This is a genomic window from Achromobacter pestifer (assembly GCF_013267355.1).
Classification (GTDB): domain Bacteria; phylum Pseudomonadota; class Gammaproteobacteria; order Burkholderiales; family Burkholderiaceae_B; genus Achromobacter; species Achromobacter pestifer_A.
The window spans coordinates 513359-568649 of sequence record NZ_CP053985.1 but is presented as its reverse complement, the minus strand read 5'-3'; the positions used below and the strand labels follow the sequence as shown (position 1 = coordinate 568649).

The window sequence follows — 55291 nt, the reverse complement described above, 5'->3', positions numbered from 1 at the left end:
TATCGGCGAGCGCGTGGCCTCCAAGGGCGTGACGGTGGTGGACGACGGCACGATTCCGGATCGCCGCGGTTCGCTCAACATCGACGACGAAGGCAATGCCACCCAGCGCAACGTGCTGATCGAGGACGGCATCCTGCGCGGCTACATGCAGGACACGCTGAACGCGCGCCTCATGAAGACCGCCGCCACCGGCAACGGCCGCCGCGAATCGTTCGCGCACCTGCCCATGCCGCGCATGACCAATACCTACATGCTGGCAGGCGACAAGCCGGCCGAGGAAATCGTGTCGTCCGTCAAGCGCGGGCTGTACGCGGTCAACTTCGGCGGCGGCCAGGTCGACATCACCAACGGCAAGTTCGTGTTCTCGGCGTCCGAAGCCTACATGATCGAAAACGGCAAGGTGACCTATCCGGTCAAGGGCGCCACCCTGATCGGCAACGGTCCGGACGCCATGACCCGCGTCACCATGATCGGCAACGACCTGCAACTGGATTCGGGCGTGGGCACCTGCGGCAAGGACGGCCAGAGCGTCCCCGTGGGCGTGGGCATGCCCACGGTCCGCATGGAAGGCCTGACGGTCGGCGGTACCGCCTGATCTGAAAAAACACTGGTGACGGCTCAAAAAAATTGTGCTAGAGTCAATCCCCATGAAATTCGCGTCCCCCGCCTTTTATTTTTATTTTTATGGTTTTCTGAAGCCGCTGGCGGAGGAAGGGACGCGCTCAATCTGAAGTTTGGAAAGAATCCCCCCCAAAAAAGCCGCCAGCGAACTGGCGGCTTTTTTTGCGCCGCCAGTTGAGGAAAACCTCCTCGGGAACATCCCCGTGGCGGGCAACCCAGGAGCAGTACCGTGTCACACAATACCGACGACCTTCGCATTCGAGAAATCAAAGAGCTGAACCCGCCCGCGCATGTCATGCGCGAGTTCGCCTGCACCAAGGAGGCGTCCGACACCGTGTTCGCCGCCCGCCAGGGGATGCACCGCATCCTGCACGGCATGGATGACCGGATGATCGTCGTGATCGGTCCCTGCTCGATCCATGACACCCGTGCGGCCATCGAATATGCGAAGCGTCTGAAGCCGGTGCGCGACCGGCTGAGCGCCGACCTGGAAATCGTGATGCGCGTGTACTTCGAGAAGCCGCGCACCACGGTGGGCTGGAAGGGCTTGATCAACGATCCGGACCTGGACGGCAGCTTCGATATCAACAAGGGCGTGCGCGTCGCCCGCGAACTGCTGCTGGATATCAATAGCCTGGGACTGCCGGCGGGTTGCGAGTTCCTGGACATGATTACGCCGCAGTACATCGCGGATCTGGTCTCCTGGGGGGCGATCGGGGCTCGGACGACGGAAAGCCAGGTACATCGCGAACTGGCTTCGGGACTGTCGTGTCCGGTGGGGTTCAAGAACGGTACCGACGGCAACGTGAAGATTGCGGTGGACGCGATCAAGGCGGCGTCGCAGCCGCACCATTTCCTGTCGGTGACCAAGGGCGGCCATTCCGCCATCGTGTCGACGGCCGGCAATGAGGACTGCCACGTCATCCTGCGCGGCGGCAAGACGCCGAACTACGATGCGGCCAGCGTGGACGCGGCCTGCCAGGACATGTCCAAGGCCGGCCTGGCGCAACGCATCATGATCGACGCCAGCCACGCCAACAGCAGCAAGAAACCCGAGAACCAGCCGCAGGTCATCGATGACGTGGCGCGCCAGATGGAAGCGGGCGACAGCCGCCTGGTCGGCGTCATGGTCGAAAGCCATCTGCTGGGCGGCCGCCAGGACATGGTGCCGGGCACGCCGCTGGTCTACGGCCAGAGCATCACCGACGGCTGCATCGACTGGGACGCCTCCGTCGCGGTGCTTGAGCGCCTGGCCCATGCCGTGCGCGAACGCCGCCGGGTCGCCCTGACTTCCGGCAAGTAAGCTCCTGGCAGCGCCGCGGATCGCCAGTGTCTGGCGGTTTGCGGCGCGGCGCGCGCGGCGGCGTAGAATAATCAGGTTAACGAACCCGAGATTACGCTGACCATGAACGCTCCCTTGCACGCTGAATCGTTGCGCCGTCCGGTGCCGGCCGCCTGTCTGGATGCCTTGCGCGCCCGTTTTGGCGACCGCCTGTCCGACTCCGCCGCCATGCGCGACCACCATGGCCGCGACGAATCTCCCTATCCGGCCATGCCGCCGGACGCCGTAGTGTTTGCGCACACGACCGAGGAAGTGGCCGAGATCGCCAAGCTGTGCAACGAGCATCGCGTTCCCCTGATTCCCTATGGCGCCGGCTCTTCGCTGGAAGGCCACATCCTGGCGATCCAGGGCGGCATCAGCCTGGACCTGTCGCAGATGAACAAGGTGCTGGCGGTCAACGCCGAGGACCTGACCGCCACCGTGCAGGCGGGCGTGCTGCGCAAGCAGCTCAACGAGGAAATCCGCGACACCGGCCTGTTCTTCCCGATCGATCCGGGCGCCGACGCCAGCCTGGGCGGCATGGCGGCCACGCGCGCTTCCGGCACCAACGCCGTGCGCTACGGCACCATGCGCGAGAACGTCATGTCGCTGACCGTGGTGACGGCGGACGGGCGCATCCTGCGCACCGCCGGCCGCGCGCGCAAGTCCTCGGCGGGCTACGACCTGACGCGCATCTTCGTGGGCAGCGAAGGCACCCTGGGCATCATCACCGAAGTGACGGTACGCCTGTATCCCCAGCCTGAAGCCGTGTCGGCCGCGGTCTGCAATTTCCCCACGCTGGATTCGGCCGTGCAGAGCGTGATCGAAATCATCCAGATGGGCGTGCCGGTCGCGCGCGTCGAATTCATGGACGCGGCCAGCGTGCGCGCGGTGAACCTGCATAGCAAGCTGACGCTGCGCGAAACGCCGCTGCTGGTGTTCGAGTTCCACGGCAGCCCGGCCGGCGTGCAGGAGCAGGCCGAAACCGTGCAGGCGATCACGGCGGATCACGGCGGCATGGACTTTGAATGGGCCGAGCGCCCCGAAGACCGCAGCCGCCTGTGGACCGCGCGCCACAACGCCTACTTCGCCGGCCTGCAACTGCGCCCCGGCTGCCGCGCCAGCACCACCGACGTCTGCGTGCCGATCTCGCGTCTGGCCGATTGCGTGCGCGACACGGTCGAGGAACTCGATCGCGCCAGCTTCCCCTACACGATCGTGGGCCACGTTGGCGACGGCAACTTCCACGTGCTGATGCTGCTCGATGCGGACAGCGCCAAGGAATGGGAAGAATCCGAAACCATCAACCACAACCTGGTGCGCCGCGCGATCGCCGCCGACGGCACCTGCACGGGCGAGCATGGCGTGGGCCTGCACAAGATGCAGTTCATGGCCGAAGAGCATGGCGAGAATGCCCTGGATCTGATGCGCAGCCTGAAGCATGCGTTTGATCCAAACAACATCCTGAACCCAGGAAAGATCGTTTCCTGGTAAAGGCCGGCGCTGCGGCGCTCCCGACTTCCGGAGCCGACGGCATGCTGTCGGCTTTTTTCTTGCCGGCATGAAGGGCGCAAGCCGGCCGGACTCAGCCTGCAACGCTGGTGATTACGGCTGGTTACTTATCTGGTGTGCCCCAGGTGCACGGATGCGGGTAAATCCCGGTCTGCGAGTGACGGGTGCTCGCGCTATTGTTGCGCTCATGAATTCTTTGGTCGAAACCGGCTTGGCACAAGTGCAGGCGCCTTATTCTTTGCAGCAGCTCATCGAGGCGTTGTCGGCCGTGTTGCCCGCGCACTGCGTGTTGTTCCGCGAAGAGGATACGCGCCCCTACGAGTGCGACGGCCTCTCCCTTTATCGTGCGCTGCCTGCGGTCGTTGCCCTGCCCGAAACGGAAGAGCAGGTGCAGGCCGTCATGCGCATCTGCAAACGCCTGAATGCGCCCGTGGTCGCGCGCGGCGCCGGCACCGGCTTGTCCGGCGGCGCCATGCCGCACAGCCGCGGCGTGCTGCTCGGCTTGTCCAAGTTCAATCGCATCAAGCACATAGACCTGGCCAGCGCCACGGCCATCGTGCAGCCCGGCGTGCGCAACCTGGCCATCTCCGAGGCGGCCGCGCCTTACGGGCTGTATTACGCGCCCGATCCTTCCAGCCAGATCGCTTGTTCCATCGGCGGCAACGTGGCGGAAAACTCCGGCGGCGTACATTGCCTGAAGTACGGGCTGACCGTGCACAACGTGCTGCGCGTGCGGGTCGTGACGATCGATGGCGATGTGGTTGAGCTGGGTTCCGAAGCGCCCGATGCGCCGGGCCTGGATCTGCTGTCGGTCTTCATCGGCTCGGAAGGCATGCTGGGCGTGGTCACCGAAGTGACGGTCAAACTGATCCCCAAGCCGGCCTGTGCGCAAGTCGTCATGGCCAGCTTCTCCAGCGTGGAAGCGGCGGGCAACGCGGTCACCCAGGTGATCGCGGCCGGCATGATCCCGGCAGGCCTGGAGATGATGGACCGCCGCGCGACGCACATGGTCGAACCCTTTGTGCGCGCAGGCTACGACATGGACGCGCAAGCCATACTGCTGTGCGAATCGGACGGCACGCCCGAAGAGGTCGCGCATGAGATCGCGCGCATGGAGGCCGTGTTCCGCGAGGCCGGTGCCACCCGTTGCCAGGTCTCGTCCTCGGAGGCCGAGCGCCTGAAATTCTGGGCCGGCCGAAAAAATGCCTTTCCGGCCGCCGGGCGGGTATCGCCCGATTACTATTGCATGGACGGCACGATACCGCGCCGCCATTTGGCGCGCGTACTGGGCGCCATCGAGCAGATGGAAGACGAGTTCAGCCTGCGCTGCGCCAACGTCTTTCACGCAGGCGACGGCAACCTGCATCCGTTGATCCTGTTCGATTCGAACAAGCCGGACGAGGTGGAGCGCGCCGAGAAATTCGGCGCCGCCATTCTTGAACTGTGCGTGCAGGTAGGAGGGACCGTGACTGGAGAGCACGGTGTGGGTATGGAGAAAATAAATCAAATGTGCGTGCAATTCTCTCGCGAAGAACTCGACGCGTTCCTGGCGGTAAAGCGGGCCTTCGATCCGCCGTGCCTGCTCAATCCTGAAAAAGTCATCCCCACGCTGGCTCGCTGCGCCGAATACGGCAAGATGCACGTCCATGCGGGAGAATTGCGCTTCCCCGATCTCGCCCGTTTCTAGGACCTGTCCTTATGGATTTCGTCCTGTCGGAATTGTGCGACCAGGTCATGACGGCCCGTGCCGGCCACAAACCTCTGTTTGTGATGGGCGGAGGCAGCAAGGCGTTCTATGGCAACTACCGTCCGGTGACGCCGCAGGACGGCCATTGCCTGCTGGACATGACTCCCTACCGCGGCATCGTCAGCTACCACCCGTCGGAGCTGGTGGTGACGGTGCGCGCGGGTACGCCGCTGGCTGAACTCGAGGCCGCGCTGGCCGAGAATGGACAGATGCTGGCCTTCGAACCACCGCATTTCTCGGCGTCCGCCACGGTGGGCGGATGCGTCGCGGCGGGGCTGTCGGGCCCGCGCCGCATGAGCGCGGGCGCGCTCAAGGACTTCGTCCTGGGCGCGCAACTGCTGGATTCGGAAGGCCGCATCCTTTCGTTCGGCGGCGAGGTCATGAAGAACGTGGCGGGCTATGACGTGTCGCGTCTGTTGGCCGGTTCGCATGGCATCTTCGGCGCCATACTCGAAGTGTCCTTGAAGGTCGTGCCGCGGCCGATGCAAGAGATCACCTTGGCGCTGCCCGCCACGCAGGCGCAGGCCTTGGCCAGCTTCGCCTTGTGGCGCGGCAAGCCCTTGCCGATCTCGGCCACCAGCTGGAGCGGCGACGATGAGGGCGCCGAAGGCCAGATGGCCGTGCGCCTGTCGGGCGCGCCGCCCGCGATCGCCAGCGCACGCCAGCTGATAGGCGGCGCGCCGATGGCGCCCGAGGCGGCGCAGGCCTGGTGGCGGTCGCTGCGCGAGCAGACGCATTCCTTCTTCGCGCCGGGCCGGCCTTTATGGCGCCTGGCGTTGCCGCCCACCGCCGCCGCGCTCGGACTGGGGCCGACCCTGTTGGAGTGGGGGGGAGGCCAGCGCTGGCTGTCGGGCGAGCACGACGCCGCCGCGCTGCGCGAGACCGCTGAGCGTCTGGGCGGCCACGCCACGTTGTTCCGCGCCGGGCAGGGCAGGCCGCCGGCCGACGGCGTATTCCATCCGCTGGCGCCCGGGATCGCTTCGATCACGCGCCGCCTCAAACAAGAGCTCGATCCGGCCGGCCTGTTCAACCCCGGCCGCCTGGTCCTGGAGCTATAGGGCATCATGCAAACCAATCTGGCATCCTGGGCACGCGATACCGATCTGGGCAAGGAGGCCGACGCCATCCTGCGGCGTTGCGTGCATTGCGGCTTCTGTACCGCCACCTGTCCGACCTATCAGGTGCTGGGCGATGAACTAGACAGCCCGCGCGGGCGCATCTACCTGATCAAGCAGGTGCTGGAGGGCGCCGAGCCCACGCAATCCACGCAACAGCACCTGGACCGCTGCCTGACTTGCCGAAATTGCGAAACCACTTGCCCGTCCGGCGTCCAGTACGGACATCTGGTGGATATCGGCCGCAAGATCGTTGAAGAGCGCGTGCCGCGCAGTTGGGCCGACAAGACCAAACGTGCCTTGCTGCGCAAGACCATGCTGTCGCCGCTGTTCGCGCCAGCGATGCGGCTGGGGCAGGCCATGCGCGGCATGCTGCCGGAAGCCTTGAAGCGCAAGGTTCCGGAGCGCCGCGATCCCGGCGTGTTGCCGCAGGTGGCCGGCCATGCGCGCCAGGTGCTGATGCTGGCGGGCTGCGTGCAGCCGGCCATGATGCCGACCATCGATGCCGCCACCATCCGCGTGCTGGACGCGGTGGGCATAGGCGCGCGCATCGCGCCCGGCGCCGGCTGCTGCGGCGCAGCCAGTTTCCACCTGGACGCGCAGGACGAGGCCCTGGCGCAGATGCGCGCCAACGTCGACGCCTGGTGGCCGCTGCTGCAGGACGGGAAGGTCGAGGCCATCGTGATGAACGCCTCCGGCTGCGGCGCCATGGTCAAGGAATATGCGCATCACTTGCGGCACGATCCGGCCTACGCGGAAAAGGCCGCGGATATCGTGGCGCTGGTGAAGGACGTGGCCGAGATCGTCGCGCCGCATGCGGCGCAACTGCGTGCGCGGCTGCCGGCGGGTACGCGCGCGGCCTTCCATCCGCCTTGCACGCTGCAGCATTGGCAAGGGCTGCGGCCGCTGGCGGAACAACTGCTGGCGGATCTGGGGTTTGCCTTGCAGCCGTTTGCCGACAAGCACCTGTGCTGCGGTTCGGCGGGTGCCTATTCGGTGCTGAATCCGGAAATCGCCCTGGAGCTGCGCGACCGCAAGCTGGGCGCCATCGCCGCGGGCGGGCCGGATGTGATCCTGTCCGCCAACATCGGCTGCATCGGCCACTTGCAAAGCGGCACCGACACGCCTGTGCGGCATTGGATCGAGGTGGTGGACGAGCAGTTGCGCCAGCCTGCGGGCCAGCGCGGCGCGTAGGCGCCGGACGCCTGGCGGCATCCGGCGCCAGGCCTTCCTATTCCACGGCCTTGACCATGTCTTCGAGCACCTTCTTGGCGTCGCCGAAAACCATCATCGTGCGGTCCATGTAGAAGAGCTCGTTGTCCAGGCCCGCGTAGCCCGAGGCCATGGAGCGCTTGTTCACGATCACGGTGCGGGCCTTGTAGGCTTCGAGGATGGGCATGCCGGCGATGGGCGACTGCGGATCGTTCTTCGCGGCCGGGTTGACCACGTCGTTCGCGCCCAGCACCAGCACCACGTCGGTCTGGCCGAACTCGCTGTTGATGTCTTCCATTTCGAAGACCTGGTCGTAAGGCACTTCAGCCTCGGCCAGCAGCACGTTCATGTGGCCGGGCATGCGTCCTGCCACCGGGTGGATGGCGTACTTGACCGTCACGCCGCGCTCGGTGAGCTTTTCCGCCAGTTCCTTCAGCGCGTGCTGCGCGCGCGCCACCGCCAGGCCGTAGCCGGGAACGATGGTCACGCTTTCGGCGTTGGTCATCAGGAAGGCGGCGTCGTCGGGGCTGCCGGACTTGACGCTGCGCTGCTGCGCATCGCCCGCCGCGGCGGCGCCGCCGGCCTGGCCGCCGAAGCCGCCCAGGATCACGTTGAAGAACGAGCGGTTCATCGCCTTGCACATGATGTAGGACAGGATCGCGCCCGAGGAACCCACCAGCGAACCGGCGATGATCAGCATGGGGTTGTTCAGCGAGAAGCCGATGCCGGCCGCAGCCCAACCGGAATAGCTGTTCAGCATGGACACGACCACCGGCATGTCGGCGCCGCCGATCGGGATGATGATCAGTACGCCCAGCACGAAGGCGATGATCGTCATGATGACGAAGGGCGTCCATTCCTGCGTGAGCATGAACCAGATGCCGCAGCCCAGCATCAGCAGCGCCAGCGCCAGGTTCAGCATGTGCTGGCCCGAGAACACCACCGGCGCGCCCTGGAACAGGCGGAACTTGTACTTGCCCGACAGCTTGCCGAAGGCGATGACCGAACCCGAGAACGTGATGGCGCCGACGAAGGTGCCGATGAACAGCTCGAAGCGGTTGCCAGTGGGGATGGGCATGCCGGCCGGCACGATGCCGAAGGCATGCGGCTCCGCCACCACGGCCACCGCGATGGCGACTGCCGCCAGGCCGATCATGCTATGCATGAAGGCGACCAGTTCGGGCATCTTGGTCATTTCGACGCGCTTGGCCATCAGCGTGCCGATGGAGCCGCCCACCAGCAGGCCCAGCACCACCCAGCCCAGGCCGATGGTGGAGGCGCCGTCGCGGGCCAGGGCGACGATGAGCGCGGCCGTGGTCAGCACGGCGATCGCCATGCCGGCCATGCCGAACGCATTGCCCAGCCGCGACGTGGTGGGATGCGACAGGCCCTTGAGCGCCTGGATGAAGCAGACCGAGGCGACCAGGTACAACAGGGTGACGAGGTTCAGCGAGATCATTTCGCTTCCTCCTTGCCTGCCTTGCGGTCCTTCTTCTTGAACATTTCCAGCATGCGCCGGGTCACGAGAAAACCGCCGAACACGTTGACCGCGGCCAGCGCCACGGCGAACACGCCCATGCCGCGCGCCAGCCCGCCTTCGGTCAGCGCGGCCGCCAGCATGGCGCCCACGATGATGATGGCGGAAATGGCGTTGGTGACCGCCATCAGCGGCGTGTGCAGGGCGGGGGTGACGTTCCACACGACGTGGTAGCCGACATAGATGGCCAGCACGAAGATGATGAGATTCATCAGGGTGGGGTTGATCGCTTCCATGCTGTTAGTTCCTCCGCGCCACGTTGCCGCCTTCGCACATCAGGCAGGCCGTGACGATTTCATCGTCGCGCTGGATCGCCAGCGCGCCGTCCGCATTGATGATGAGCTTCAGGAAATCCTGGATGTTGCGCGCATACAGCGCCGAAGCGTCGGTCGCGACCAGTCCGGGCAGGTTGGTCAGCCCGATGATCGTCACGCCGTGCTTTTCCACCACCAGGCCTTTCTCGGAAAGCGGGCAATTGCCGCCGCGTTCGACCGCCAGGTCCACCAGCACCGAGCCCGGCTTCATGGCCGCGACGGTTTCCGCGGACACCAGCGTGGGGGCGGGGCGGCCGGGGATCAGCGCCGTGGTGATGACGATGTCGGCCTGCTTGCAGCGCTCGGACACGAGCGCGGCCTGCCGCGCCATCCAGGCGGGCGGCATGGGCCGGGCATAGCCCCCCGTGCCCTGCGCGATCTCGCGTTCTTCATCCGTTTCGAAAGGCACGTCGATGAACTTGGCGCCCAGCGATTCCACCTGTTCACGCGCGGCGGGGCGCACGTCGGAGGCCTCGACCACCGCGCCCAGCCGCTTGGCGGTGGCGATGGCCTGCAGCCCGGCGACGCCGGTGCCCAGGACGACGGCGCGGGCGGCTTTCAGCGTCCCCGCGGCGGTCATCATCATGGGTATCAGTCGGCCGTAGTGGTGCGCCGCCAGCAGCACGGCCTTGTAGCCGGCCAGGTTGGCCTGCGAGGACAGCACGTCCAGGCTCTGCGCCCGCGTGATGCGGGGCGCGGCCTCCAGCGCGAATCCAGTGAGCCCGGCGGCGGCCATCTGCTGGATGCCTTCGGCGTCGAAGGGATCCAGCATGCCGATCACGACGGCGCCGGATTTCATCTGGGGCAGTTCCGCGGCAGAAGGCGCGCGCACCTTCATGACGAGTTCTGCCCCCAATGCATCCTGGGCGCTGCCGAGCGTGGCGCCCGCTGCCTCATAGGCCTCGTCGAGATAGCGAGCGGCAGTGCCTGCCCCGCGCTCCACGACGACGCTGTGTTTGCCGCCTATGTACTTCTTGACGGTCTCCGGTGTTGCTGCGACACGAGTTTCCCCGTCTCGGGTTTCTTTTGGTATCCCGATGTGCATCTACGCCTCTCCTCATTAATTGGCAATAGTTATACACGGTAACCAGTGAGGAAAGGGTGTCACGGCCGTATTACCAAAAGGGTAAATGGCGTCAACCCCCTCTTAGATCGACGAGTTGCGCAGGCCAAAAAAAAGCCCCATGGCGAACCATGGGGCTGGGGTTCTGCAACCCAACTGCTCCGGCCAGTCTGGCTTTTCCGCTGGCCGGCACCTGCGCGCAAACGTCCGGCGTCAAGCCGTTTGCGCGCGAGTCCAGATGATCAGCGCGGCGGTGAGTTCGCGCAGATCGGCCTTCAGGCGGCCGTAGTTTTCGGAAGGCCGCAGCGAGACTTCGTCCATGTAGAGCTTGCGGTTGATCTCGATCTGCAGGCTGTGGCGGCCTTCTTCGGGGCGGCCGAAGGCGCGCACCAGCTCCACGCCCTTGTAGGGATCGTTGACGGTGACGTCGTAGCCGCGTTCGCGCAGCCAGGCGGCGATGAATTCGCGGAAAGCGGGATCGCTGGTGCTGCCGTCGCGGTCGCCCAGCACGAAGTCCGGGTGCACCAGGCCAGGCCGGTCGGTGGCGTAGGCGCCGGCGACGCTGGGCATGGAGTGGCAGTTGATGTGCCAGACCTTGCCGAACTTCTGGTGGGCGGCGTCCAGCACCTGGCCCAGCGCGGCGTGGTAGGGCTTCCAGCAGGCGTCGATGCGGTGGCGCACTTCGTCCACCGTCAGCTTGCGGTTGTATAGCGGCGTGCCGTCGTCCAGCATGCGCCAGATCAGGCCCTTGCCCAGCTTGACCTTGGGCGAGGCATTGATGGCGTCGGGCCAGGCCGAGTCCAGCAGCAATTCGTCGATTTCGTCGGGCGAGCGGTTGGCGTCGATGTAGGCGCGCGGAAACGCCGCGGCAATCATCGGCACGCCCATTTCAATGGCGTCGCCCCACAGGTCGTCAACCCAGGTGTCCTCGGCGGTGCGCAATGCGCCAAAGTCCACCGCAGCCGCGAAATCGGGGGGGTAGGCGGTGCCGCTGTGCGGGGAGTCCAGCACGAGGGGAGCCGAGGATTCCGAATCAGGATATTGCTGCGGGAGGTCGAGCCGGTAAGACAGGGGTTGGGTAATTCGCATAGGGGGGTGTTGCGTTCGTGAATCGGAGGTCCTCGCGCACCTCGGGCACGCGAGGACCGAAGACCGCTTAGTCGATCTTCACGTTGGCTTCTTTGGCGATGCGCTTGTTCTTGGCGATTTCAGCCGAGATCTGCGCCGCGAATTCGGCCGGGGTGTTGGCGGCCGGCGCGGCGCCCAGGGCTTCCAGGCGGGTCTTGACGTCGGCTTCGGCGCTGACCTTCTGCACGGCCGCGTTCAGCTTGTCCAGCACGGGCTTGGGCAGCTTGGCGGGAGCCACCAGGCCGAACCAGGAGGCGTCGTTCACGGCCGGCAGGCCGGCTTCGGCGAACGTGGGCACGTCAGGCAGGGCGGCCACGCGCTGGGGCGAGGCGACGGCCATGGCGATCAGGCGGCCGGACTGCACGTGCGGCAGCGAGGAGGGCAGGTTGTCATACATGACGTCGACCTGGCCGGCCAGCGCGTCGTTCAGCGCCGGGCCCACGCCGCGGTACGGCACGTGCATCAGGTTGGTGCCCGAAGCCATCTTGAACAGTTCGCCCATCATGTGCGAGACCGAACCGTTGCCGGCGGACGCGTAGGTCAGCTTGCCCGGCTCGCTCTTGGCCAGCTTGATGAAGTCGGCGATGTTCTTGGCCTGGACCTTCGGGTTGATGGTCATGATGTTGGGCACGGCGGCCAGGTTCGAGATGGGCGTGAAGTCCTTCTCGCCATCGAACGGCAGGTTCGGGTAGATGGCCGGGTTGATGCCGTGGGTGCTGACGGTGGCGATGCCCAGGGTGTAGCCGTCAGGCGCGCTGCTGGCAACGAAGGCGCTGCCGATCGAGCCGCCGGCGCCGCCGCGGTTTTCCACCACGACGGTCTGGCCCAGCTCCTTGCCCAGCTTGTCCGCAAACAGGCGGCCGACGATGTCGGTGGTGCCGCCGGGCGGGAACGGAACGATCAGGCGGATGGGCTTGGTCGGATACGCGTCTTCGGCGTGCGCGATGCCCGAGGTCAGCGGCGCGGCCAGGGTCGCGGCGGCGACACACAGGCCCAGTATTACGTTACGGCGTTGCATTGATTCCCCTAATGAATTGGAAAGCGGCTGCGCAAAGGCAGACGCAAACGCAACGATTCTTTCCTGGCGGCCTGGTTTGCGCAAACGAAAGTTTCTCCGTAAGCTATGACTTTTTTTCATGCCTCTTTTCGCGGCGGCCCGGAACAGGGCTATTTCTGCTGCACGGCCTGAAACAATTTACGTACCTCATCCATGCGGCGATTCTGTCCCTCACTCACGGATCTCCAGGCGTTCGAAGTCGCCGCGAGACATAGCAGTTTCACGCGCGCGGCCCAGGAGTTGTGTGTCACGCAGGGCGCGGTCAGTAAGCAGGTGAAACATTTGGAGGAGTTCGTCGGCATCGAACTATTCCTGCGGATCAGGCAAGGCCTGGTCCTGACCGAGGCCGGGCGCAGCTATCTGACCAAGATCCAGGCCGGCCTGGGGCAGATCGAGGCCGCCACGGTGGAGTTGATCGCGCACCAGGGGCAGGGCGGCACGCTCAACCTGACCTGTATGCCGACCTTCGGCGCGCGCTGGCTGATTCCGCGCCTGACCGCCTTCATGCGCCTGCGACCGGACATCCACGTCGAATTCTTGCCGCACCGCCAGGGCTATGACTTTTCCACGCCCGAACTGGACGCTGCCGTGCGCTTCGGCGAGGGCATCTGGCCGGGCAGCGGAGCCGATTACATCGTCGGCCGCGAAATCCTTCCGGTCTGCAGTCCGCGCCTGATTCCGGGTGGCTGCGCGTCGCCGGCGGACCTGCTGGCCTATCCGTTGCTGCACCACACCTCGGCGCTGGAAGGTTGGCGCGACTGGTTCGAGCAGGCCGGCTGCGATACCCGGCGCAGCCTGGAAGGCGCGCGCTTCGACCAGTACGCGCTGCTGTCGCAGGCGGCCGCGGCCGGTTTCGGCGTGGCGCTGATTCCGCGCTGCCTGATCGAGGACGAGCTGCGCGACGGCAAGCTGGCCGTCGCCATCCAGCTGCCGATCCGGGCGCGCATGGGGTACTACCTGTGTTATCCGGAGCAGAAGGCCAATCTGCCCACCCTGCAGGCTTTCCGGGCCTGGCTGATGGAAGTGTCGCGCGCGGCCGAGCCGCAGCCGCAGGAAGATGCCCGGACCGATCTAAAATAGACCCATCATGAGTCAAAAACTTACCAAGAAGGGCCGCGTTGTCGTCGGCATGTCCGGCGGGGTCGATTCTTCGGTCACCGCCTGGCTGCTCAAGCAGCAAGGCTACGAGGTCGTCGGCCTGTTCATGAAGAACTGGGAAGACGATGACGATTCCGAATACTGTTCCACCCGCCAGGACTTGCTGGACGCCGCCAGCGTCGCGGACTTGGTCGGCGTTGAGTTCGAATTCGTCAATTTCGCCGCCGAATACAAGGATCGCGTGTTCGCGGAGTTCCTGCGCGAGTACTCCGCGGGCCGCACGCCCAACCCGGACGTGCTGTGCAACGCCGAGATCAAGTTCAAGGCTTTCCTGGACCATGCCATGGCGCTGGGCGCCGAGCACATCGCCACCGGTCATTACGCGCGCGTGCGCGAAGTGCCGGCCGAGGGCGGCGGCACGCAGTTCCAGCTGCTCAAGGCCTTGGACGCATCCAAGGATCAGAGCTACTTCCTGCATCGCCTGAACCAGGCGCAGTTGTCGCGCACCCTGTTCCCGCTGGGCGAAATCCACAAGACCGAGGTGCGGCGCATCGCGCACGAGATCGGGCTGCACAATGCCGCCAAGAAGGATTCCACCGGCATCTGCTTCATCGGCGAACGGCCGTTCCGCGAATTCCTGAACCGCTATCTGCCGACCGAGCCCGGCCCGATCATGACGCCGGAAGGGCAGAAGGTCGGTCGCCATGAGGGGCTGTCGTTCTACACGCTGGGCCAGCGCAAGGGGCTGGGCGTGGGCGGGGTCAAGGGGCGCCAGCGCGAGGACGGCACGGCCGAAGCCTGGTACGTGGCGCGCAAGGACCTGGAGCGCAATGTGCTTTATGTGGTGCAAGGGCACGACCACCCCTGGCTGCTGTCGGGCGAACTGCGGGCGCAGGACGCCAGCTGGGTCGCGGGCCATGCGCCAGCCCTGGGCGCCTATGGCGCCAAGACGCGCTACCGGCAGGCCGATGCCGCCTGCCGTCTGGACGGCGCTGCCGACGGCGCCTTCAGCCTGAGCTTTACGGATCCGCAGTGGGCGGTAACGCCCGGACAGTCCGCCGTGCTTTACGATGGCGAGGTTTGCCTGGGCGGCGGCATCATCCTGTAAGCGCCGCGCCGGCATCCGCCGCGCGGCGTGCGCAGACTTTACTCAAAGCCCCTCGGGCGCGGCCCCTGGGGCTTTGTTCATTCCCAAGAAGAAAGAGGAGACGGTTGTGGATGTAACGATGGTGATTTGCCTGCTGGTGCTGGGCGGCGTGGTGGGTTTCGCCGCTGGCCTGCTGGGCATAGGCGGGGGCATGCTGCTGGTGCCTTTCCTGACGATGTTGTTTGCATGGAAGGGCATGCCCGCCGACCTGGTGGTGCACGCTGCCATCGCCACGTCGATGACCTCGATCCTGTTCACTTCCATTTCCAGCGTGCGGGCGCACCAGCAGCGCGGCACGATCAAATGGAACATCGTCTGGGCGATGGCGCCAGGCATCATCATCGGCGGCCTGCTGTCTGGCGGCGCGGTCTTCGCCGCGCTCAGCACGCTGTGGCTGTCGCTGTTCTTCGCGCTGTTCGTCGGCTATTCCGGCTGGAGCATGCTGCAGAACAAGAAGCCCAAGCCCAGCCGCCAGATGCCTGGCGTGGTGGGCACCAGCGCGGCCGGGGCGGGTATCGGCTTCCTGTCCGGCCTGGTGGGCGCGGGCGGCGGCTTCCTGTCGGTGCCTTTCATGGTCTGGTGCAACGTGGCGCTGCACAACGCGGTGTCGACCTCGGCGGCGCTGGGCTTTCCCATCGCGCTGGCCAATAGCGTGGGCTATGTGGTGTCGGGCTTGAACTCGGGCGAATCGCGCCCCGGCATGCTGGGCTACATCTACTGGCCGGCCTTGATTGCATTGGTGTGCACCAGCGTGCTGACGGCGCCCTTGGGTGCGCGCATGGCGCACCGCCTGCCGGTGCAGACGCTCAAGCGCGTGTTCGCCTGCCTGCTGTTCGCGCTGGCCGCGTACATGCTGTTCAAGGCCTGGCAGACGTTCAACGGCTGAGCCGGATATGGCTGCGCCGGCGTGCAAGTGCAGCCGGCGCAGAAGGGGTCCGCACGGATCCGGCTGCGCCGGTCCGTAGCGGCGTTCCCTGGGGAAGGCGCGTAGCGCCTCGGGGGAGGGCTACTGCTGGGGGGCCGTGTCGATGAACGACTGGCGCTGCGACAGCTTGTCGTACAACCGGGCCAGGTTCTGGTGGTTGGCGCGCCAGTCGAGCGAGGCGAAGCGCAGGTCCAGATAGCCCAGCGCGCAGCCGACGGCGATGTCGGCCAGGCTGTAGTTGATGCCCATGCAGTGGGCGTTGTCGCCCAGGCTCTTGTTCATCGCGTCGAGGCTGGCGTGGATCTTGGAGTACTGGCGCTCGATCCATTCGGGGCTGCGCTGAACCTCGGGACGCTGGTTTTCCTTGACGATGGTCACGCAGGCGTCCAGGAGGCCATCGGCGATGGCTTCCCAGCATTTGACGGCCGCGCGGTCGCGCCCCGGCTGAGGAATCAGGCGGGCGACCGGAGACAGGGTGTCGACGTATTCGACGATGACGCGCGAATCGAAGAGGGCGCCGCCATCTTCCATGACCAGGCAGGGCACCTTGCCCAGCGGGTTGTACGTTTGGATCTGCGTGTCGGCGGACCAGACGTTTTCGAGTTCAAGCCGGTAGTCCAGCTTTTTCTCGGCCATGACGATACGCACTTTGCGCACGTAAGGACTGGTAAGCGAGCCGATCAGTTTCATGGAGTCACAAGCGGAGTCGGAAAGCGGCCGAAGTATAGCAGGCCGCATGACGGCAAGACGGCAAGAGGCCGGAATCTTCGCCAGTTTGCCACAATGTTGCACGCTTCCGGATGATAAAATCGCCCGATTCGATCATTCCCCGCTTTTTCTCCTCCAGACCATGCAAATCGCCGATCAGCTCAGCCAACTCAACGCCCTTTCGCCACTCGATGGCCGGTACGCTTCCCGGGGCGACGCGCTGCGCGGCCTGCTTTCCGAGGCCGGTTTCATGGCGCACCGCGTCGAAGTCGAGGTGGCCTGGCTGATCGCGCTGTCCGATGCCGGCCTGCCGGAACTGCCCGCCTTCTCCGAGGCCGCCCGCGCCCGCCTGCAACAATTGGTGCGTGACTTCTCGGAATCGGACGCTGCCCGTATCAAGGACATCGAACGCGTCACCAACCACGACGTCAAGGCCGTCGAGTACTGGCTGAAGGAAAAAGTGGCCGATGACGCCGAGCTGGCCCGCGCCGCCGAGTTCATCCACTTCGCCTGCACCTCCGAGGACATCAACAACACCTCGCACGCGCTGATGCTGACGCGCGCCCGCAACGAGGTCGTGGTGCCGCGCCTGCGCGAGCTGGCTGCCAAGCTGAACGACATGGCCGTCACCCAGGCCGACCAACCGATGCTGTCGCGCACGCACGGCCAGCCCGCCAGCCCGACGACCTTGGGCAAGGAATTCGCCAACGTGGCTGCGCGCCTGAACCGCGCCATCGCCGCCGTCGAGGCCGTCGAACCGCTGGCCAAGCTGAACGGCGCCACCGGCAACTACAACGCCCACCTGTCGGCCTACCCCGAAATCGATTGGCCCGCTTTCAGCCAGCGCGTGCTGGCCGGCCTGGGCCTGACCCAGAACCGCCACACTATCCAGATCGAACCGCATGACTGGATGTCGGCCCTGTTCGACGCCATCACGCGCGCCAACATCATCGTGCTGGACCTGGACCGCGACATCTGGGGCTACGTGGCGCTGGGCTACTTCAAGCAACGCCTGAAGGAAGGCGAGGTCGGTTCCTCCACCATGCCGCACAAGGTCAACCCGATCGACTTCGAAAACTCCGAAGGCAACCTGGGCCTGGCCAACGCCGTGCTGCGCCATCTCGCGGACAAGCTGCCGATCTCCCGCTGGCAGCGTGACCTGACCGACTCCACCGTGCTGCGCAACCTGGGCGTGGGCCTGGGCTATTGCCTGGTGGCCTGGGATGCCTGCATGCGCGGCCTGGGCAAGCTCGAAGTCAATACCGCCGCCATCGACGCCGACATCGACGCCTGCTGGGAAGTGCTGGCCGAGCCGGTGCAGACCGTCATGCGCCGCTATGGCCTGCCGCAACCGTACGAACAGCTCAAGGCTTTGACGCGCGGCAAGGGCATCACCGAGGAAGGCCTGCGAGAATTCATCCAGGGCCTGGCCCTGCCCGAAGAGCCCAAGGCCCGCCTGCTGGCGATGACCCCGCGCTCCTACATCGGGCTGGCAGCCGACTTGGCCCGGGCGGTATAGTCGCCTTGCCGCGCGCCTGGGGGCGCGCGGCTTCTGTTGACCTTACGGGAGATTGCAATGAAGAAGTTGTCCACGCTCGCCGCGTTGGCCTGTATGACGGTGGGGCCCCTGCTGGCGACGAGCGCGTCCGCGCAGTTCGCCAAGCCCGAGGACGCGGTCAAGTACCGCCAGTCGGCGCTGACGCTGATGGCCTCCCATTTCGGCCGCATGGCGCCGGTGGTCAAGGGCCAGCAGCCCTATGACGCCGCGCAGATCAAGGCCAATGTGGAAGTGTTGAAGACCTTGTCGGCCTTGCCGTGGACGGCTTTCGGCGCAGGCACCGAGGGCGGCGACGCGCGTCCGGAAATCTGGAGCGACGCCGCGGGCTTCAAGCAGAAGCAACAGGCCTTCCAGGACAACATCGTCAAGCTGTCGGCTGCTGCCGATGCCGGCGACCTGGACAAGCTGCGCGCCGCATTTGGCGATGTCGGCGCAAGCTGCAAGGCCTGCCACGACGCTTATCGCAAGAAGAAGTAAAGCGCCGGCCGCCCGTGGGCGGCATGTGGGCAAAGAGGCGCCAGCTTAACGGTTGGCGCTTTTTTTTATCCCATTACCGGACTTGCGGCGGCCTGCGGAATCGTGCGCTGGCCCTGGACAGGGGAGATGAGATGAAATCCTTTGATGATCTCGTGGTAGAGGCCGAGGCCGCCGATGTCAGCGGCTGGGGCTTCGATTGGCTGGCTGGGCGGGCCTCCGAGGAACGCCCGCCGTGGGGCTATGCCAGCTTGCTCGCACAGCGCCTGGCCAGCGTGCAGTCGGCTTTGGACCTGGATACGGGCGGCGGCGAGGTGCTGGGCGAGGCCCCCGGCTTTCCGCCAGTCATGCATGCGACCGAAGCTTGGCCGCCCAATGCCAGGAAAGCGCATGAGCGCCTGGCCGCGCGCGGCGTGCAACTGGTGCTGACCGCGTCCGGCGTTGGCTTGCCGTTCGCCGACGCCTCGTTCGAGTTGGTGACGTCCCGGCATCCCGTGAGTCCGGGATGGGCGGAGATCCGTCGCGTCCTCACGCCGGGTGGGCATTACTTTGCGCAGCACGTGGGGCCGGCGTCGGCCTTCGAGCTGATCGAGCACTTCCTGGGGCCATTGCCGGAGGAGCGGCGCCTGCGCGATCCGCGGGATGAAGCGGCGGCCGCCGGGGTTGCCGGACTGGCCGTGACGGACCTGCGCACGGCCCGTTGCCGGATGGTGTTCCACGACGTGGGCGCCGTGGTCTGGATCCTGCGCAAATGCGTGTGGTGGGTGCCGGATTTCTCGGCGCGCAAATACCGCGATGCCTTGCTGGCGCTGGATGGGAAGATGCGCCGGGGAGAACCGTTCGTGGCCCATTCGACGCGGCATTTGATCGAAGCTCGGCGTTGAGCGACCTGTGGCCCGTGTGGGCAACGAGGTCGCGCACACGGACTGCCGTTGCCGGGTCGCGTCAATCGCGTTTGCATGCGCAGGACAGGCAAAGCACTGCCATGGCGAGACTCAGGCAATAGGCGATGATGGGCCAGCCGGTTCCGGTGGGCAGCTGCGTGATCGCTAGGGTGCCAATACCGCCCAGTATCAACCCGCCCAGGCAGAAGTAAACCGCCGTGGCGGTTCCGGCGATATGGTCGAAGCCTTGGAGCGCGCCATTGGGCGCCACGGAGACCGCAGAAGCGATACTGGCGCCGACCAGCCACATCGGGACGATGAGACCGAGCGCCGAATGCGGCATGAACAGCTCGGAGACCGTGAGGATGGCGGCTCCGGCAATCAGGCCGCACATTCCCAGGCGCAAGGTTTTGAGGGTTCCCCAGCGGGGAATCAAGCGCCCCATCAACCGCGCCGCCGCCATCATCGCAATGGCCACTGTGGCAAATAGCAGGCTGAAGCCTAGCTGCGACAACCCTTGGCGGCCCATCATCAGCCAGGGCGCGGTTGAGAAAAAGACGAAGAAGCTGCCCATTCCCGCGCTGTAGCAAAGCGTGTAGAGCCAGAAATGCCGGCGTTTCAGGGGGAGCAGGAACTGCGACCATTGCGGCACCGTTGCCGCAGGCCGCTTGGTCTCTGGCCATAGCAGCCAGGCGGCTATGACGGCTCCTGTCATCGCCATTCCCAGCACGCCGAAGATGGCGCGCCATCCCAGCCAGGCGCTGACCAGCGCGCCGAGTAGCGGACCCACTGCCGGAACCATCGCCAGCATGGTGCCGAGCAGGCCATAGATGGTGTGGCTTTCTGCGCGGCCCGAGTAAACGTCGCGCACGGTGGCAAAGGTGGCGACGAGGCATGCCGAAGCGCCGCAGGCTTGCAGGATGCGCAGACCGAGGAACGCCTCAGGCGAGGAGGCGGCCGCGAGGCCGAATGAGGCAGCGATGTAGGCGAGACCGCCGGCCAGCAGGACCGGGCGGCGTCCCAGGCGGTCCGACAAGGGGCCGAAGATGAGCTGGCCCGCTCCAAGCAGCACCAGGTACGCCGTCAACGTCCATTGGATCGTCGCGGCGTCGGCGCCTAGCGCATCGGCCATGGAAGGCACCACGGGCAGGTACATGTCCATGCCCAGCGAGGCCAGCAGGTCGAACGGTGACAAGAGGAAGAGTGTGGCGGCAAGGGAGTGCCGCCAGGAGAAATCATTTGAGCGCACGAAGCCATCTCCTTGGAAAAGGATCAGGCGGCGCTCTCGTGTAGCGACTGGCGTGTCGAGAACGCCGCAACAACCAAAAAAAACGGGTTGTTGCGGCTTACTCGTCTGCTTGCTTGGCGGTGTTCATGGGAGTCAGGAAAAAGACATGTCGGCCGCCACTTCCAGCGACCGGATCCACAGCACCAGGCCCGTGACACAGGCGCCCAGCAACAGGGCGCGCAGCCAGACGGCGAAACCGTCCTGCGTCGGCGGCGTGCCGGCGGGCACGTCCTTGGCGTCGACCTTGCCCGTGATGATCGCGCGCACCATGCGCTTGCGGCGCACCAGCGCGTACCAGAACACCGCGGCCAGATGCAGCGCGACCAGTGCCAGGATGACCCACTCATTGAGCTTGTGCCAGGAGGTCATGGCGGCGGAAACGGTTTCGCTGACGTGGCCGAACAGCGGGCCCTGCGTCATGATGTCGTCGGTGGTGAACAGGCCGCTGACCGCCTGGAAGCCGATGACCAGCAGCAGCGCCAGCACCGATAGCGCGCCCAGCGGATTATGGCCGGCAGGCGCGGCGGCGCCCTTCAGGTAGCGGGCCACCGCCGCAGGGCCGCGCACGAACTGCGAAAAGCGGGCGTAGCGCGGGCCGAAGAATCCCCACAGCAAGCGGAACAGGATCAGGCCCAGCGCCGTGCAGCCGAAGCGCACATGCCAATCCATGTACAGGCCGCCCAGTTTGACGCTGACGAATGCACCGACGATGCAGGCGACGAGCGCCCAGTGGAATAGGCGGGTGGGAAGGTCCCAGATATGGACCGCGAGACGGTTGTTCTGCATGGTGGGATCGCCAGGGCTGTATTGCCGGGGACTTTATCACGCACGAATTGCCCCGTTGCGTGCGCAACGGGGCGGGGCGCTGCTTCAGTGAGTGGTGCGGCGCACTGATTCGATGCGATGCACGTGCTCGTGGCGGAAGCGGATGCGCTGGCCAGGAGCCTCTTGCGCAGGCGCGCCGCAGGGCACGACTTCGGTCGTGTAGGTCGTCGTGCCGTCGATGGGCGCGTTGTAGATGACCGTGGCGCGGATTTCCGGGCCGTTCGCGGGCTTCAGGTAAACGATGTCGCCGACGTGGATCGGCATGTTGTCCAGCTTGGTGTGTGCCGGGCGTCGGATCAGGTCCGAGGTAGTGAAACGAGTATTCATGGTGTTTGTTCTCTTGGTTTCTAGTTATGGGATGCTGCTTCTGGCCACGTGGCGCGCGGCATTCCTGCCGCGTGCCCATGCCAGCCGTATCAAATGGGGCGGGCGTGTCGTGACACTAACGCATATCTGCCGCCGTCCCTTTGCGCATTCTCATGTTTTTGCACGCACGGGCTGGCGGCGCGATGCTGTCCATCAGTCCGGGACGGCATCATTTCGGGCGGCGCGATGCGCAAGGCAAGCAGAGGCCCGAGGGTTCATGCAGGGCTGGAAAGCCCTGGCGATTGCGGCGCGCTTATCGCTAAAGGTCGCTTGCGCGGGTTGCAGGCGCCGCCGATGGTCTTGTTGCTTCTTGCCAAGCCGGACTGGCGGTTTGGTGAAGGCGTTTGGTTCCAGGCCACAATCCGGGTTTGTGTTCTACGCAAACTGGATGGGATGCTCGGGCTTGGGGGCCGCAGCGTCCATTGGGCTTGGATGATTTTCGAGGGTCTGGGGTCTGCTTTGGTACGTGGGGGAGGGCTGATGTTCAGGCCTCGGAGCCAGTACCTTGGTTTGTCGCCGCGTTTTTTCGAATGGAAATTGGCGCTAACCGCAGAACTCAACCATCAATAATACGGGTGCTTGATGTTTTTTGCAAGCGTTTTGTGCTAGGGAGGAAACATCCCCCTTATATCCGTCCCTTAATGTGCAGTCGGGCGGGCCTGGCGTTGGGCTTCGATGATGAGTCCTTCCAGGCGCGGAGACATGCGCAAGGCGACCTGCGCGCCGGTCTGGCCGTCAGGTTGGCTCTCGGTTTCCAGCGCGAGTTCGATGCGCTCGTTGTCGAAGGCCTCGGGGGCGGCCTGGATTTCCACGTAGCGGGCCAGCAAGGCATCGACCGCCTTTTGCGCATCGGCCAGCGCTTCATCGGTCAGTTGACCCGGGCTCAGGTACTGGTTGACCACTCGCGCCAGGTCGTTCATGAAGAACAGCAGGGCGGCCGCGCCGCGGCAATCGGGATGGGCAAAGCCCCAGGTGTCGGAGGTGGCGTTTTGAGTCATGTCTTGAGGCTGGCCTGTGTTGCGGGGGGCCGTGATGGCCGAAAACGCCATTTTATGGGATCGGGCGGCGCGCCCGCATCAGGCATACTGCCATGCCTATGATCAGACTCGCACGCCCCTCAGACCTGGCCAGCCTGGCCGATATCGAACGTTCAGCCGCGCGGCGGTTCCTGGACACGCACATGGCCTGGGCCGCTGGCGACGATACTTCGCCGCAGGACGAGCTTGCGCAGGCGCAAGCGGCCGGCCTGTTATGGATCGCAGAATGCGAGGGCCAGCCGGTGGGCTTTGCGCTGACCCGGCCCATGGATGGCGATCTCTACCTGGCCGAGATGGCGGTGGCCCTGCCTTGGCAGGGGCGAGGCCTGGGGCGGGCTTTGCTTTGCGCCGTGTGCACGCAGGCCCGCAATGCCGGCTGCTACCGGTCCGTGGCGTTGACCACCGACCGCGAACTGCCCTGGAACAGACCGTTTTACCAGCGGCAAGGCTTTGCCGAACTGGCGGCGGCGGAACTCACGCTGGGGCTGCGTGAGCGCTTGCGCCACGAGGCTGCCATGGGTTTTGACCCGGCATGCCGCTGCGCGATGGCGTATCCTCTGGAGCCATGATGCAGGCGGCGGACCCTGTGTCAACACGCTTCGATAGCAACAAAATCCGCCCGCCGGCGGTGCGGGGAAGCGCCTTCGGGATAATCTGCCGGAGGGCGGCCGCCCTGCTCGCGGGCGGCGCCGGTTTCGCGAACCCGCATGCAAGGAGGATGGGCATGGCACTGCGAGCTTGCCTGCTGGGCCTGGCGACGGCGTCGATGCTGTTTCTGTCGGCCTGCGTCAACAAGGAGCCTCAGGAGCGGGCCGCGTTCATCCAGTTGCTGCAAAGCCGGATGAGCAGCGCATCGCTGGTGCCCATGGGTATCCTGAGCGAGCCGGAAAAAGAGGCCGTTGGCGGCTACACCGATGCCTACGAAGTGATCACCGATTTCCAGGAAGCCCTGGCGCAGGCGGCGGCGTCCATGCGCGACGTGCCGGAGATCGAAACCCTGCGTTCAGTGGCCGAGATCGTGGAGCGCCGGGCCCGCTTCGAGGCCGCGCGCAAGACGCTGGCCGAACAGGCTGCCGAGGTCCAACGGGCCCAAGCCAAGGCGGACAAGGCGCGTGCGGCGCTGGCGCTGCCGCCCGATCTCGCGCCCGTCTATGACGGCGTCTATGACGAAGCCGTGACAGCGCCCGCGGCCGAGCTGCTGGATGCGGCGGCCGCCATGGATGCGGTGGCGCGCGATGCGCTGGGCGTGGCGGATTTCGTGGCTGCCCATGCGCAGGACATCCTGCTGCTGGACGGGCAGGCGCGCGTCGCGACGCTCACTCTGCTGCAGGAGCTGAACCTGCGCCTGCAGGGGCTGAATGCGCAGTCGCAGGTCCTGGAGCGTGCGCGCGCCACCTTGATGCAGCTTGCCGGACAACCGCCGGACGCCCGCTGAGCAGCGCTTTGTACAATGCGGGTCTCGCGGCGTCAGCCGAGCCTGGGACGTAATATGAGCCAATCTTCCAGCGTGCACTACAGAACCTTTCTGCTCCTGCTGGTGGCGGTCACCATCGCATTCGGCTGGTTGTTGTGGCCTTTTTACGGCGCTGTTTTCTGGGGCGCCGTTCTCGCCATCATCTTCGCGCCGCTACAGCGCCGGCTGGTGGCGCGCATCGGCGGACGGCGCAACCTGGCCGCGCTGATCACCTTGCTGTTGGTGCTGTTGCTGGTGATCCTGCCGCTCATTGTCATCAGCGGATCACTGGTGCGCGAAGGGGCGAATCTCTATCAGAGCGTCAAGTCCGGGCAGATCAACTTCGGCGACTATTTCCAGCAGGCCATGGCGGCCTTGCCGCCGTCGGTGCATGATCTGCTGGCGCGCTTGGACCTGACCGACATACCTAGCCTGCAGGAAAAACTCAGCGCGGGCGCCATGCAGGCCAGCCAGTTCCTGGCGACCCAGGCCTTGAACATCGGACAGGACACGTTCCAGTTCGTGATCAGCTTCGGCATCATGCTGTACCTGCTGTTCTTCCTGTTGCGCGACGGCCCGCAGCTATCGGCGCGGCTCAAGCGCGCCATGCCGCTGAGCGACACGCACAAGCAGCACCTGCTGCGCAAGTTCACCACCGTCGTGCGCGCCACCGTCAAGGGCAACGTCGCGGTGGCTGCGGCGCAGGGCGCGCTGGGCGGCATCATCTTCTCGATCCTGTCCATCCAGGGCGCGCTGCTGTGGGGCGTGATCATGGGCTTTCTGTCCTTGCTGCCGGCGATCGGCGCGGGGTTGATCTGGGCGCCGGTCGCGATCTACTTCCTGTTGACCGGCGCCACGATCAAGGGCGTCGTGCTGATCCTGTTCGGCGTGCTGGTCATCGGCATGGTGGACAACGTGCTGCGTCCGATCCTGGTCGGCAAGGACACCAAGATGCCGGACTATGTGGTGCTGATCTCCACGCTGGGCGGCATGGCCTTGTTCGGCCTGAACGGTTTCGTGATTGGCCCGCTGATCGCCGCGCTGTTCATGGCCAGCTGGGATCTGTTCGCACCGCCGGCGGAGGGGTTGGCGGACAGTGCCGAGGACCAGCCCCCCGCAGGCAAATAGGCGCGGCGGACTGCCCGGCGCAGTCCGTCCGTCCCAAGACGGGTGTATGGTGTAGCAGCGCCGGCCTTTATCGGGGCCGGCTTTTCGTATCAACCTCGACTTTTCGGGAGCGCGTGGGATATGGAATGGAAACTGCATCGATCGGGCTGGATCGAAGAACGCAACTTCGACATCGAATTCGCCGAGACCCCTGAGGGCTATCACGCCCGGGTGCGGATCTTCGGATTTCCGGTGCTGGAAGACACCAAGCACGTATTCCCCAACGAGGCGTTGGCCGAAAAGGGGGCGTTGACGCTGCTCAAGACTCAGTTCACCGGCACCCCGGACCTGGAAGACCAGTAGGCGCGACAGGCGCCGCGTGTCCGGAGTAAATTGGGGACGCGATATTTAAACCACACCCGTATCGACGCGGCGAGGGGATTCCCATGGCGCGGATTGTGCGATTGCGAACTTCTGCAATAATTTCTGGCGTTCGTTCGCCCTCTGGCCGTGGGCCGGGCGTAGCGTATCGGGAGGCGCATGGGTCCAGAGGTGTGGTTTCGATCGGCAGGCCGACGCTTGCGGACTTCGCAGGGCGAGGTTCCGATGGCTGACGCCGAAAGTCTGGCGGGCGCGCGCGTGCGCCGGCCGCGCCGCTATTCCATGCGCACCGGCCTGCTCACGCTCGTGTTCGCCTGTATCACGCCTGCCCTGGTCATGGCTTCGGTGGCAGTCTACGAAAGCTACGTCATCCAGAAAGAACGGATCTTTCGCGACACGATCTTCCTGGCGCGCAATCTCACCGCGATCCTGGACCGCGAACTCACCGGCGTCGAGGCGGGCTTGCAGATGCTGGCGTCGTCTCCGGATCTGGTGGCTGGCGACCTGGCCGGTTTTCATCGGCGGGCGCGCGAATCCGTGCGCTTCCAGATCATAGACAGCTATGTCCTGACCGATAAGGACGGCCGTCAGCTGATCAACACGTCCGTGCCGTTCGGCAATCCCTTGCCGATGACCGGCGCCTCCACCCAACTGGCCCAGGTGTTCCAGACTCGCGCGGCGGTGTTGACGGGCCTCTTCACCAGCAGGGTCAACCAAGGTCCGCTCATCGCGCTGGGCGTGCCGGTGCTGCGCAACGGCGAGGTCGCCTACAGCCTCAACGTCGGCATCCTGCCCGAGCGCATCGGCAACTTGCTGGGCAGGCGCGCACTGCCGGACGGCTGGGTGGCGGCCGTGCTGGACGACAGCGGCACGATTCTGGCGCGCACACGCGATACCTCGAAATTCCTGGGCCAGAAGGCCGTTCCCGAGCTGGCGCGGGCGGTGCAGCAGGAAAGCGAGGGCTCGCTGGAAACCATCACCAAGGAAGGCACGCCGGTCTACACCGCGTTCAGCCGCTCGTCGCTATCCGGCTGGACCGTTGCGGCCGGGGCGCCGATGAGCCTGCTGACCACCGACCTGTACCGCTCCATCGCCTGGATCGCCCTGGGCACCTTGCTGGCTTTCGGCCTGGGCCTGCTGCTGGCCTTGCGGCTCGCCAGCCGCCTGACTTCGTCCGTGCAGAGCCTGGTCGCGCCCGCGCTTGCGCTGGGCAAGGGGCACGCGGTGACGGTGCCGGGCACACGCGTCAAGGAGGTCGCGGACGTGGGCGGCGCCCTGGTGCAGGCGTCCCGCATGCTGGCGCATGCCCAGCACTTGGCGCATTACGATCCGCTGACCGGCCTGTGCAACCGCGTGCTGTTCAGCGAACTGGTGCTGCGCGAGCTGGCGGTGGCGCAACGCAGCGGCGAAGCCTTCGCCATCCTGGCGATCGATCTCGATGGCTTCAAGGCGGTCAATGACCTGCATGGCCACGCGGCGGGCGATGCGGTGCTTCAGGAAGCGGCCGAGCGCATGGCCGACGCGATCCGCGTATCGGACGTGGCGGCGCGGCTTGGGGGCGATGAATTCGCCGTGCTGCTGCTGGGGGCGGACAGGGACAACGCGCGGCGTGTCGCGCAGGCGCTGGTGGAAAGCCTGTCGCTGCCGTATCCCGAGGTCAGCGTCTCGGTATCCGCCAGCGTGGGCATCGCCGTGTATCCGCAGTCCGGCGTCGCCGTGCGCGAACTGCTGGAACGCGCTGATATGGCGCTCTACAAGGCCAAGGGGCAGGGCAAGCGCCGGGTGGAGGTGGATCAGTAAGCGGATCCGCCAGCCTTCAGGTCTCGTGCAGCGGCGGCGACAGGGCCGTCAGGACTTCGCCGGAGTTCAGCCGGTACCTGTTCCGATCCAGCGGCAACACCGGCTCCCCTTCCGTGGTGCGGAGTATGTAGCGGGCCGCGTTAGGCCGGGCGGCGTCAGGTTTGGCTTGGCCCGGCGCCTCCGCTCGCAGGAACACTTCGATCCGGTAGAGCCGGCCCGATTCCGTGCTGGCCAGCACGTCGCTCAATCTACGTGTGGATATCGTCATGCGGCGCTTGCTCCTTGTTCTGCATTGTTCTGGCAGGCATGTTGGTGTGGGCGCCAGTTCTGCCGTATGCCGGGGACTGGCCGCGGGCCGTGCAGGTTTTCGCTAAACTGCCCGGCTTGGCGCCCCAAGGCGGGCAATCGGAATCGGTAATGCAACTCTCCCTGAGCCGGAACACGGCAACTTCACTGGGCTTGCTGGCGGTGCTGCTGTGGGGCACCGTCGTCGGCCTGATCCGCGGCGTCAGCGAAAGCTTCGGTCCGGTCGGCGGCGCCGCGCTGATCTACACGACGGGCGCCGCGTTCCTGACGCTGCTGCTGGGCTTCCCAAAGCTGCGCACCTTTCCACGCTCCTATCTCATTGTGGGCAGCCTGCTGTTCGTCGCCTACGAAATCTGCCTTTCGCTCTCTTTGGGCTACGCCGCCAACCGTGGGCAGGCAATCGAATTGGGCATCGTCAACTATCTCTGGCCCTGCTTCACCGTGATACTCGCCATCCTCATCAATGGCCAACGGGCCAGTGCGTGGGTGGTGCCGGGCATATTGCTGTCGTTGTGCGGCATCGTCTGGGTCCTCGGCGGATCGGGCGGACTGTCCTGGGACCGCACGATCGCCAACGTGTCCAGCAATCCCCTCAGCTACGGACTGGCTTTCAGCGGCGCTGTCATCTGGGCCGTCTACTGCAACGTGACCACGAGATTCGCCGACGGCAAGAACGGGGTCGCCTTGTTTTTCATGCTGACCGCGGCTGCCTTGTGGATCAAGTATCTGTTGGGCGCAGAGCCTGCTTTAGTCTTCACCTGGCCCGCCACGCTGGAATTGCTGGTGACCGGCGGCGCCATGGCGGCAGGCTATGCGCTATGGAATGTGGGCATACTCAAAGGCAACCTGACCTTGCTGGCCACGGCGTCCTACTTCACTCCGGTCTTCTCGACATTCTTCGCCGCCGTGTGGCTGTCGACCCGCCTGACCACATCATTCTGGCAGGGCGTGGCCATGGTGACCGCCGGGTCGCTGCTGTGCTGGGCGGCTACCCGCGGCAAGGCCGCCCGGGGCGCATAGCCCCGGGACGTACATGTCGTGAACAAGGAGTTATTCGATCAGCACGGTCTGCGCGACCGCGTATCCGAGCGGAATCAACAAGAGTGAAGCGAACAAGGAACTGGTGATCGCCGCCGAGATTCTCAGCCAGGGTTCGGACCCTGCGCTTTGAACCGTTTGAATCACCAACGCGACGATACCCACAACCATCAAACAGCTGATAACCACTGCTACATAAGTCATGTTGTCTCCGTCCTCGCCTGACTAAAGGGGAATGCGGCTGCCGCTGGGCGGTCTAGATGTTTGTATCGATTGTGCGCCTGTATTTGCGCAATAGGCCCTAGGGTTTTCCTGACGCGATGCGGGGTTTGTGGCGTTTTTGCCGCGGGGTGTGCAGCATGAATCCGTGTGCGGGCGCAGCATTTCTTCGCTGGTCTCGGGCGACGCATGTCGCGTCGGCGCGCCTTGCGCTACGATGGCGGCGTCGAATCATGCTAAAGGCCTCCTCATGCCGCAACTGCGCCCAGGCACGCGCGCCACGTTGCAAGTCAGGCAATTGATGCCGGGAGAATTCGCCTGGATCATCACCTTGTTCGATCCCGAAACCGGCAATGTGCGCAGCACCAATTATTCGCCCAGGCGCTACGCCAGCCAAGACGAAGCCTCCGTCGCGGGCAAGACCGCCGTCGTTGAATTTCTCGGCAACGGCAGCCAGAAAACCGCCGACCCGGCCAGGGACGCCAAGAGCAAGCCCTGACGCTGGCTGGCCGCGCATGCCTGAATGCCCTCGCAAGAGGGCTTTTTTACGCCAGCCGGCTGCGTGCCCGGCTGCGTGCCGGGAATGCGGTTTGCTGATGGGATTGGACGGCGCGCCAGGCGCCGCTTGAGGAGAACCCCATGTCCCAGTCCATGCATCGCGAACCCGGCGGGGGCGACCAGCCCGCGCCAGACGATCCCACATTCCCCAACAATCCGCCGCCCGACGATCCGCCGCTGGATCCGACGCGGCCGCGCAACGATCCCGACGTCATCGATCCCGTGCAGCCGCCGCCGAATCCGCGCGCGCCCGGCACGATCGACCTGGCCTGAGCGCTACGCGCGACGCGCAGGACATCATTCAAGGAGGCCTTATGCGTTCCATCTTGTTGTGGCTGTTGGGAGTGCCCATTCCCATCATCATCCTGCTGGCGCTTTTCTGGCATTGACCCGCGAGGCTTTACCGCCGCGGCGGCGCGTATCGGCGCGGCCGCGATGAACCGTGAACAAGGAACATATCCATGGAAAACGCATCTTCATTGAGTCAGCCGTACCCCGGCGGCATGCCTCCGAGGGAATCCGCCATCTCCGCCGTGTCATGGGCCGCCGTGATCGCGGGTGCGGTCATTGCCGCGGCCCTGTCGCTGGCCTTGTTCGCCGGCGGCACGGGCCTGGGCTTTCTTTCGGTGTCGCCCTGGAGCGGCGAGGGGGCGAGCGCGCCCGCGTTAGGCATAGGCTTCATCGTGTGGATGCTGGCCACGCAGATCGTCGCCTATGGCATCGGCGGCTACGTTGCGGGGCGGCTGCGCACCAAGTGGGTCGACGTGCATTCGGACGAGGTCTATTTTCGCGACACGGCGCACGGCTTCCTGGTGTGGGCGTTGAGCGCGGTCGTAAGCGCCGTGCTGCTCGGCGCGTCCATCGCGACCCTGGCGTCCGGCGTGGCGAAGGCGGGCGCCACGGTGGCGGCAGGAGCGGGCTCCGCGGCGACGGCCGCAGCGGTTGCGGGCGGAGGCGACGGCATGGCGCAGATGCAGGGCTACTTCTCCGATGCCTTGCTGCGATCGGAACGGCCCGATGCCAGCGGCGACCGTAACGGCGCGAGAGAGGAGGTGGGCCGCATCGTGGCGATGAGCCTGGCGCGCGGCTCCATGACGGGCGAAGACCGCGACTATGTCGTGAAGGTCGTGGCGGCGCAGACCGGGTTGGAGCCGGCGGCGGCACAGCGCCGCGTCGACCAGGCCGTGCAGAACGTGAAGCAGGCCGCGGACGACGCCCGGCAAAAGGCCAAGGAGGCGGCAGACCTGGCGCGCAAGGCCGCGGCCGCATTCGCGCTATGGGGCTTCGCCTCGATGCTGATCGGCGCCTTCGTGGCCAGCCTGGCGGCGACCTGGGGCGGCAGGCGGCGCGATGCGGTGCGCTTGCCTTAGCCGGGAGGCGGGCGCTGGGCCGCTCCTGTCAGGGAGTGGCCGGCGCCGGACGCCTTTCTCCGAAGAGGAACACGTGCGCATAGCTGTCGTCCATGGCATGGCGCGCCTGCGTGACTCCTGGGATGGGCGGAGTCGTGGGAGCGAACAGATCCCGCCATGCCATGTCCACCTCAAAGGGGGCATGTTCCGGCGTGTCGTTGTAGCCGAGGATCAGAAGCCCGGCAGGCTTGAGCACACGATGGCATTGCTCCATCAAGCGCTCGAAATCGGCTCTCTTGTTGAGGCCCCAGCCGATCACGCCATTGGCCACCACGACGTCGAACGAAGCTTCGGCGTAGAACTCCGACATGTTCGTTGCGCTTCCGATGGTGTGCCGGCCGGCGGGGCCGTAGATGGCTTGTTCAGGATCCATATCCAGAGAATGGAACTCCATCTTCAACAAGCGGGGGTAATGCCAGGTGTACTCATGCATGCCTACGAACAGGCATCGCATCGGCGTGTCGGCTCGGGTAGCCTGCTGCTGGTTCAGGTAGTCGAAAATCTGCCGCTCCAGGAAGCTGCGATTCGGAGCCTTCAGCCGGAAATCAACGCCGCAGCGCGCGGCCAGGTCAGGAGACCAGTCGAACAGTCTTTTTTTTGCTCTACGGATAAGTCGACGCAAGGAAATTTGATCGCTCCTGAGGGTTGCTCGGGGTGGCGGCCGTAATGGCAGGATAGTGGCCAAGGGGTGTCCACATGCCAGTGGTGGTGCCGCGTCGTGAGACTGGCCCTCTGCGCGAAGAGTTCCGAGGCGAAAACGAAAAGGGCGCCCACTTGCGTGGGCGCCCTTTGAATTCCTTGGTGGCGCATCCCTGATTCGAACAGGGGACCTGCGGATTATGATTCCGTCGCTCTAACCGGCTGAGCTAATGCGCCATTTCGCTCAATCCCTGGATTTACTTCACATTCGTGCTTTACGCCTGTGCCGCAATCAGTGATCAACGAAGAACGAAATTCTAGCACGAAATTTTCGGCGCGTGCAAGCAGCCCTCAATCAAATTTCCAAGAAATGCTTCAGGCATCCCGCGCCAGCCGGATACCCGAAAACTGCCATCGGGCCTCGGGCGGGAAAAAATTGCGGTAGCTGGGGCGGATGTGGTCCCTGGGCGTGGCGCAGGAGCCGCCTCGCAGCACGTACTGGTTGCACATGAACTTGCCGTTGTATTCGCCCACCGCGCCACTGTCGGGCTTGAAGCCGGGGTAGGCGTCGTAGGCGCTGGAGGTCCACTCCCAAGCGTCGCCGAACAGTTGCACGGGGCCGCCCGAACCGTTGCGCGCGGGGGCGGGGCGTGTGTCCAGGTGGCCGTTTTCCAGCATGTTCGCGCGTCCCGCCAGCAAGCCTTCGGGCAGTTGGCGGGCGGCATGTTCCCATTCGGGTTCGCGCGGCAGCCGCACGCGCGCCCAGCGGGCGTAGGCGTCGGCCTCGAAGTAGCTGATGTGCGTCACCGGGGCCTGCAATTCCAGCTCCTGCATGCCGCGCAAGGTGTAGATATGCCAGTCGTCGCGCTGCCCTTCCCAGTAGAGGGGCGCGCGCCAGCCTTCGGCGCAGACCATGTCCCAGCCCAGCGACAACCAGAGTTCGGGCCGCTTGTAGCCGCCGTCCCGGATGAAGGCCAGGTATTCATGCTGGGTCACCAGCCGGTCGGCCAGATGGAACGGGGCCAGCAGCACGTCGTGGGCGGGGCCTTCGTTGTCGAAGCCGAAGCCGCGGCCGTCATGGCCGATGCGGCTGACGCCGCCGGCGTAGCGGGTCCAGCCGGCCGGCGTGGCGGGCGGCAGCGCGGGTGGGCCGGGCGCCACGTAGGCGGGTTTGAGCGGATTGGCTGACAGCATGTGCTTCAGGTCGGTCAGGATCAGTTCCTGGTGCTGCTGCTCGTGATTCAGGCCCAGCTCCAGCAAGGCGTCGAAGGCGGGATCGTTGCCGCCCAGGCGCGAGATCAGCTCGTGCATGGCCCCGTCCACATGTCGGCGGTAATGCTGCACTTCCGCCAGCGCGGGGCGCGACAGCAGGCCGCGGCGCGGGCGCGGATGCTTGGCGCCGACGGCGTTGTAGTAGGAGTTGAACAGCATGCGGTACTGCGGATGGAATACCGCATAGGCCGGATGAAAGCGCGCCAGCAGAAAGGTCTCGAAGAACCAGGTGGTGTGGGCCAGATGCCATTTGACCGGGCTGCAGTCCGGCATGGATTGCACCTGGCAATCCTCGGGGCTCAGGGGGGCGGCCAGGGCCGTGCTGGTCGAGCGCACGGCGTCATAGCGGTCGTGCTGCCCCGCTTGGCCGGCAGCGTAAGGTCCGGTGGCGGGGTGAGTCAGCAGGCACGCAGGTTCCATGGCGATCCTCCAGTGGCGTTGAGGGCGGGCCCGCTTTACGCGCGGGCGCTGAAAATCGAGAACCAGCCGCGGGAATCCGACCAGTGCGCGACGTCGCGGTAGCCGGCGCTTTGCAGCAGGTCGGCGAAGGCTGGGGGGGTGAACTTGTAGGAGTTTTCGGTGTGGATGCGTTCGCCGGCGCTGAATGCGCGCGCGCCGCCTGGCCAGGCCACGCGTACTGCGCGCTGTGCTTCCAGATGCATTTCGATGCGCGAGCTGGCGCTGTTGAAGAGCGCCACATGGCGCCAGTCGTCCACGTCGAAATCGGCGTCCAGCACGCTGTTCACGTGCCGCAGCAGGTTCAGGTTGAAGGCTGCCGTCAGATGCAGCGCGTCGTCGTACGCGGGTTCCAGTACCTGTTTGGGCTTGACGCGGTCCACGCCTACCAGCAGTCCGCCGCCCTCGCATTGCTCGCGGATCCGGCACAGCATGGCATGCGCGTCCTCGGGACTGAGATTGCCGATGCTGGAGCCGGGATAGAAGAACAGCCGCTGTTCGGCGGGAACGCTGTTGGGCAGGGCCAGCGCGTGGGTGTAGTCCTGGCCGATGGGGGTGATTTGCAGGTCGGGGTAAGACAGTTGCAGGCGGCGCACCGCCGCTTGCAGGTAGTCGGCCGAGATATCGATGGGCACGTAGTGGCGCGGGCGCAGGCTGGGGAACAGGCGTTCGGCCTTGACGCAATCGCCCGCGCCCAGATCCATCATCGAGAGCACCGGGCCGACGTGGCGGGCGATGTCGGCGCCGTGGCGCTGGAAGATTTCCGACTCGCAGCGCGTCGGGTAGTACTCCGGCAGCTGCGTGATGGCCGTGAAGAGCGCCGAGCCCAACGCGTCATAGAGGAACTTCGGATCGATGTGCGCCTGGCGCGCCAGCAAGCCTTCGCGCAATTCGACTTGCTCGGCGCTGGGAGGCTGCGGCTCTTGCGCAATGAACTTCGGCGCGGCGGGGGCAAACAGTGCGGAAGGCGAAACCATGCGTCCTGTTCCTTTTCTGTCGCCGGGTCGGTCCGCCGCGAGCAACGTCCCGGACGGGGCGGCTGGCGGTTGGGATGCACGGCGTTGGGAGGCTTAGACCAGGCGGTTCTGGCGCATTGCAAAAGTCTATTGTGGCCGCCAGGGCGGGGCCGGTGTCAAGCGCCAAGCCGCTGAATGCAATGGACTTTTACGAATTCGAAAGGGGGGCGCAAGCACCGGCGCCGGCACCCCGGCGCGCGCTGCCGATACCTTTGCTTGCGTTGAAATATCGGATTACGGCTGGTTGCCAAAGCTCTGGCGGGGGCGGCCGATGATGGTCACAATGAGACTCTTCAATGCGCAGCCTGGTCCGGGAACGGGGCATGCTGCATTGCGTCAGGCGGCCTGACTCCGCGAGGCCCAACAACGATAAGGAGCGACCATGAACCGAAAACACCAACGCGCCGAGATGTCCCTGCACCGTGAACGGGTGAGCGACAGCTTCCATGAGCTGCTTGCCGGCACGGAAGACCTGTTGCGGTCGACGGCCACCTACACAGGTTCCGAGATCGAGGCGGCGCGCGCGCGCCTGAAGCGCCAATTGGCCGAGGCGCGCGATTCCGCGGGCGACTGGGAGGGCGCGGCGCGGGAACGCGCGCGTCGCGCAACCGCCTATGCCGATGAGTATGTGCATGAACATGCCTGGAAGTCGGTGGGCGTGGCGGCGCTGGTGGGCGCCTTGCTCGGTTGCTTCCTGGCGTCGGGCGGCCGTCGCTAAGCTGTTATGCCATGAGGCCGCCCGCCGGCTCAGACCTGTGCGGCGGCCGGCGTGGCATGGGCGGCATGCTCTTGCGCCAATGCGGTGGTGATGTCGTGGGTGGGTTGGAACGAGCTGGCCTGGGCCATGGCCCAGCCCGCGCGGAATACTTGGTGGCGGAATTCGCCGCGCAATAGTTCGCCGGGCGCGAGTTCGGGGAACAGCGCCGACAGCAACCGGATTTCGCTGGACGAGATGCGGCGCGCGATATGGTGCGGGCGCAGCTGGCCCGGGTGCGTCAGGCCGGCCGCCGCCAGCAGTTCCGCCAGCGCATGCAGGGTGTTGCGATGGAAGTTCGCCACGCGCTGCGCCTTGTCCGGCACCACCAGCGCGCGCTGGCGCAGCGGGTCTTGGGTGGTGACGCCAGTGGGGCACTTGCCGGTGTGGCAGGCCTGGGCTTGGATGCAGCCGATCGCGAACATGAAGCCGCGCGCGGCGTTGCACCAGTCCGCGCCCATGGCCATGACGCGGGCCATGTCGAAGGCCGTGATGATCTTGCCGGAAGCGCCCAGCTTGATGCGGTCGCGCAGGTTCACGCCGATCAGCGTGTTGTGGACCAGGCGCAGCGCTTCGCGCAGCGGCGTGCCGACGTGGTCGACGAATTCCACGGGCGCGGCGCCGGTGCCGCCTTCGGCCCCGTCCACCACGATGAAGTCCGGCGTGATGCCGGTTTCCAGCATGGCCTTGACGATGGCGAACCACTCCCAAGGGTGGCCCACGCAGAACTTGAAGCCTACGGGCTTGCCGCCGGACAGCTCGCGCAGGCGCGCCACGAACTTCATCAGGCCGATGGGCGTATCGAAGGCGGAATGGGTGGCCGGCGAATTGCAGTCCTGCCAGGCCACCACGCCGCGCGCCTCGGCGATCTCCGGCGTCACCTTGCCCGCGGGGAGGATGCCGCCATGGCCGGGCTTGGCGCCTTGCGACAGCTTGATCTCGATCATCTTGACCTGCGGCGTACAGGCATTCTTCACGAAGGCCTCTTCGGAGAACGCGCCGTGTTCGTCGCGGCAGCCGAAGTAGCCCGAGCCGATGTTCCACACCAGGCCGCCGCCAGGCTGGCGGTGGTAGCGGCTGATGCCGCCTTCGCCGGTGTCATGCGCGAAGTCACCCTGGCGGGCGCCTTCGTTCAGGGCCAGGATGGCATTGGCCGACAAGGCGCCAAAGCTCATGGCCGACACGTTGAACGCGGACATCGAGTAAGGCTGCTTGCAATCGGGACCGCCGACGGTGACGCGGAAGTTGATGTCGGGGATTTGCGAGGGCGACATGGAATGGTTGATCCATTCGTAGCGGTCGCCGTAGACGTCTTCCTGGGTGCCGAAGGGGCGTTTGTCGATTTCACGCTTGGCGCGCTGGTAGACGATGGAGCGCTGCGCGCGCGAGAACGGCGCGGCCTGCGTGTCGTCTTCCAGGAAGTACTGGCGGATCTCGGGCCGGATGAATTCGAACAGGAAGCGCAGATTGCCCAGGACTGGATAGTTGCGGCGGATGGCGTGGCGGGTCTGCGCCAGGTCATAGACGCCGAGTGCGGCCAGCAGCGTCAGCGGCACGGCCAGCCACAGCCACCAGGGCGAGCTGGCCGCGGCCAGGGCGGCGGTGGCCGCGGCGCCGATCAGGGTCAACAGAAAGGCCGTGTAGCGGCCGAAAATCCAGCTCATGTCCATCTCCGTATTTCGGGATGGAGCAACCATACACCAGGAGTTGTCCCCCGGTGCCGGGGGACGGTCCTGGAATACTGTTTCTCAGCAGCTGGACGCCGCCGGGGTCTTCTCGACGGCGAGGCCGAACGCGGGACGCAGGCGCACGCCCAAGGCGCTGCCGGCGAAGGCGGCGGGCAGCCACAGCCAGGCGTGCAGGCTGCCGGACAGGATGCCGCTGAAGTAGGCGCCGATATTGCAGCCGAAGGCCAGGCGCGAACCATAGCCCAGCAGCAGGCCGCCGATGACGGCGCCCGCCAGCGAGCGGGCCGGCACCTTCCAGATGGGGGCAAACTTGCCCGCGGCGCTGGCGGCGGCGAGCGCACCCAGCATCAGGCCAATGTCCATGACGGTCGTGACGTCCTGGCGCAGCGGTGCGGCCAGCGAGGGCTGCTTGGCCCAGTAGGCCCAGGTGGCCACGTCGCCACCGAAGGCGTCCAGGGTCTTGGCGCCCCACAGCGCGAAGGCGGACGTGATACCCCAGGGGCGGCCGGCCAGCGCCAGCGTGGCGAAGTTCAGCACCACCAGCGCCACGCCGCCCCAGATCAGCGGCCAGGGACCTTGCAGCAAGGAAGCCGGGCGCGCGGTGCGCGAGGCGAACGAGATCACGTGGCCGTGGCGGCGCTTCTCCAGCGCCGTAGCCGCCCACGCGATCAGCGCGAACACGGCCAGATTGATGAGCAGCGCGGGCGCCAGGCCCCAGGTCTTGATCAGCGAGGTCGGCGCCAGCGCCGGCAGGTTCGACCACCAGCCGAAGTTGGCGGTCGCGATGACCGAGCCGATGATGAAGAACAGCAGCGTGACTACCATGCGGGTGTTGCCGCCGCCCACTGCGAACAGCGTGCCCGAGGCGCAGCCGCCGCCCAGCTGCATGCCGATGCCGAACAGGAAGGCGCCCAGCAAGACCGAGACGCCCGGGGGCGACACGAAGCCGCTGACGGGTTGGCCGAACAGCGTGCCCGCCGCCAGGAAGGGGAAGAACAGCAACACGCCCGCGGCCAGCATCAGCATCTGCGCGCGCAGCCCGGCGCCGCGGCGGTCGGACACGAAGACGCGCCAGGCTTGCGTGAAGCCGAACGAGGCGTGATACAGGGTTACGCCGAGTGCAGCGCCGACGACCCACAGCGCGCCCTGGCGCCAGCTGACGGTCTGGTTCAAGTACAGGGCGCCTGCCAGCACCAGCAGCAGGGCGATCCAGAGCGGCTTGCGGTTGATCTGGATGGGGGGCAAGGCGGAAGGGGGCAGGGGTAGGGTCGAGGCGTTGGTGCTCATGGGCGAGTCCCTGGGGTTTGATGCGTAAGAAAGCAAAACGGGCGCGCGCAGGCACCCGTGGATGTTTGGAAGTCTAAAGTGGCAAGCGCCTGGCTCAAAACACCGATTAATATCTTTTAAATAACTAAAAGTAATATATAGGCGTCTATTGCAGCCGCCACGCCAGGGCAGCGAGCGTCAGGAGCAGCACCGGCAGAGTCAGCACGATGCCGACCTTGAAGTAGTAGCCCCAGGTGATGCGCAGGCCCTTGCGCGCCAGTACATGCAGCCATAGCAGCGTCGCCAGGCTGCCGATCGGCGTGATCTTGGGGCCCAGATCGCTACCGATGATGTTGGCGTAGATCATCGCGTCCTTCACGGCTCCCGTGGCGCTGGTGTCCGCGATCGACAAGGCGCCCACCAGCACGGTGGGCAGGTTGTTCATGATGGACGACAGGAAGGCGGTGATGAGGCCCGTGCCCATCGCCGCGCCCCAGACGCCGTACTCGGCGCAGCGGTCAAGCACCTGCGCCAGGTGCGCGGTCAGGCCGGCGTTGCGCAGGCCGTACACCACCAGGTACATGCCCAGCGAGAACACCACGATGTGCCAGGGCGCCTCGCGCATGATGCGGCGCGTGCCGACGATGTGCTGCCGTCCGGCGATCAGCAGCAGGCCCAGCGCGCCGACGGCGGCGATGGCGCTGACTGGGATGCCCATCGGTTCCAGGATGAAGAAGCCCGCCAGCAGCAGCGCCAGCACGACCCAGCCGGCGCGGAAAGTAGTCAGGTCGCGGATCGCGGAGGCGGGTGCGGGCAGTTGGCTCACGTCGTAGCGCGGCGGAATGCTGCGGTGGAAGAACAGCAGCAGCACCGCCAGCGTGGACGCGACGGCCATCAGGTTCACCGGCAGCATCACCGACGCGTACTCGCCGAAGCCGATATTGAAGAAGTCCGCCGAGACGATGTTGACCAGGTTGGACACGATCAGCGCGATGCTGCCGGTGTCCGCGATGAAGCCCGCGGCCATCACGAAGGCCAGCGAAGCGCCGGGACCGAAGCCCAGCGCCACCAGCATTTCCATGACGATGGGCGTGAGGATCAGCGCCGCGCCGTCGTTGGCGAACAGCGCGGACACGGCCGCGCCCAGCAGCACGATCAACACGAACAGCAGCCTTCCCCGGCCGCCGCCCCAGCGCGCCACATGCAGCGCGGACCATTCGAAGAAGCCGGCCTCGTCCAGGATCAGGCTGGTGACGATGATGGCGATGAAGGTGGCGGTGGCGTTCCAGACGATGCGCCAGACGTCCGCGATGTCGGCCAGGTGGACCACGCCCGTGGCCAGGGCGAGCGCGGCGCCCAGCACGGCGCTCCAGCCTATCGACAGGCCCCTGGGCTGCCAGATGACCAGCGTGATGGTGAGTACGAAAATGGCGGCGGCGAGCAGCATGATGAAAAACGTCAGGAAATCGGGTGGGCGCTGATCCAGGCGACCAGCAGGCTGACGGTCAGCACCGACGCCACGGTGGAGACCAGGATGGCGCGTGAGGTCACGCGGGCGTCGCGGCCGTACATCTGGGCCAGCATGAAGGGGCCGGTGCCGATGGGCAGCGCGCTCATCAGCACCGCGGTCCAGGACCACACCGGCGGCATGGTGAAGACGTAGAACGCCAGCACCGCCGTGATGGCGGGCTGCAGCAACAGCTTGCCCGTGACCAGGCGCATGACGCCCGGCCCCGAACTCGACGTTTCCGTCTGCGCCAGGAACAGGCCGATCGTGACCAGCGCGCAGGGGCTGGCGGACGCGCCCAGCAGGGCCACGTAACGGTCCACGCCTTCAGGCAGGGCGAGGCCGGTGAAAGCCCAGGCCAGGCCCAGCAGCGGAGCCGCCAACAGCGGATTGCGCAGCAGCGCGCGCCCGACCTTGAGCAGGGTCAAGGACAGGTTGGGCGTCTGCTGGCGGTCGAACTCGATCAAGGCGATGGCAAAGCCGAATAGCACGCTGGCGGTGAGCAGGGTGGTGAACGTGGCGGGCGCCATGCTGTCGGGGCCGAGCAGCGCCAGGCACAGCGGAATGCCCATGTAGCCGGCGTTGGCGTAGGAGGCGGCCAGGCCCTGGATGCCGCGGTCCGTCAGCGCGCGCTGCGAGCGGCGCGCGCCGATAAACGAGGCCATGAACGTGACCGCGATGCCGCCCGCGAAGGCGCCCACGAAACCCCAGTGCGCCATGTGCGCCAGGTCCACCTGCGTCATGGCGCGGAACAGCAGCGCGGGCAGCGACAGATAGACGACGTAGCGGTTCAGCGCGTCGGTGGCGCCGGAGCCCAGGATGCGCCAGCGGGCGGCAAGCCAGCCGGTCAGGATCAACGCGAAGACCGGCAGGGCGGAGGTAATGACGGCGTTCATGGGCAGGGGCCTGGAGGGGCGCTCATTCTACTTGGCGGCAGTGCGCGTCACCAGCAGGATGCCGAGCGCCGCCAGGGCCATGCCCGGCCAGGCCAGCGCGGGGATGGCTTCGCCCAGGACGATCAGCGCGATGACGGCGGTGCAGGGCGGCACCAGGAAGAACAGTGCGGACACACGCGAGGCTTCGCCGTAGCGGATCATGGTCAGCAGCAAGGTGATGGCCACCAGCGAATTGCCCACGACCAGATAGGCCAGCGAACCCAGCAGGGGCCCGGTCCATTCGATGTGCATAGGCTCCAGCCAGAACGCCAGCGGCGCGGTGGCGATGAGGCCGACCGCGTACTGCACCATGTTGGAGGTGACGGGATGCGTCTGCACGCCGTAGCGCTTTTCATACAGTGTGCCGCCGGTGATGCAGAGCAGGGCGCTAATGGCGAACGCCAGGCCTAGCGGCGATAGCACGTCGATCGAGGCCTTGGCGATGATCACCAACGCGGCGCCCGATACGCCCAGGCCCAGGCCTGCCCAGCGGCGGGCATCGACTTTTTCTTGCGCGATCGCGGGCGCCAGCAGGCCGATCAGAATGGGTTGCAGCGATGTGATCAGCGCCACGGCGCCAGCCGACATGCCTTGCTTGAGCGACAGGTAGGTAAAGCAGAAGTAGCCTGCCTGCAACAGCAGTCCGACCATCGCCAGGTGGCCCCAGGCGCTGGCGCCGCGCGGCAGCGGCGGGCGCAGGAACAGCATGAAGGGCGCAAGAATCAGCACCACGCAGGCGTAGCGCAACGCCAGGAACGTCATGGGATCGGCATAGGCCAGGCCCACCTTGAGCACCACGAAGCCGCTGGACCAGAGCAGCAGGAAGAGCGCGGGCGCGGCTTTCAGCCAGGCGGGCGGAGCGGCAGGCGGCATGTGGCGGAACCTGGGCGACGTGGGCAAGCCGCGATCGTACCCCCTTTTGGCCGTTCTTCATCCCTGCCAAAATGCGGCGTAGGATTACTTTTATTCATTTGCTGCACGCGAGGGATGGACATGTCGACCAACAAACAAGCTACGGTGCGTATCGCCCTGGGAACCTGGGACCGCTTGCGCGACGACGCGTATTCGGTGCGCCACGAGGTGTTCGTCGTCGAACAGAGAGTGCCGCCCGAGGTCGAGCTGGACGACGATGATGCCGTGTCGGTGCACGCCGTGGCATATGGCCCGGACGGCACGCCGATGGGCACGGGCCGGCTGCTGCCCGACGGCCATATCGGCCGCATGGCGGTCCACAAGAGGGCCCGCGGGATGGGCGTCGGCAGCCAGCTGCTGGACGCGTTGATCGAACAGGGGCATGGCGACGGCCACCGCATGCTGGTGCTGCACGCGCAGACGCATGCGGCGGGCTTCTACCGCGCGCATGGCTTCAATGTGGAAGGCGAGGAGTTCGTCGAGGCCGGTATTCCGCACGTAGTGATGACGCGCGTGCTGAAGTAAGGCGGCTTGCCCGGCTCCAACGATTTGCGAGCCGGGCAAGCAAAATGGGCCGGACAAAGAAAAAACCCCGGACGCTTACGCGTTCGGGGTTTTTTTGGCGCATCACGCAGGTACCTCGTGATGTAATAATTGGTGCCCAGGAGAGGACTCGAACCTCCACACCTTGCGGCACACGGACCTGAACCGTGCGCGTCTACCAATTCCGCCACCTGGGCGCTGATGCTTTACTTGTCGCTTCGCTTTCGCGTTGTTTCTTGTTCAGCAGCAGAGGAATGAGATTATGCACACTTTTTTGGAAGCGTGCAAGTCGTGTGGGTTTTTTTTCATATTTTTCGCTGCCGGGCCGCTTTCGAACTTTCGATATAGTGTCGCCCCATGTCTCGTACCCTTTGCACGCGTTGCCTGCGTCCTCGATCGCACTGTCTGTGTGCGCTGATTCCCTCGCTTTCGTGCCGCACGCAAGTGGTGGTGCTGCAGCATCCCAGCGAGGCGCGCCATGCCTTGAACACTGCGCGGCTGGCCGTGCTGGGTCTGGCCGGCGCGCGCCGCGTAGTCGGCGAATATTTTGCGGAAGACGATTGGGCGCTGTCCGGCCATCTGCCCCGTCTGCTGTTTCCCGGCGAGGGCGCTGAGGTGCTGACGCCAGGCTATGGGCAGGATCTCGGCGCGCCCATCAGATTGATCGTGCCCGACGGCACCTGGGGGCACGCGCGCAAGCTGCTGCATATCAATCCCGGGCTTGCCGCCTTGCCGCGCGTGATGCTGCCCGCGGGGCTGTCCACGCGTTACCGGGTGCGCCATGCCGACGTCGCTGGCGCGCTGTCCACGATAGAGGCCGTGACGCATGCCTTGAATGCCATCGAGGCGCCGATGAGTTTCGATGCGTTGCTGAAGCCTTTCGAGGCCTTGATCGACGGGCAGATCGACGGCATGGGGGCCGACCTGTATGCGCGGCATCATTTGAATCGCAAGGTGCCGTGGCGTTGAAGAGGCGAGGGCGGCAGGGCGCAAAGCAAAAGCCCCGGAAATCTTGCGATTTCCGGGGCTTTTTAGCCTTTGCCATCAAGACCGGCTTGCATGGTCTTGATTGAAATTCCGTGGTGCCCAGGAGAGGACTCGAACCTCCACACCTTGCGGCACACGGACCTGAACCGTGCGCGTCTACCAATTCCGCCACCTGGGCACTGAGAGATACTGTCAGAAGTATGTGATACGCTGCCGCCCTAGTTGCATCGCTTTAGTTAAAAACACATTAACTAAAGCATGCGTCCAAAGTGCAGTTGGTTCTACAATACGGTTTTTAAGCAACAGTTGCTTTAAACCACCCTCTGACCATTTTCTGCTTCAGTGTTCAGCCTTGGGCGAACCACAGAAGCTGCGCATTATATACGGAAATTTTAGCTTTGGCAAAACGATCGAATAACGAATCGAATAACAACAGATCAACACCCTTGCCCGAAGCGCCGCCGGACTTCGATCCTGATGTCCCGTCCCGCGAAGCCATCCTGAAAGCGCTGCGCGCCGCAGGCTCGCCGCTTTCTCCGGTGGAACTGGCCGAACGCATGGGCGTCGAGCGCGCCGCGACGATGGTGGGATTTGAGCGCCGCCTGGGCGCCATGGAGCGCGACGGGCAACTGATGCCCAATCGCAAGGGCGTGTTGCTGCTGGCCACCAAACTGGACTTCGTCGCCGGCAAGGTGCTGGGGCACCGCGACGGCTTCGGCTTCCTGCTGCGCGATGACGGCGGGCCCGATCTGTTCCTGTCGCCGCGCGAAATGCTCAAGGTGCTGCATGGCGACCGCGTGTTGGTCAAGCCCACGGGCGAGTATCGCGGCAAGCCGGAAGGCACCATCGTCGAAGTCATCGAACGCCGCACCAACAAGCTGGTGGGGCGCTTCCTGCACGAGCACGGACTGTCCATCGTCGTACCCGAGGACCAGCGCATCAAGCATGACATCCTGATTCCGCCCAGCGATACCAATGGCGCCCAGCATGGGCAGGTGGTCGCGGTTGAAATCATGGAGCAGCCCACGCGCCACACGCAGCCGCTGGGCCGCGTGGCCGAGGTGCTGGGCGAGATCGACGACCCCGGCATGGAAATCGAGATCGCGGTGCGCAAGTTCGACGTGCCGGTCGATTTCTCCGAAGCCGCGCTCAAGCAGGCCGCGCGCCTGCCGGACGTGGTCAGGAAGGCCGATCTCAAGGATCGCGTCGACCTGCGCGACGTGCCCCTCATCACCATAGACGGCGAGGACGCGCGCGACTTCGACGATGCGGTTTACTGTGAACCTGTGGAGTTGGGCACGGGCCAGCGCAAGCGTCCGGGCTGGCGCCTGCTGGTGGCCATCGCCGATGTCAGCAACTACGTGCGTCCGGGCGACGCGCTGGACGACGACGCGATCGAACGCGGCACCAGCGTGTACTTTCCGCGCCGGGTCATCCCGATGCTGCCGGAGTCGCTGTCCAACGGCCTGTGCTCGCTGAACCCGGACGTCGACCGCCTGGTGCTGGTTTGCGACATGGTCATCCCGGCCAGCGGCGCCAAGGCCGGCACGGTCACGGCCTACCAGTTCTATAACGCGGTCATGCACTCTCATGCGCGCACCACCTATACGAACATCTGGGCCGCGCTGCAGCAGCCCGGCGGTCCGGCCGCGCACGCCATGCGCAGCGTCATGCCGCAGGTCCAGCACCTGTACGAGCTCTATCAACTGCTGGCGCAGGGGCGCAAGAAGCGCGGCGCGATCGACTTCGACACCGTCGAGACCAAGATCGTCTGCAACGAACTCGGCCGCATCGAGCAGATCGTGCCCTCGGTGCGCAACGATGCCCACAAGCTGATCGAAGAATGCATGCTGGCCGCCAACACCTGCGCGGCCGACTTCATGACCCGCAGCAAGCATCCCGGCCTGTACCGCATCCACGAAGGCCCCACGCCCGAGCGCCTGCAGTCGCTGCGCGAGTTCCTGCGCACCATGGGCCTGTCGCTGGGCGGCGGGGAAACGCCCACGGCCAAGGACTATGGCGACTTCCTGGATTCCGTGCGCGGACGGCCCGACTACCAGCTGCTGCAGACCATGTGTCTGCGCTCCATGCAGCAGGCGGTCTACAGCCCCGACAACATGGGCCACTTCGGCCTGTCCTATCCCGGCTACAGCCACTTCACCTCGCCCATCCGCCGCTATCCCGACCTGCTGACGCACCGTGTCATCAAGGCGCTGCTGGCCGGACAGCGCTATGTGCCCAGCCTGGACGACCATGCGGTGGTCATAGGCCGCACGCAGCGCGAGCACGAACAGGCCATCTGGGAAAAGATGGGTCTGGTGCTGTCGGCTAGCGAGCGCCGCGCCGACGAGGCCTCGCGCGACGTCGAGGCCTGGCTCAAGTGCTGGTTCGTCAAAGAGCGCGTGGGCGAAGACTTCAGCGGCACCGTCACCGGCGTCGCCAGCTTCGGCATCTTCGTCACGCTGGACACGCTGCACGTCGAAGGGCTGGTGCACGTCTCCGAGCTGGGCGGCGAGTACTTCCAGTTCAACGATGGCCTGCATGAACTGCGTGGCGAGCGCACGGGCATGCGTTATCGCCTGACCGACAAGGTGCAGGTGCAGGTGGCGCGCGTGGATCTGGAGGCGCGCCGCATCGAGTTCCGCCTGGTGCAGGGCACGAGCTTCGATGCCTTGCGCAAGGCGTCGGCACGCGGTCCGGACGAACCTGTTCGTCGCGTGAAGAAGGCGGCTTCCCCCAAGCCGGCCGCTCTCAAGGGCCAGACCGCCAAGGAGCGGCGAGCCGAGGCCAAGAAGGCCGGCAAGCCGCCGCGGACGTCCAAGGCGCCCCAGCGCGCCGCGCCGGCCAAGAAGGCCACGCACAAGCGCCACTGACACCTCTTTATGGCCAAGCCGTCGTTTGGCGGCGGCGCCATAAGGGGTAACATTGCATCTATGGCCGGCTTGGTCCGGTAGCCCGCCCCGCTCTGGGGCGGGTATTCGTTTATCTAAAGGTATTGCATTTATGGCGTCGACCCAAGTCCTGGCCGGGTTTCACGCGGTTGTTGCGCGGCTGCGCCACGCGCCCGACTCGATCAAGGAAATCTATGTAGAGGCGTCGCGCCGCGACAAGCGGATGCAGACGTTCATCGAACAGGCCGAGAAAGCCGGTTGCCGCCTGCATCCGGTCCCCATGGAGCGCCTGGACGGCCTGTCCCGCGGCACCCGCCATCAGGGCGTGGTGGCGCTGGCCGAGGAACGCCAGCTGGCGGTGGACGTGGACGAAGTGCTCGACGTCATCGAAGGGCCGCCGCTGCTGCTGATCCTGGATGGCGTGACCGATCCGCACAACCTGGGCGCCTGCCTGCGCACCGCCGACGCCGCCGGCGTGCACGCCGTCATCGCGCCGCGCGACCGGGCCGTGGGCCTGAACGCAACCGTGCAGCGCGTGGCTTGCGGCGCGGCCGATACGGTGCCCTATCTGATGGTGACCAACCTGGCGCGCACCATGCGCAGCCTTAAGGATCGCGGCGTGTGGCTGGTGGGTACCGACGACCAGGCGGCCGACAGCATGCATCAAATCGATGCGCGCCAGCCCATGGCCTGGGTCATGGGCGCGGAAGGCGAGGGCATGCGCCGTCTGACGCGGGAAACCTGCGACCAGTTGGTGAACATTCCCATGCTGGGTTCGGTGGAAAGCCTGAACGTCAGCGTGGCCAGCGCCGTCTGCCTCTATGAAACCGTGCGCCAGCGCCGTTCCTGATTCATCCGTCCTGCCTATCTTGTAGATCACATCCTTTTCGCGTCCGCCCATCATGCACCAGAACGGCTTTACCACCACGATCCTCCATTCCGACCGCAAGCAATCCGTCGAGCACGGAGCGGTGCACAAGCCCATGCATCCGTCCTCGGAGTTTGCCTACGAAGACGCGCGCGAACTGGCCGCGGTGTTCCAGGGCAAGGCCGGCTTTACGTACGCCCGCCAGGGCACGCCCACCACCACCGCGCTGGAGGCCAAGATCAGCCAGATGGAAGGCGGCAAGGGCACGGTCAGCTTCGCGACCGGCATGGCCGCGCTGGCCGCCATTTTCACCACGCTGCTGCGCCGTGGCGATCACCTGGTGTCCAGCCAGTACGTGTTCGGCAATACCAACAGCCTGTTGGGCACGCTGCTGGACCTGGGCGTGGAGATCACCTTCGTGGACGCGACCGATTCGTCGCAGGTGCGCGCGGCGATCCAGCCCAACACGCGCATGGTCTTCACCGAAACCATCGCCAACCCGGGCACGCAAGTTGCTGACCTGGCGGTGATCGGCGAGATCTGCCGCGAGAAGGGCCTGGTCTACGTCGTCGACAACACGCTGACCACGCCCTGGATGTTCCGGCCAGCCTCGGTCGGGGCGTCGTTGGTGATGAACTCGTTGTCCAAGTACATTGGCGGCCATGGCAATGCCTTGGGCGGTGCCGTGACGGACACTGGCCTGTACGATTGGTCGGATTACTCGAACATCTACGAGGCCTATCGCAAGGGGCCGTCCACCAGCTGGGGCCTGACGCAGATCAAGAAGAAGGGCCTGCGCGACATGGGCGGCACCCTGGCGGCCGAGCCCGCGCACCGCATCGCGGTGGGCGCCGAGACCCTGGCCCTGCGCATGGCCAAGCACTGCGCCAACACGCTGGCGCTGGCGCGCTTCCTGGAAGAGCATCGCGGCGTGGCCAAGGTGCATTACCCGGGCCTGGCCAGCCACCCGCAGCACGCGCGCGCGGCGGCGCTGTTCGGTTCGCGCTTCGGCGGCCTGCTGGGGATTGAACTGGCTGATGGGGTGGACTGCTTCGACTTCCTGAACCGTCTGCGCGTCGTGCTGATGGCGACTCATCTGGGCGATACGCGTAGCCTGGCGCTGCCTGCCGCGCACACCATCTACTACGAGATGGGCGCCGAGCGCCGCAAGCAGATGGGCATCGCGGACAGCCTCATCCGCGTGTCGGTGGGCATCGAAGACGAAGCCGATCTGCTGTTTGATTTCGATCAGGCGCTCAACGGCTGCCTGCAGGGATAATGCGGCACGTGCGCGGTCGGTGGCCGGCCGCGCCTGCAACGCAATCGGGATAGTGGCCATGCTTATACAGATCGCAGAAGTTTTTACGCCAGAAGAGGCTGCCGAGATCCGGCGCCGCCTGGACGCCGCCGATTGGATCGATGGCAAGGTCACGGCCGGCCATCAATCGGCCGAGGTCAAGCGCAACCGCCAACTGCCGGAACAACACGTCCTGGCGCAGGAGCTGGGCAACCTGATCCTGCAACGGCTGGCGGGCAATAACCTGTTCATGTCGGCCGCGTTGCCGCGCAAGATATTCCCGCCGCTGTTCAACCGCTACGAAGGCGGAGAGTCCTTCGGTTATCACGTGGACAACGCCGTGCGCGGCATCGCCGGCACGGCCGAACGCGTGCGCACCGACCTGTCGGCCACGCTGTTCTTCTCGGAACCTGACTCCTACGATGGCGGCGAACTGGTCATCGACGACACCTACGGCCCGCGCGCGGTGAAGCTGCCGGCGGGGCATATGGTGCTGTACCCCAGCACCAGCCTGCACAAGGTCAATCCGGTGACGCGCGGCGCGCGCGTGTCGTCCTTCTTCTGGATGCAGAGCCTGGTGCGCGAAGACAGTCAGCGCGCGTTGCTGCTGGACATGGATGTGGCCATACAGCGCTTGAATCAGGACGTCGCGGGGCATGCTTCCATCGTGCAGCTCACCGGTATTTATCACAATTTGCTGCGCCGATGGGCCGAGGTCTGACGCAAGTTAACTATCGTGTCCAGGGGTGTCGCGCAAACGCCGAAATGCGTGTTTCTGTTTATTGCGAAAAGGTCTAAAAGCTAGTATTGGCGCGGGTTGTGGTGAGGTTTTCGCTTGACAGCCGCGCCACGCCAAGGCCTAATACATGTCTGCGTCGCTGACGATTTGAAGGCAATTTGCCCTTGAATCCAAGCGGCGCAGCAGTTTAAAAGTTGTGCTTCGCAGCGCAAGAAAAAAGTTTATCCACTGTCTGTTCGTCGTTTGTCGGGTCTTGCGTCTTCTGTGGCGTCCATCATGACGGCCATGAACTGCACTACCGGCAGACTCCATACCTTGTGAGGGGTACACCTGAATGAACAAAACCGAACTCATCGATCACATCGCCAGCAAGGCCGACATTTCCAAGGCTGCCGCTGGCCGTTCGCTCGACGCCCTGATCGGTGCCGTCAAGACCACCCTGAAGAAGGGCGGTACGGTTACGTTGGTTGGCTTTGGCACGTTCGCTGTGTCGGCTCGCGCCGCTCGCACCGGCCGTAATCCGCGCACCGGCGAAACCATCAAGATCAAGAAGGCCAAGGTGCCGAAGTTCCGTCCGGGCAAGGCCCTGAAGGACGCCGTCAACTAATGGACGGCGGGCAACTCGCAGGCTCGGCCCTGGCGATTTGCCCACAAGTGCGCGGTCCGGTATACTCCGGCCCGCGTATTGCTTTTGAGTGCCCCGGTTGGCAGTTGCTTGTACGGATTTTTCGCGAATTTCGTCTTGAGGCTGCATCAGAAAGGGTGCTTAGCTCAGTTGGTAGAGCGGCGCCCTTACAAGGCGTAGGTCACAGGTTCGACCCCTGTAGCACCCACCAAAAGCACACACTGCATCCGATACGCGCTCCGCTAAAAACCCGTACACGTCATGGTGGCGGGTTTTTTGTTTTGAGGATCATGCTTTCTCATTCATCGGCGTGCCTTGCGTGCGCGGCGTTGCTTGCGCCTATGATCACGGTCAAGAAGTAGGACCAGATCAGATGAAATAGGACGTGCGAATCATTCGCATTTAAGATATTATTGTGGGCTTGTACCGGTCAGCCGGCGTCGCCATCGCGTGTGCGTCTTTCCTGGCTGGCCGGATAAGTCAATGCACTCTGGCTGATTCATGCCTAGTTTTCAACGCGGTTGGAATTCTTCTTCGCGCTCTTCATTCGGTATACGCGCAGGCGCTGGCCTGACGGTCCTGGCGCTGCATGCGGCAGTGATCGGCGCCATCTTCATGGCACCCGAGAATCGTCCTGAACTCGAGGAGCCCGAAGCCATCATGGTGAGCGTGGTGGATGCGCCCATTCCCCAGATCGCCAAGGCCGAACCCACTCCCGAGGAGCCGCAGCCGGTGACGGAAACACCGCCCGAGCCGCAGCCCGAGATCGAACCTGAACCCGAGCCGGAGCCCGAGCTCAAGCCCGAGCCGGAGCCCGAACCCGAACCCGAGCCGGTGGTGGAAAAGCCGCCGATGCCGGCGCCCAAACCCAAGCCCAAACCGCCACCCAAGCCTAAACCCAAGCCTGAGCCCAAGCAGGACGTCAAGGTCGAGCCCAAGCCGGAAGCGCCGAAGGCGCCGCCCAGCGGTGCGCCCGAAGGCACGCAGGCGCCGCAAGGGCCGCAGCAGGGGCCGCCGCCGGATCAGCCGGTGCTGGTTTCCAGCATCGAATTCCAGGGCGCTCGTCCCATGCCCAACTATCCGATGGCATCGCGCCGCATGCGGGAAGAGGGCCGGGTGGTGGTGCTGGTCGAGATCAATACCCAGGGGCTGGTCGAGCGGGCAACCATCGACGCGTCCTCGGGCTTTCCGCGCCTGGACGAATCGGCGCTGGCAGCCGCCCGCAAGGGCCGTTTCAAACCGTATACCCGTAACGGCGTGGCCTATCCCGCCAAAGCCAAAATTCCGTTCGATTTCGTAATGAGGAACTGAGATGTCCAACGCACTGCATAGCGCCACCCTGGTGGCGCAGGCGACCACCAGCCCGGCCGTGCCGGCTGCCGCCGCCGCTGCGCCTGCCGCGGCCGCGGCCGCACCCGCAGCCCAACAAGCCGCCTCGACGGTCGGTGCCGCGGCCCAGCAAGCCGCCGGCGCTGTCCAGCAGTCGGCCGACGCGCTGCAAGGCGCCGCCGCCGCGCTGCCCTCGGCGCTGCCGGTCGCCCCGGCTCCCGCCGCTGTCCCCGACATGGGTTTCATGCACTTCATTGCGCAGAGCGACTTTGTCGGCAAGAGCCTGTTCATCATCCTGATCCTGATGTCGCTGGTGACCTGGTACCTGATTCTGGTCAAGGTGGCTAGCAACGTCAGCATGCGCAAGCGTTCGGCGGATTTCCTGAACAAGTTCTGGAACGCCAGCTCGCTCGAACAGGTCGAAAACGAAATCGTCACGCACGGCGCGCGCGATCCGTTCTCGCACCTGGCCAGCCACGCCATGCATGCGCAGGCGCATCACAACAAGTTCGGCGCGACCAAGCTGGAAGAGGCTGGGAGCAATACCGATTTCGTCACGCGCACCATGCGCAAGGTGATCGACGAAGAAACCGCCAAGCTGGAAAACGGCCTGACCGTGCTGGCTTCGGTGGGTTCGACAGCGCCTTTCGTGGGCCTGTTCGGCACGGTGTGGGGCGTGTACCATGCCCTGGTCGGCATCGGCCTGTCCGACGGCGTGACCATCAACCGCATTGCCGGTCCGGTGGGCGAAGCGCTGATCATGACCGGCCTGGGCCTGGCGGTCGCCATTCCCGCGGTGCTGGCCTACAACACCTTCGTGCGCAACAACCGCGTGTACCTCTCGCGCCTGGATGCTTTTGCGCATGATTTGTTCGCGTTCCTGACCACCGGCCAGCAAGTCGCCCTGTCCGACGGCAAGGTGCGCGCACTGCGCCGCCAGAACGGCCACGGCGCTGCGGCTCAACGCGGGAGCGAATAATGGCCTTTGGCAGCTTCGAGGGCAAGGGATCCGGAAGCCACACGGTTTCCGAGATCAACATGGTGCCCCTGATCGACGTGATGCTGGTGCTGCTGGTGATTTTCATCATCACCGCGCCGCTGCTGGCGCATTCGATCAAGATCAACATGCCCCAGGTCGCGGCCGAGCAGATCGAGGAAGAGCCCAAGACCGTCGACCTGGCCATCGATGCCAGCGGCGCGCTGTTCTGGGACGAGAAGCCGGTCAATATCGATGACCTGCCCAACCGCTTCAAGTCGATCGCCGGCACCAAGCCGCAACCCGAGATCCGCATCCGCGCAGATCAGAACACGCGTTACGAGACGCTGGCCAAGGTCATGGCTTCGGCCCGCCGTTCGGGCATGACGCGCATCGGGTTCGTCACCACGCCTCCTTCGGGCGGCGCCGCGGGCGCGGCAGCCCCCGCAGCGGCGGGAGCCGCCCCGGCTCCGTCCGCACCTTGAACGCTTCCCGGCCCCGGGGCGTATTTCACGCCCCGTTCCGGCCGGGATCGCGCTAGAATCGCCGCATGCGAGTTCTGGTAATCGAAGACGACACCACCCTGGGCCACGCGCTCCAGGAATTTCTGGCCGACCAAGGCTATGCGGTCGACTGGCTGACCGAGGGCGACCGGGTTCTGGGCGCCTTGGCAGGCCAGCCCTACGACCTCATGCTGCTCGACCTCAACCTCCCGGGCATGAGCGGGCTGGACGTGCTGCGGCAATTGCGCCAGGACGGCAACCAGGTCCCCGTGCTGATCCTCACCGCCCGCGATGGCATCGAGGACCGCGTCGCCGGGCTGGACGCCGGGGCGGACGATTACGTCACCAAACCTTTCGAACTGCCCGAGCTGGCGGCGCGCGTGCGCGCCTTCGGCCGGCGCCGCGCCGGACAGGCACAGCCCCTGATCGAAGTCGGCCCGCTGGTGTTCGACACCGTCGGCCGCGAAGTCCGGGCCAATGGCCAGCGCTTGTCCCTGTCGGTGCGCGAGCTTTCCGTGCTGGAAATGCTGATGGCCCGCGTCGGCCGCGTCGTGACCAAACGCCAGATCGTGAACTCGCTGTCGGCCTGGGATGCCGATTTCAGCGAAAACGCCGTCGAAGTCTACGTGTACCGCCTGCGCAAGCGCCTCGAAGGCACGGGCGCCAGCATTCAAACGGTGCGCGGCTTTGGCTACATGCTGGATGTGGAAACGGCCTGACGGGCCGGCTGCGGCCGCGTCGCGCCGGCCCAGCGCATCCATACGCCTAGGCGAGGGCATTGCGTCATGATGCAGGAACGCACTCCTACCGCTACTCCAGCTCCACGCCCCTTGCTTCCCTCCCGTTCGCTTGCGCGGCATCTGGTCATCCGCCTGATGCCGCCGATCCTGCTGCTGGTCCTGCTGGACCTGGCGGCCACCTGGGTCATCACGCACAAGATCGACATGTCGCTCTGGATGCTGGAAGATTTCTTCTGGCTGATGGTGGTGGGGCAGGTCGCGCTGATCGCGCTGTTCACCTGGGTGGTGGTGCAGGGCGTACGTTCGGGGCTGCGTTCGGTCAATCACCTGTCCGAAGAGATCCGGCAGCGCTCGATCGACGACATGCAGCCGCTGGAAGTGGCAGGCGTGCCGGTCGAGATCGAGCCGCTGGTCACGCACACCAATGACTTGCTGCTGCGCCTGGATGCCTCGCTGGCGGCGCAGCGCCGCTTTATCGGCCACGCCGCGCACCAGTTGCGCACGCCCTTGGCCGGCCTGCGGCTGGAATCCGAACTGATGCTGGCGCGTCCCTTGCCCGACGACGTGCGGGCGCGGGCCGAGCGGATCAAGGCCGTGAGCGACCGCATGATCCGCCTGGGGCAGCAACTGCTGGTCCTGGCGCGCGCCGACCCCAACGCCCGCCCGCAAGACAGCTTCGTGCGCATCGACCTGTGCGAATGGGTGCGGGCGAACGGCGCGGAATGGTTTCCCCGGGTGCGCGAGGCGCACTACGAGCTGGATCTGGTGGCGCCGGACGCGCCCATCTGGATCGACGCCGATCCCTTGCTGCTGGCTGAACTGCTGGGCAACCTCATCGACAATGCGCTGCGCTATGGCAACAAGACCGGCCGCATCACGCTGATCGTCGGCGCCAATCCGCCTTCGCTGACCGTCGAGGACGATGGGCCGGGTATTTCGCCCGATGAACGCGAACGCGTGTTCGAGGCCTTCTACCGCTCGCCCACGGCGACCGCGGGCGGGTCGGGCCTGGGGCTGGCCATCGTGCGCGAAATTGCGCATGCGCATGGCGCCTGGTGGAAGCTCACCAGCCGTCCGGATTTTTCAGGAACACGGCTGTCCGTCGTGTTTCCCGGCCCCCGCAAGGGGGCCCAACTCACTCGTCAAGAACCTACATCATGAGCCAAGGTTCGGCCAGCGTTCCTTCGTCGTCCAACGGGCAAGCACTCGGCGGGCACGCGCCGTCTTCGCGGGCCGCCCTCATCATGGGGGCGCTGGGCGTGGTGTACGGCGATATCGGCACCAGCCCCTTGTATACGCTGCGGGCGTGTCTGACAGGTCTGAGCGTGCATACCGACCTGGAGCCTGCCCACTTGCTGGGCGTGCTGTCCATCCTGTTCTGGATGCTGATGGTGGTGGTGTCGTTCAAATACGTGACGCTGATTCTGCGCGCGGATAACCGCGGCGAGGGCGGCACGCTGGCCTTGCTGGAATTGGCGGTGCGCGGGCGCGAAGGCAAGCTGCGTTGGGTGCTGATCGTGCTGGGGATCTTTGGCGCGGCGCTGTTTTATGGCGACAGCATGATCACGCCAGCGATCTCGGTGCTGTCGGCGCTGGAAGGGATAGGCATCGTGTCGCATCAGCTGGACGCCTGGGTCGTGCCGCTGGCGCTGGTGGTGCTGATTGCGCTGTTCGCGATCCAGTCGCATGGCACGGGCGCCATGGGCAAGCTGTTCGGTCCGGTGATGCTGCTGTGGTTCGGTACGCTGGCTGCGCTGGGCGGCTGGCAGATATGGCAGACCCCGGAAGTGCTGCGGGCGCTCAATCCGATGTGGGGCCTGCGTTTCATCATCGAGTTTCCGTGGATCAGTTTCGTGCTGCTGGGCGCGGTGGTGCTGGCCCTGACGGGCGCCGAGGCGTTGTATGCCGACATGGGCCACTTCGGCCGTCCGGCGATCCGCCGCGCCTGGTTCAGCATGGTGCTGCCGGCCTTGACGCTGTGCTATTTCGGCCAGGGCGCGCTGCTGTTGCGCGATCCGACGGCGATACGCAACCCGTTCTTCATGATGGCGCCGGAATGGGGGCTGGCTCCACTGGTGGCGCTGGCCACCATCGCGACCATCGTGGCGTCGCAGGCGGTGATATCGGGCGCGTACTCGGT

At 65.5% G+C, this 55291-nt stretch carries 55 protein-coding genes and 4 tRNA genes (2 of these 59 cut by a window edge); 36 read left to right on the top strand and 23 right to left on the bottom strand.

Translation table 11 applies throughout. From position 1 onward, the window contains the following. The 6 genes from tldD to glcF all read left to right on the top strand — a co-directional run. Positions 1–595, top strand: partial view of a metalloprotease TldD gene (gene tldD, locus FOC84_RS03030; protein ID WP_173143122.1) — the 3' portion only. The gene continues 866 nt to the left of window position 1, outside the view; the window shows 595 of its 1461 coding nt (coding positions 867–1461); its start codon lies off the left edge, out of view; the stop codon is at positions 593–595. Positions 596–850: 255 nt separating this feature from the next. Continuing rightward, the gene (aroG, locus tag FOC84_RS03025; protein WP_173143121.1) at positions 851–1924 is read left to right on the top strand and encodes a 3-deoxy-7-phosphoheptulonate synthase AroG; all 1074 of its coding nucleotides are present in this window, start codon (positions 851–853) and stop codon (positions 1922–1924) included. A gap of 102 nt (positions 1925–2026) precedes the next feature. Then, positions 2027–3436, top strand: a complete 1410-nt coding sequence (locus tag FOC84_RS03020; RefSeq protein ID WP_173143120.1) for an FAD-binding oxidoreductase — start codon at positions 2027–2029, stop codon at positions 3434–3436. A gap of 205 nt (positions 3437–3641) precedes the next feature. Next, positions 3642–5141 carry an FAD-linked oxidase C-terminal domain-containing protein gene (locus FOC84_RS03015; RefSeq protein WP_173143119.1) on the top strand — a complete coding sequence of 500 codons (1500 nt, stop codon included), beginning with the start codon at positions 3642–3644 and terminating at the stop codon, positions 5139–5141. Between the two features lie 11 nt (positions 5142–5152). Beyond that, positions 5153–6259, top strand: a complete 1107-nt coding sequence (gene glcE, locus FOC84_RS03010; RefSeq protein ID WP_173143118.1) for a glycolate oxidase subunit GlcE — start codon at positions 5153–5155, stop codon at positions 6257–6259. A 6-nt stretch (positions 6260–6265) separates the two neighbouring features. Next, a complete protein-coding gene (gene glcF, locus FOC84_RS03005) occupies positions 6266–7510 on the top strand; it encodes a glycolate oxidase subunit GlcF (RefSeq protein ID WP_173143117.1) in 1245 nt (414 codons plus the stop codon). Between the two features lie 37 nt (positions 7511–7547). On the opposite strand, the gene FOC84_RS03000 is transcribed toward glcF, so the two are convergent. The 5 genes from FOC84_RS03000 to FOC84_RS02980 all read right to left on the bottom strand — a co-directional run bounded on the left by FOC84_RS03000 (position 7548) and on the right by FOC84_RS02980 (position 12588). Next, the gene (locus FOC84_RS03000; protein WP_173143116.1) at positions 7548–8987 is read right to left on the bottom strand and encodes an NAD(P)(+) transhydrogenase (Re/Si-specific) subunit beta; all 1440 of its coding nucleotides are present in this window, start codon (positions 8985–8987) and stop codon (positions 7548–7550) included. Then, positions 8984–9301, bottom strand: a complete 318-nt coding sequence (locus FOC84_RS02995) for an NAD(P) transhydrogenase subunit alpha (RefSeq protein WP_013392581.1) — start codon at positions 9299–9301, stop codon at positions 8984–8986. Before FOC84_RS02995 ends, FOC84_RS03000 begins: the two co-directional genes overlap by 4 nt. Before the next feature lie 4 nt (positions 9302–9305). Then, on the bottom strand, positions 9306–10424 hold the full coding sequence (locus FOC84_RS02990) for a Re/Si-specific NAD(P)(+) transhydrogenase subunit alpha (RefSeq protein WP_173143115.1): 1119 nt from the start codon (positions 10422–10424) through the stop codon (positions 9306–9308). A gap of 231 nt (positions 10425–10655) precedes the next feature. Further along, positions 10656–11531 (bottom strand): N-formylglutamate amidohydrolase, encoded by an 876-nt coding sequence (locus FOC84_RS02985; RefSeq protein WP_173143114.1) that lies wholly within the window; start codon positions 11529–11531, stop codon positions 10656–10658. Between the two features lie 67 nt (positions 11532–11598). Next, entirely contained in the window at positions 11599–12588 is a 990-nt protein-coding gene (locus FOC84_RS02980) for a Bug family tripartite tricarboxylate transporter substrate binding protein (protein WP_173143113.1), read from the bottom strand. A 192-nt stretch (positions 12589–12780) separates the two neighbouring features. Here FOC84_RS02980 and gcvA point away from each other — a divergent pair, with 192 nt between their 5' ends. The 3 genes from gcvA (at position 12781) to FOC84_RS02965 (ending at position 15758) form a co-directional block, all read left to right on the top strand. Further along, positions 12781–13707: a transcriptional regulator GcvA gene (gene gcvA, locus FOC84_RS02975; RefSeq protein ID WP_173143112.1), complete on the top strand. Its 927-nt coding sequence runs from the start codon at positions 12781–12783 to the stop codon at positions 13705–13707. A 7-nt stretch (positions 13708–13714) separates the two neighbouring features. Continuing rightward, entirely contained in the window at positions 13715–14833 is a 1119-nt protein-coding gene (gene mnmA, locus FOC84_RS02970) for a tRNA 2-thiouridine(34) synthase MnmA (RefSeq protein ID WP_173143111.1), read from the top strand. A 106-nt stretch (positions 14834–14939) separates the two neighbouring features. Further along, positions 14940–15758 carry a sulfite exporter TauE/SafE family protein gene (locus tag FOC84_RS02965; protein WP_173143110.1) on the top strand — a complete coding sequence of 273 codons (819 nt, stop codon included), beginning with the start codon at positions 14940–14942 and terminating at the stop codon, positions 15756–15758. Positions 15759–15878: 120 nt separating this feature from the next. Here FOC84_RS02965 and FOC84_RS02960 read toward each other — a convergent pair whose 3' ends face one another. Further along, positions 15879–16487, bottom strand: coding sequence for a glutathione S-transferase (locus tag FOC84_RS02960; RefSeq protein ID WP_173143109.1), 609 nt, complete (start codon positions 16485–16487; stop codon positions 15879–15881). 160 nt (positions 16488–16647) lie between these two features. On the opposite strand from FOC84_RS02960, the gene purB reads away from it, so the two are divergent. The 3 genes from purB (at position 16648) to FOC84_RS02945 (ending at position 19421) form a co-directional block, all read left to right on the top strand. Beyond that, complete coding sequence (gene purB, locus FOC84_RS02955; protein ID WP_173143108.1) at positions 16648–18024, top strand: adenylosuccinate lyase; 1377 nt, start codon at positions 16648–16650, stop codon at positions 18022–18024. 57 nt (positions 18025–18081) lie between these two features. Further along, complete coding sequence (locus tag FOC84_RS02950) at positions 18082–18540, top strand: c-type cytochrome (protein WP_088139370.1); 459 nt, start codon at positions 18082–18084, stop codon at positions 18538–18540. Positions 18541–18671: 131 nt separating this feature from the next. Then, a complete protein-coding gene (locus FOC84_RS02945) occupies positions 18672–19421 on the top strand; it encodes a methyltransferase domain-containing protein (RefSeq protein ID WP_173143107.1) in 750 nt (249 codons plus the stop codon). A gap of 61 nt (positions 19422–19482) precedes the next feature. Here FOC84_RS02945 and cml read toward each other — a convergent pair whose 3' ends face one another. The 4 genes from cml to FOC84_RS02925 form a co-directional block, all read right to left on the bottom strand. Further along, positions 19483–20670: a CmlA/FloR family chloramphenicol efflux MFS transporter gene (gene cml, locus FOC84_RS02940; RefSeq protein WP_173143106.1), complete on the bottom strand. Its 1188-nt coding sequence runs from the start codon at positions 20668–20670 to the stop codon at positions 19483–19485. A 132-nt stretch (positions 20671–20802) separates the two neighbouring features. After that, positions 20803–21495, bottom strand: a complete 693-nt coding sequence (locus tag FOC84_RS02935; RefSeq protein ID WP_173143105.1) for a cytochrome b/b6 domain-containing protein — start codon at positions 21493–21495, stop codon at positions 20803–20805. Positions 21496–21579: 84 nt separating this feature from the next. Further along, entirely contained in the window at positions 21580–21861 is a 282-nt protein-coding gene (locus FOC84_RS02930) for a hypothetical protein (RefSeq protein ID WP_173143104.1), read from the bottom strand. A 677-nt stretch (positions 21862–22538) separates the two neighbouring features. Further along, on the bottom strand, positions 22539–22898 hold the full coding sequence (locus FOC84_RS02925; RefSeq protein WP_173143103.1) for a hypothetical protein: 360 nt from the start codon (positions 22896–22898) through the stop codon (positions 22539–22541). 92 nt (positions 22899–22990) lie between these two features. Here FOC84_RS02925 and FOC84_RS02920 point away from each other — a divergent pair, with 92 nt between their 5' ends. The 5 genes from FOC84_RS02920 (at position 22991) to FOC84_RS02900 (ending at position 27678) form a co-directional block, all read left to right on the top strand. Then, positions 22991–23506, top strand: a complete 516-nt coding sequence (locus tag FOC84_RS02920; RefSeq protein ID WP_254241901.1) for a GNAT family N-acetyltransferase — start codon at positions 22991–22993, stop codon at positions 23504–23506. 155 nt (positions 23507–23661) lie between these two features. Next, positions 23662–24372, top strand: a complete 711-nt coding sequence (locus FOC84_RS02915; protein ID WP_173143102.1) for a DUF3053 family protein — start codon at positions 23662–23664, stop codon at positions 24370–24372. 54 nt (positions 24373–24426) lie between these two features. Next, positions 24427–25518, top strand: a complete 1092-nt coding sequence (locus FOC84_RS02910) for an AI-2E family transporter (protein WP_173143101.1) — start codon at positions 24427–24429, stop codon at positions 25516–25518. Positions 25519–25638: 120 nt separating this feature from the next. Further along, entirely contained in the window at positions 25639–25860 is a 222-nt protein-coding gene (locus FOC84_RS02905) for a hypothetical protein (RefSeq protein ID WP_173143100.1), read from the top strand. Positions 25861–26103: 243 nt separating this feature from the next. Further along, positions 26104–27678, top strand: a complete 1575-nt coding sequence (locus FOC84_RS02900) for a GGDEF domain-containing protein (RefSeq protein ID WP_173143099.1) — start codon at positions 26104–26106, stop codon at positions 27676–27678. Positions 27679–27694: 16 nt separating this feature from the next. Here the strand turns inward: FOC84_RS02900 and FOC84_RS02895 are convergent, their stop codons facing one another. After that, the gene (locus tag FOC84_RS02895; RefSeq protein WP_173143098.1) at positions 27695–27946 is read right to left on the bottom strand and encodes a 6-phosphofructokinase; all 252 of its coding nucleotides are present in this window, start codon (positions 27944–27946) and stop codon (positions 27695–27697) included. Between the two features lie 149 nt (positions 27947–28095). Here FOC84_RS02895 and yddG point away from each other — a divergent pair, with 149 nt between their 5' ends. Continuing rightward, a complete protein-coding gene (yddG, locus tag FOC84_RS02890; protein ID WP_302053189.1) occupies positions 28096–29004 on the top strand; it encodes an aromatic amino acid DMT transporter YddG in 909 nt (302 codons plus the stop codon). Between the two features lie 30 nt (positions 29005–29034). Here yddG and FOC84_RS02885 read toward each other — a convergent pair whose 3' ends face one another. Beyond that, entirely contained in the window at positions 29035–29226 is a 192-nt protein-coding gene (locus FOC84_RS02885; RefSeq protein WP_054451113.1) for a hypothetical protein, read from the bottom strand. Positions 29227–29491: 265 nt separating this feature from the next. Between FOC84_RS02885 and FOC84_RS02880 the strand changes: the two genes are divergently transcribed. The 3 genes from FOC84_RS02880 to FOC84_RS02870 all read left to right on the top strand — a co-directional run bounded on the left by FOC84_RS02880 (position 29492) and on the right by FOC84_RS02870 (position 31169). Further along, complete coding sequence (locus FOC84_RS02880; protein WP_173143097.1) at positions 29492–29740, top strand: hypothetical protein; 249 nt, start codon at positions 29492–29494, stop codon at positions 29738–29740. A 140-nt stretch (positions 29741–29880) separates the two neighbouring features. Beyond that, positions 29881–30072: a hypothetical protein gene (locus FOC84_RS02875; RefSeq protein ID WP_173143096.1), complete on the top strand. Its 192-nt coding sequence runs from the start codon at positions 29881–29883 to the stop codon at positions 30070–30072. Positions 30073–30260: 188 nt separating this feature from the next. Beyond that, positions 30261–31169, top strand: a complete 909-nt coding sequence (locus FOC84_RS02870) for a hypothetical protein (protein ID WP_173143095.1) — start codon at positions 30261–30263, stop codon at positions 31167–31169. A gap of 28 nt (positions 31170–31197) precedes the next feature. On the opposite strand, the gene FOC84_RS02865 is transcribed toward FOC84_RS02870, so the two are convergent. From FOC84_RS02865 to egtD, 4 genes are all read right to left on the bottom strand, one after another. After that, entirely contained in the window at positions 31198–31830 is a 633-nt protein-coding gene (locus FOC84_RS02865) for a class I SAM-dependent methyltransferase (protein ID WP_254241900.1), read from the bottom strand. A gap of 177 nt (positions 31831–32007) precedes the next feature. Continuing rightward, positions 32008–32084: transfer RNA gene (locus tag FOC84_RS02860), tRNA-Met, on the bottom strand. 138 nt (positions 32085–32222) lie between these two features. Next, positions 32223–33539 carry an ergothioneine biosynthesis protein EgtB gene (egtB, locus tag FOC84_RS02855; RefSeq protein ID WP_173143094.1) on the bottom strand — a complete coding sequence of 439 codons (1317 nt, stop codon included), beginning with the start codon at positions 33537–33539 and terminating at the stop codon, positions 32223–32225. A gap of 35 nt (positions 33540–33574) precedes the next feature. Next, positions 33575–34552, bottom strand: a complete 978-nt coding sequence (gene egtD, locus FOC84_RS02850; RefSeq protein ID WP_173143093.1) for an L-histidine N(alpha)-methyltransferase — start codon at positions 34550–34552, stop codon at positions 33575–33577. A gap of 421 nt (positions 34553–34973) precedes the next feature. Here egtD and FOC84_RS02845 point away from each other — a divergent pair, with 421 nt between their 5' ends. Next, positions 34974–35309: a DUF883 family protein gene (locus FOC84_RS02845; protein WP_173143092.1), complete on the top strand. Its 336-nt coding sequence runs from the start codon at positions 34974–34976 to the stop codon at positions 35307–35309. 29 nt (positions 35310–35338) lie between these two features. On the opposite strand, the gene FOC84_RS02840 is transcribed toward FOC84_RS02845, so the two are convergent. The 5 genes from FOC84_RS02840 to FOC84_RS02820 form a co-directional block, all read right to left on the bottom strand. Continuing rightward, entirely contained in the window at positions 35339–37009 is a 1671-nt protein-coding gene (locus FOC84_RS02840) for an FMN-binding glutamate synthase family protein (protein ID WP_173143091.1), read from the bottom strand. A gap of 84 nt (positions 37010–37093) precedes the next feature. Then, a complete protein-coding gene (locus FOC84_RS02835; RefSeq protein WP_088156752.1) occupies positions 37094–38320 on the bottom strand; it encodes a YeeE/YedE family protein in 1227 nt (408 codons plus the stop codon). Between the two features lie 145 nt (positions 38321–38465). Further along, positions 38466–39746 carry an arsenic transporter gene (locus FOC84_RS02830; RefSeq protein ID WP_088139389.1) on the bottom strand — a complete coding sequence of 427 codons (1281 nt, stop codon included), beginning with the start codon at positions 39744–39746 and terminating at the stop codon, positions 38466–38468. 11 nt (positions 39747–39757) lie between these two features. Next, on the bottom strand, positions 39758–40702 hold the full coding sequence (locus tag FOC84_RS02825; protein ID WP_173143090.1) for an AEC family transporter: 945 nt from the start codon (positions 40700–40702) through the stop codon (positions 39758–39760). Positions 40703–40729: 27 nt separating this feature from the next. Then, positions 40730–41614 carry a DMT family transporter gene (locus tag FOC84_RS02820; protein ID WP_173143089.1) on the bottom strand — a complete coding sequence of 295 codons (885 nt, stop codon included), beginning with the start codon at positions 41612–41614 and terminating at the stop codon, positions 40730–40732. Between the two features lie 114 nt (positions 41615–41728). Here FOC84_RS02820 and FOC84_RS02815 point away from each other — a divergent pair, with 114 nt between their 5' ends. Further along, positions 41729–42178, top strand: coding sequence for a GNAT family N-acetyltransferase (locus FOC84_RS02815; RefSeq protein WP_438800860.1), 450 nt, complete (start codon positions 41729–41731; stop codon positions 42176–42178). A gap of 130 nt (positions 42179–42308) precedes the next feature. On the opposite strand, the gene FOC84_RS02810 is transcribed toward FOC84_RS02815, so the two are convergent. Then, a tRNA-Leu gene (locus FOC84_RS02810) sits at positions 42309–42393 on the bottom strand. A 160-nt stretch (positions 42394–42553) separates the two neighbouring features. On the opposite strand from FOC84_RS02810, the gene FOC84_RS02805 reads away from it, so the two are divergent. Further along, a complete protein-coding gene (locus FOC84_RS02805) occupies positions 42554–43165 on the top strand; it encodes a tRNA-uridine aminocarboxypropyltransferase (RefSeq protein ID WP_173143087.1) in 612 nt (203 codons plus the stop codon). Positions 43166–43276: 111 nt separating this feature from the next. Here FOC84_RS02805 and FOC84_RS02800 read toward each other — a convergent pair. Then, positions 43277–43361: transfer RNA gene (locus FOC84_RS02800), tRNA-Leu, on the bottom strand. A 220-nt stretch (positions 43362–43581) separates the two neighbouring features. Between FOC84_RS02800 and rnr the strand changes: the two genes are divergently transcribed. The 12 genes from rnr to FOC84_RS02740 form a co-directional block, all read left to right on the top strand. After that, entirely contained in the window at positions 43582–46056 is a 2475-nt protein-coding gene (gene rnr, locus FOC84_RS02795; RefSeq protein ID WP_173143086.1) for a ribonuclease R, read from the top strand. 130 nt (positions 46057–46186) lie between these two features. Next, positions 46187–46924, top strand: a complete 738-nt coding sequence (gene rlmB, locus FOC84_RS02790) for a 23S rRNA (guanosine(2251)-2'-O)-methyltransferase RlmB (RefSeq protein ID WP_173143085.1) — start codon at positions 46187–46189, stop codon at positions 46922–46924. 52 nt (positions 46925–46976) lie between these two features. Then, the gene (locus FOC84_RS02785) at positions 46977–48221 is read left to right on the top strand and encodes a cystathionine gamma-synthase family protein (protein ID WP_173143084.1); all 1245 of its coding nucleotides are present in this window, start codon (positions 46977–46979) and stop codon (positions 48219–48221) included. 58 nt (positions 48222–48279) lie between these two features. Beyond that, a complete protein-coding gene (locus tag FOC84_RS02780) occupies positions 48280–48960 on the top strand; it encodes a Fe2+-dependent dioxygenase (RefSeq protein WP_173143083.1) in 681 nt (226 codons plus the stop codon). Between the two features lie 352 nt (positions 48961–49312). Continuing rightward, positions 49313–49585, top strand: a complete 273-nt coding sequence (locus FOC84_RS02775; RefSeq protein ID WP_003812968.1) for an HU family DNA-binding protein — start codon at positions 49313–49315, stop codon at positions 49583–49585. A 153-nt stretch (positions 49586–49738) separates the two neighbouring features. Further along, a tRNA-Val gene (locus FOC84_RS02770) sits at positions 49739–49814 on the top strand. A 290-nt stretch (positions 49815–50104) separates the two neighbouring features. After that, a complete protein-coding gene (locus FOC84_RS02765) occupies positions 50105–50914 on the top strand; it encodes an energy transducer TonB (RefSeq protein WP_173143082.1) in 810 nt (269 codons plus the stop codon). 1 nt (position 50915) lies between these two features. Further along, on the top strand, positions 50916–51911 hold the full coding sequence (locus FOC84_RS02760) for a MotA/TolQ/ExbB proton channel family protein (protein WP_173143081.1): 996 nt from the start codon (positions 50916–50918) through the stop codon (positions 51909–51911). Then, positions 51911–52393 (top strand): ExbD/TolR family protein, encoded by a 483-nt coding sequence (locus FOC84_RS02755; protein WP_088139398.1) that lies wholly within the window; start codon positions 51911–51913, stop codon positions 52391–52393. The genes FOC84_RS02760 and FOC84_RS02755 overlap by 1 nt, the downstream gene beginning before the upstream one ends. Before the next feature lie 65 nt (positions 52394–52458). Next, complete coding sequence (locus tag FOC84_RS02750) at positions 52459–53130, top strand: response regulator transcription factor (protein ID WP_006218435.1); 672 nt, start codon at positions 52459–52461, stop codon at positions 53128–53130. A 66-nt stretch (positions 53131–53196) separates the two neighbouring features. Next, entirely contained in the window at positions 53197–54312 is a 1116-nt protein-coding gene (locus tag FOC84_RS02745; RefSeq protein ID WP_254241899.1) for a sensor histidine kinase, read from the top strand. Then, positions 54309–55291 carry the 5' portion of a potassium transporter Kup gene (locus tag FOC84_RS02740; protein ID WP_173143080.1) on the top strand. It continues 946 nt past the right edge of the window, so only the first 983 of its 1929 coding nucleotides appear in the window; its start codon is at positions 54309–54311; the stop codon falls past the right edge of the window. Before FOC84_RS02745 ends, FOC84_RS02740 begins: the two co-directional genes overlap by 4 nt.

What these genes read in the sequence shown, in the direction of transcription:
- FOC84_RS02835 (WP_088156752.1), bottom strand. Translation starts at nt 38,320, where the DNA reads ATGAGCACCAACGCCTCGACCCTACCCCTGCCCCCTTCCGCCTTGCCC.
- FOC84_RS02995 (WP_013392581.1), bottom strand. Translation starts at nt 9,301, where the DNA reads ATGGAAGCGATCAACCCCACCCTGATGAATCTCATCATCTTCGTGCTG.
- FOC84_RS02950 (WP_088139370.1), top strand. Translation starts at nt 18,082, where the DNA reads ATGAAGAAGTTGTCCACGCTCGCCGCGTTGGCCTGTATGACGGTGGGG.
- yddG (WP_302053189.1), top strand. Translation starts at nt 28,096, where the DNA reads ATGCAACTCTCCCTGAGCCGGAACACGGCAACTTCACTGGGCTTGCTG.
- FOC84_RS02775 (WP_003812968.1), top strand. Translation starts at nt 49,313, where the DNA reads ATGAACAAAACCGAACTCATCGATCACATCGCCAGCAAGGCCGACATT.
- FOC84_RS02910 (WP_173143101.1), top strand. Translation starts at nt 24,427, where the DNA reads ATGAGCCAATCTTCCAGCGTGCACTACAGAACCTTTCTGCTCCTGCTG.
- FOC84_RS02765 (WP_173143082.1), top strand. Translation starts at nt 50,105, where the DNA reads ATGCCTAGTTTTCAACGCGGTTGGAATTCTTCTTCGCGCTCTTCATTC.
- FOC84_RS03000 (WP_173143116.1), bottom strand. Translation starts at nt 8,987, where the DNA reads ATGATCTCGCTGAACCTCGTCACCCTGTTGTACCTGGTCGCCTCGGTC.
- FOC84_RS02945 (WP_173143107.1), top strand. Translation starts at nt 18,672, where the DNA reads ATGAAATCCTTTGATGATCTCGTGGTAGAGGCCGAGGCCGCCGATGTC.
- FOC84_RS02985 (WP_173143114.1), bottom strand. Translation starts at nt 11,531, where the DNA reads ATGCGAATTACCCAACCCCTGTCTTACCGGCTCGACCTCCCGCAGCAA.
- FOC84_RS03020 (WP_173143120.1), top strand. Translation starts at nt 2,027, where the DNA reads ATGAACGCTCCCTTGCACGCTGAATCGTTGCGCCGTCCGGTGCCGGCC.
- FOC84_RS02930 (WP_173143104.1), bottom strand. Translation starts at nt 21,861, where the DNA reads ATGAATACTCGTTTCACTACCTCGGACCTGATCCGACGCCCGGCACAC.
- FOC84_RS02805 (WP_173143087.1), top strand. Translation starts at nt 42,554, where the DNA reads ATGTCTCGTACCCTTTGCACGCGTTGCCTGCGTCCTCGATCGCACTGT.
- FOC84_RS02755 (WP_088139398.1), top strand. Translation starts at nt 51,911, where the DNA reads ATGGCCTTTGGCAGCTTCGAGGGCAAGGGATCCGGAAGCCACACGGTT.
- FOC84_RS02880 (WP_173143097.1), top strand. Translation starts at nt 29,492, where the DNA reads ATGCCGCAACTGCGCCCAGGCACGCGCGCCACGTTGCAAGTCAGGCAA.
- FOC84_RS02815 (WP_438800860.1), top strand. Translation starts at nt 41,729, where the DNA reads ATGGACATGTCGACCAACAAACAAGCTACGGTGCGTATCGCCCTGGGA.
- FOC84_RS02935 (WP_173143105.1), bottom strand. Translation starts at nt 21,495, where the DNA reads ATGCAGAACAACCGTCTCGCGGTCCATATCTGGGACCTTCCCACCCGC.
- FOC84_RS02780 (WP_173143083.1), top strand. Translation starts at nt 48,280, where the DNA reads ATGCTTATACAGATCGCAGAAGTTTTTACGCCAGAAGAGGCTGCCGAG.
- mnmA (WP_173143111.1), top strand. Translation starts at nt 13,715, where the DNA reads ATGAGTCAAAAACTTACCAAGAAGGGCCGCGTTGTCGTCGGCATGTCC.
- gcvA (WP_173143112.1), top strand. Translation starts at nt 12,781, where the DNA reads ATGCGGCGATTCTGTCCCTCACTCACGGATCTCCAGGCGTTCGAAGTC.
- FOC84_RS02825 (WP_173143090.1), bottom strand. Translation starts at nt 40,702, where the DNA reads ATGAACGCCGTCATTACCTCCGCCCTGCCGGTCTTCGCGTTGATCCTG.
- glcF (WP_173143117.1), top strand. Translation starts at nt 6,266, where the DNA reads ATGCAAACCAATCTGGCATCCTGGGCACGCGATACCGATCTGGGCAAG.
- FOC84_RS02785 (WP_173143084.1), top strand. Translation starts at nt 46,977, where the DNA reads ATGCACCAGAACGGCTTTACCACCACGATCCTCCATTCCGACCGCAAG.
- FOC84_RS03015 (WP_173143119.1), top strand. Translation starts at nt 3,642, where the DNA reads ATGAATTCTTTGGTCGAAACCGGCTTGGCACAAGTGCAGGCGCCTTAT.
- FOC84_RS02925 (WP_173143103.1), bottom strand. Translation starts at nt 22,898, where the DNA reads ATGACTCAAAACGCCACCTCCGACACCTGGGGCTTTGCCCATCCCGAT.
- glcE (WP_173143118.1), top strand. Translation starts at nt 5,153, where the DNA reads ATGGATTTCGTCCTGTCGGAATTGTGCGACCAGGTCATGACGGCCCGT.
- FOC84_RS02915 (WP_173143102.1), top strand. Translation starts at nt 23,662, where the DNA reads ATGGCACTGCGAGCTTGCCTGCTGGGCCTGGCGACGGCGTCGATGCTG.
- FOC84_RS02980 (WP_173143113.1), bottom strand. Translation starts at nt 12,588, where the DNA reads ATGCAACGCCGTAACGTAATACTGGGCCTGTGTGTCGCCGCCGCGACC.
- rlmB (WP_173143085.1), top strand. Translation starts at nt 46,187, where the DNA reads ATGGCGTCGACCCAAGTCCTGGCCGGGTTTCACGCGGTTGTTGCGCGG.
- FOC84_RS02840 (WP_173143091.1), bottom strand. Translation starts at nt 37,009, where the DNA reads ATGAGCTGGATTTTCGGCCGCTACACGGCCTTTCTGTTGACCCTGATC.
- FOC84_RS02875 (WP_173143096.1), top strand. Translation starts at nt 29,881, where the DNA reads ATGTCCCAGTCCATGCATCGCGAACCCGGCGGGGGCGACCAGCCCGCG.
- egtD (WP_173143093.1), bottom strand. Translation starts at nt 34,552, where the DNA reads ATGGTTTCGCCTTCCGCACTGTTTGCCCCCGCCGCGCCGAAGTTCATT.
- FOC84_RS02830 (WP_088139389.1), bottom strand. Translation starts at nt 39,746, where the DNA reads ATGCTGCTCGCCGCCGCCATTTTCGTACTCACCATCACGCTGGTCATC.
- FOC84_RS02885 (WP_054451113.1), bottom strand. Translation starts at nt 29,226, where the DNA reads ATGACTTATGTAGCAGTGGTTATCAGCTGTTTGATGGTTGTGGGTATC.
- FOC84_RS02905 (WP_173143100.1), top strand. Translation starts at nt 25,639, where the DNA reads ATGGAATGGAAACTGCATCGATCGGGCTGGATCGAAGAACGCAACTTC.
- FOC84_RS02870 (WP_173143095.1), top strand. Translation starts at nt 30,261, where the DNA reads ATGGAAAACGCATCTTCATTGAGTCAGCCGTACCCCGGCGGCATGCCT.
- FOC84_RS02900 (WP_173143099.1), top strand. Translation starts at nt 26,104, where the DNA reads ATGGCTGACGCCGAAAGTCTGGCGGGCGCGCGCGTGCGCCGGCCGCGC.
- FOC84_RS02920 (WP_254241901.1), top strand. Translation starts at nt 22,991, where the DNA reads ATGCCTATGATCAGACTCGCACGCCCCTCAGACCTGGCCAGCCTGGCC.
- FOC84_RS02745 (WP_254241899.1), top strand. Translation starts at nt 53,197, where the DNA reads ATGATGCAGGAACGCACTCCTACCGCTACTCCAGCTCCACGCCCCTTG.
- FOC84_RS02960 (WP_173143109.1), bottom strand. Translation starts at nt 16,487, where the DNA reads ATGAAACTGATCGGCTCGCTTACCAGTCCTTACGTGCGCAAAGTGCGT.
- purB (WP_173143108.1), top strand. Translation starts at nt 16,648, where the DNA reads ATGCAAATCGCCGATCAGCTCAGCCAACTCAACGCCCTTTCGCCACTC.
- FOC84_RS02845 (WP_173143092.1), top strand. Translation starts at nt 34,974, where the DNA reads ATGAACCGAAAACACCAACGCGCCGAGATGTCCCTGCACCGTGAACGG.
- FOC84_RS02750 (WP_006218435.1), top strand. Translation starts at nt 52,459, where the DNA reads ATGCGAGTTCTGGTAATCGAAGACGACACCACCCTGGGCCACGCGCTC.
- FOC84_RS02820 (WP_173143089.1), bottom strand. Translation starts at nt 41,614, where the DNA reads ATGCCGCCTGCCGCTCCGCCCGCCTGGCTGAAAGCCGCGCCCGCGCTC.
- egtB (WP_173143094.1), bottom strand. Translation starts at nt 33,539, where the DNA reads ATGGAACCTGCGTGCCTGCTGACTCACCCCGCCACCGGACCTTACGCT.
- FOC84_RS02895 (WP_173143098.1), bottom strand. Translation starts at nt 27,946, where the DNA reads ATGACGATATCCACACGTAGATTGAGCGACGTGCTGGCCAGCACGGAA.
- FOC84_RS02990 (WP_173143115.1), bottom strand. Translation starts at nt 10,424, where the DNA reads ATGCACATCGGGATACCAAAAGAAACCCGAGACGGGGAAACTCGTGTC.
- FOC84_RS02760 (WP_173143081.1), top strand. Translation starts at nt 50,916, where the DNA reads ATGTCCAACGCACTGCATAGCGCCACCCTGGTGGCGCAGGCGACCACC.